The organism is Blautia obeum ATCC 29174 (assembly GCF_025147765.1).
Lineage (GTDB): Bacteria > Bacillota > Clostridia > Lachnospirales > Lachnospiraceae > Blautia_A > Blautia_A obeum.
Genome location: NZ_CP102265.1, coordinates 1,365,001 through 1,422,671, shown reverse-complemented (window position 1 = coordinate 1,422,671; position 57,671 = coordinate 1,365,001). Strand labels below are relative to the sequence as shown.

General features: G+C 42.6%; 42 protein-coding genes, 3 tRNA genes, 1 rRNA gene, 1 pseudogene and 1 other annotated feature (1 of these 48 running past the window's edge). Of the genes and pseudogenes, 5 read left to right on the top strand and 42 right to left on the bottom strand.

Features of this window, described 5'->3' with window-relative positions:
* Positions 1-31: 31 nt before the first annotated feature.
* The 5 genes and pseudogenes from NQ503_RS06745 to NQ503_RS06725 all read right to left on the bottom strand — a co-directional run.
* The gene (locus tag NQ503_RS06745) at positions 32-634 is read right to left on the bottom strand and encodes a C39 family peptidase (RefSeq protein WP_022388157.1); all 603 of its coding nucleotides are present in this window, start codon (positions 632-634) and stop codon (positions 32-34) included.
* A complete protein-coding gene (locus tag NQ503_RS06740) occupies positions 627-2,159 on the bottom strand; it encodes a Na+/H+ antiporter NhaC family protein (protein ID WP_044924862.1) in 1,533 nt (510 codons plus the stop codon). The genes NQ503_RS06745 and NQ503_RS06740 overlap by 8 nt, the downstream gene beginning before the upstream one ends.
* Positions 2,160-2,320: 161 nt before the next feature.
* Complete coding sequence (metA, locus tag NQ503_RS06735; RefSeq protein ID WP_005422362.1) at positions 2,321-3,262, bottom strand: homoserine O-acetyltransferase MetA; 942 nt, start codon at positions 3,260-3,262, stop codon at positions 2,321-2,323.
* A gap of 112 nt (positions 3,263-3,374) precedes the next feature.
* Positions 3,375-5,333, bottom strand: a complete 1,959-nt coding sequence (gene ligA, locus NQ503_RS06730; protein ID WP_118392999.1) for an NAD-dependent DNA ligase LigA — start codon at positions 5,331-5,333, stop codon at positions 3,375-3,377.
* Positions 5,334-5,424: 91 nt separating this feature from the next.
* A pseudogene (locus NQ503_RS06725) lies at positions 5,425-6,099 on the bottom strand (pseudouridine synthase); the annotation flags it as partial.
* Positions 6,100-6,215: 116 nt separating this feature from the next.
* Between NQ503_RS06725 and NQ503_RS06720 the strand changes: the two are divergent.
* Positions 6,216-6,749 carry an N-acetylmuramoyl-L-alanine amidase family protein gene (locus NQ503_RS06720; protein WP_005425970.1) on the top strand — a complete coding sequence of 178 codons (534 nt, stop codon included), beginning with the start codon at positions 6,216-6,218 and terminating at the stop codon, positions 6,747-6,749.
* Positions 6,750-6,802: 53 nt separating this feature from the next.
* On the opposite strand, the gene NQ503_RS06715 is transcribed toward NQ503_RS06720, so the two are convergent.
* From NQ503_RS06715 to purF, 30 genes are all read right to left on the bottom strand, one after another.
* A complete protein-coding gene (locus NQ503_RS06715) occupies positions 6,803-7,723 on the bottom strand; it encodes an SH3 domain-containing protein (RefSeq protein ID WP_227190622.1) in 921 nt (306 codons plus the stop codon).
* An 83-nt stretch (positions 7,724-7,806) separates the two neighbouring features.
* Positions 7,807-7,878: transfer RNA gene (locus NQ503_RS06710), tRNA-Arg, on the bottom strand.
* Between the two features lie 120 nt (positions 7,879-7,998).
* A complete protein-coding gene (locus NQ503_RS06705) occupies positions 7,999-8,817 on the bottom strand; it encodes a hypothetical protein (protein ID WP_044925846.1) in 819 nt (272 codons plus the stop codon).
* 15 nt (positions 8,818-8,832) lie between these two features.
* Positions 8,833-9,876 (bottom strand): DUF6077 domain-containing protein, encoded by a 1,044-nt coding sequence (locus tag NQ503_RS06700; protein WP_173908424.1) that lies wholly within the window; start codon positions 9,874-9,876, stop codon positions 8,833-8,835.
* Complete coding sequence (locus tag NQ503_RS06695) at positions 9,873-12,182, bottom strand: xanthine dehydrogenase family protein molybdopterin-binding subunit (RefSeq protein ID WP_005425601.1); 2,310 nt, start codon at positions 12,180-12,182, stop codon at positions 9,873-9,875. Before NQ503_RS06695 ends, NQ503_RS06700 begins: the two co-directional genes overlap by 4 nt.
* A 2-nt stretch (positions 12,183-12,184) precedes the next feature.
* Positions 12,185-12,652 carry a (2Fe-2S)-binding protein gene (locus tag NQ503_RS06690; protein ID WP_005425595.1) on the bottom strand — a complete coding sequence of 156 codons (468 nt, stop codon included), beginning with the start codon at positions 12,650-12,652 and terminating at the stop codon, positions 12,185-12,187.
* Positions 12,642-13,460, bottom strand: coding sequence for an FAD binding domain-containing protein (locus tag NQ503_RS06685; protein ID WP_005425593.1), 819 nt, complete (start codon positions 13,458-13,460; stop codon positions 12,642-12,644). Before NQ503_RS06685 ends, NQ503_RS06690 begins: the two co-directional genes overlap by 11 nt.
* A gap of 196 nt (positions 13,461-13,656) precedes the next feature.
* Positions 13,657-15,312: a 2-isopropylmalate synthase gene (locus NQ503_RS06680; RefSeq protein ID WP_044925781.1), complete on the bottom strand. Its 1,656-nt coding sequence runs from the start codon at positions 15,310-15,312 to the stop codon at positions 13,657-13,659.
* Positions 15,313-15,401: 89 nt separating this feature from the next.
* Positions 15,402-15,663, bottom strand: a binding site (T-box leader).
* Positions 15,664-15,745: 82 nt separating this feature from the next.
* A tRNA-Pro gene (locus NQ503_RS06675) sits at positions 15,746-15,819 on the bottom strand.
* Positions 15,820-15,894: 75 nt separating this feature from the next.
* Entirely contained in the window at positions 15,895-18,036 is a 2,142-nt protein-coding gene (locus NQ503_RS06670) for a hypothetical protein (RefSeq protein ID WP_005425587.1), read from the bottom strand.
* Entirely contained in the window at positions 18,033-19,247 is a 1,215-nt protein-coding gene (locus tag NQ503_RS06665) for a hypothetical protein (RefSeq protein ID WP_005425586.1), read from the bottom strand. The genes NQ503_RS06670 and NQ503_RS06665 overlap by 4 nt, the downstream gene beginning before the upstream one ends.
* Before the next feature lie 15 nt (positions 19,248-19,262).
* Entirely contained in the window at positions 19,263-19,820 is a 558-nt protein-coding gene (locus NQ503_RS06660) for a hypothetical protein (RefSeq protein ID WP_259893471.1), read from the bottom strand.
* Between the two features lie 25 nt (positions 19,821-19,845).
* Positions 19,846-20,475, bottom strand: a complete 630-nt coding sequence (locus tag NQ503_RS06655) for a TasA family protein (protein WP_227234173.1) — start codon at positions 20,473-20,475, stop codon at positions 19,846-19,848.
* 1 nt (position 20,476) lies between these two features.
* Positions 20,477-20,968 (bottom strand): signal peptidase I, encoded by a 492-nt coding sequence (locus tag NQ503_RS06650; RefSeq protein ID WP_005425582.1) that lies wholly within the window; start codon positions 20,966-20,968, stop codon positions 20,477-20,479.
* Between the two features lie 452 nt (positions 20,969-21,420).
* Positions 21,421-22,440, bottom strand: a complete 1,020-nt coding sequence (gene ilvC / locus NQ503_RS06645; protein ID WP_005426401.1) for a ketol-acid reductoisomerase — start codon at positions 22,438-22,440, stop codon at positions 21,421-21,423.
* An 89-nt stretch (positions 22,441-22,529) separates the two neighbouring features.
* Positions 22,530-23,027, bottom strand: coding sequence for an acetolactate synthase small subunit (gene ilvN, locus NQ503_RS06640; protein ID WP_005426400.1), 498 nt, complete (start codon positions 23,025-23,027; stop codon positions 22,530-22,532).
* Positions 23,028-23,168: 141 nt separating this feature from the next.
* Positions 23,169-24,221: a tyrosine-protein phosphatase gene (locus tag NQ503_RS06635; protein ID WP_005426399.1), complete on the bottom strand. Its 1,053-nt coding sequence runs from the start codon at positions 24,219-24,221 to the stop codon at positions 23,169-23,171.
* Positions 24,222-24,267: 46 nt separating this feature from the next.
* Positions 24,268-25,116, bottom strand: a complete 849-nt coding sequence (locus tag NQ503_RS06630; protein WP_005426396.1) for a Cof-type HAD-IIB family hydrolase — start codon at positions 25,114-25,116, stop codon at positions 24,268-24,270.
* 19 nt (positions 25,117-25,135) lie between these two features.
* On the bottom strand, positions 25,136-26,404 hold the full coding sequence (locus tag NQ503_RS06625; RefSeq protein WP_005426394.1) for a M18 family aminopeptidase: 1,269 nt from the start codon (positions 26,402-26,404) through the stop codon (positions 25,136-25,138).
* A gap of 177 nt (positions 26,405-26,581) precedes the next feature.
* A complete protein-coding gene (locus tag NQ503_RS06620) occupies positions 26,582-27,796 on the bottom strand; it encodes an LL-diaminopimelate aminotransferase (protein WP_005426392.1) in 1,215 nt (404 codons plus the stop codon).
* A gap of 20 nt (positions 27,797-27,816) precedes the next feature.
* Positions 27,817-29,262: an Asp-tRNA(Asn)/Glu-tRNA(Gln) amidotransferase subunit GatB gene (gene gatB / locus NQ503_RS06615; RefSeq protein WP_005426390.1), complete on the bottom strand. Its 1,446-nt coding sequence runs from the start codon at positions 29,260-29,262 to the stop codon at positions 27,817-27,819.
* Positions 29,259-30,734 (bottom strand): Asp-tRNA(Asn)/Glu-tRNA(Gln) amidotransferase subunit GatA, encoded by a 1,476-nt coding sequence (gatA, locus tag NQ503_RS06610; protein WP_005426388.1) that lies wholly within the window; start codon positions 30,732-30,734, stop codon positions 29,259-29,261. Before gatA ends, gatB begins: the two co-directional genes overlap by 4 nt.
* 44 nt (positions 30,735-30,778) lie before the next feature.
* Positions 30,779-31,072 carry an Asp-tRNA(Asn)/Glu-tRNA(Gln) amidotransferase subunit GatC gene (gene gatC / locus NQ503_RS06605; RefSeq protein ID WP_005426386.1) on the bottom strand — a complete coding sequence of 98 codons (294 nt, stop codon included), beginning with the start codon at positions 31,070-31,072 and terminating at the stop codon, positions 30,779-30,781.
* Between the two features lie 23 nt (positions 31,073-31,095).
* Positions 31,096-32,427 (bottom strand): aspartate--tRNA(Asn) ligase, encoded by a 1,332-nt coding sequence (gene aspS, locus NQ503_RS06600; protein ID WP_044925894.1) that lies wholly within the window; start codon positions 32,425-32,427, stop codon positions 31,096-31,098.
* A 33-nt stretch (positions 32,428-32,460) separates the two neighbouring features.
* Positions 32,461-33,009: an ANTAR domain-containing response regulator gene (locus tag NQ503_RS06595; RefSeq protein WP_005426382.1), complete on the bottom strand. Its 549-nt coding sequence runs from the start codon at positions 33,007-33,009 to the stop codon at positions 32,461-32,463.
* A gap of 54 nt (positions 33,010-33,063) precedes the next feature.
* A complete protein-coding gene (gene glnA / locus NQ503_RS06590) occupies positions 33,064-34,371 on the bottom strand; it encodes a type I glutamate--ammonia ligase (protein WP_005426380.1) in 1,308 nt (435 codons plus the stop codon).
* Positions 34,372-34,499: 128 nt separating this feature from the next.
* Entirely contained in the window at positions 34,500-35,984 is a 1,485-nt protein-coding gene (locus NQ503_RS06585; protein WP_005426378.1) for a glutamate synthase subunit beta, read from the bottom strand.
* A gap of 15 nt (positions 35,985-35,999) precedes the next feature.
* Positions 36,000-40,559 (bottom strand): glutamate synthase large subunit, encoded by a 4,560-nt coding sequence (gltB, locus tag NQ503_RS06580; protein WP_005426376.1) that lies wholly within the window; start codon positions 40,557-40,559, stop codon positions 36,000-36,002.
* A gap of 68 nt (positions 40,560-40,627) precedes the next feature.
* Positions 40,628-42,265: a CTP synthase gene (locus NQ503_RS06575; RefSeq protein ID WP_005426374.1), complete on the bottom strand. Its 1,638-nt coding sequence runs from the start codon at positions 42,263-42,265 to the stop codon at positions 40,628-40,630.
* Between the two features lie 166 nt (positions 42,266-42,431).
* Complete coding sequence (purF, locus tag NQ503_RS06570; protein WP_005426372.1) at positions 42,432-43,841, bottom strand: amidophosphoribosyltransferase; 1,410 nt, start codon at positions 43,839-43,841, stop codon at positions 42,432-42,434.
* A 294-nt stretch (positions 43,842-44,135) separates the two neighbouring features.
* Here purF and NQ503_RS06565 point away from each other — a divergent pair, with 294 nt between their 5' ends.
* Positions 44,136-46,247 carry a glutamine synthetase III family protein gene (locus NQ503_RS06565; RefSeq protein WP_005426368.1) on the top strand — a complete coding sequence of 704 codons (2,112 nt, stop codon included), beginning with the start codon at positions 44,136-44,138 and terminating at the stop codon, positions 46,245-46,247.
* A 250-nt stretch (positions 46,248-46,497) separates the two neighbouring features.
* Positions 46,498-48,240 carry an ammonium transporter gene (locus NQ503_RS06560; RefSeq protein WP_005426364.1) on the top strand — a complete coding sequence of 581 codons (1,743 nt, stop codon included), beginning with the start codon at positions 46,498-46,500 and terminating at the stop codon, positions 48,238-48,240.
* A 101-nt stretch (positions 48,241-48,341) separates the two neighbouring features.
* Here the strand turns inward: NQ503_RS06560 and NQ503_RS06555 are convergent, their stop codons facing one another.
* Complete coding sequence (locus tag NQ503_RS06555; RefSeq protein WP_005426362.1) at positions 48,342-48,995, bottom strand: trimeric intracellular cation channel family protein; 654 nt, start codon at positions 48,993-48,995, stop codon at positions 48,342-48,344.
* A 195-nt stretch (positions 48,996-49,190) separates the two neighbouring features.
* Here NQ503_RS06555 and NQ503_RS06550 point away from each other — a divergent pair, with 195 nt between their 5' ends.
* A complete protein-coding gene (locus NQ503_RS06550; RefSeq protein WP_005426360.1) occupies positions 49,191-50,159 on the top strand; it encodes a P1 family peptidase in 969 nt (322 codons plus the stop codon).
* A gap of 175 nt (positions 50,160-50,334) precedes the next feature.
* Here NQ503_RS06550 and ttdB read toward each other — a convergent pair whose 3' ends face one another.
* The 3 genes from ttdB to NQ503_RS06535 all read right to left on the bottom strand — a co-directional run bounded on the left by ttdB (position 50,335) and on the right by NQ503_RS06535 (position 53,207).
* A complete protein-coding gene (ttdB, locus tag NQ503_RS06545) occupies positions 50,335-50,961 on the bottom strand; it encodes a L(+)-tartrate dehydratase subunit beta (RefSeq protein ID WP_005426353.1) in 627 nt (208 codons plus the stop codon).
* A complete protein-coding gene (gene ttdA, locus NQ503_RS06540; protein WP_005426351.1) occupies positions 50,961-51,860 on the bottom strand; it encodes a L(+)-tartrate dehydratase subunit alpha in 900 nt (299 codons plus the stop codon). The genes ttdB and ttdA overlap by 1 nt, the downstream gene beginning before the upstream one ends.
* 81 nt (positions 51,861-51,941) lie before the next feature.
* Complete coding sequence (locus NQ503_RS06535) at positions 51,942-53,207, bottom strand: SLC13 family permease (RefSeq protein WP_005426349.1); 1,266 nt, start codon at positions 53,205-53,207, stop codon at positions 51,942-51,944.
* Between the two features lie 258 nt (positions 53,208-53,465).
* On the opposite strand from NQ503_RS06535, the gene NQ503_RS06530 reads away from it, so the two are divergent.
* Positions 53,466-54,332, top strand: coding sequence for a LysR family transcriptional regulator (locus NQ503_RS06530; protein WP_005426347.1), 867 nt, complete (start codon positions 53,466-53,468; stop codon positions 54,330-54,332).
* A gap of 3 nt (positions 54,333-54,335) precedes the next feature.
* Here NQ503_RS06530 and NQ503_RS06525 read toward each other — a convergent pair whose 3' ends face one another.
* The 3 genes from NQ503_RS06525 to NQ503_RS06515 all read right to left on the bottom strand — a co-directional run.
* Positions 54,336-54,524, bottom strand: a complete 189-nt coding sequence (locus tag NQ503_RS06525) for an indolepyruvate ferredoxin oxidoreductase subunit alpha (protein ID WP_005426345.1) — start codon at positions 54,522-54,524, stop codon at positions 54,336-54,338.
* Positions 54,525-54,637: 113 nt separating this feature from the next.
* Positions 54,638-54,708 (bottom strand) — tRNA-Trp (locus NQ503_RS06520).
* A gap of 105 nt (positions 54,709-54,813) precedes the next feature.
* A 23S ribosomal RNA gene (locus NQ503_RS06515) occupies positions 54,814-57,671 on the bottom strand; it runs 28 nt beyond the window's last position.

Sequence of the window (57,671 nt, the reverse complement as noted above, 5' to 3'; positions counted from 1 at the left end):
TTATAAAATCCTGACACTTTTTGGTACAAAATCATCTTTTCAAGACACCAAGCGCCATACTGTGCTGCGCAGCATGTCTTTTTTCAACCAGTGTTCTTGGATATCCAACTACTCCGTTGTTATCATATGGATCATTAAAATAATACTTTTCTTCATCATATCCCACCAGCAGCATACAATGTTCGTTCGAGGTCCAGCAAAATCGTTCTCCTGTATCCAGAAGTTTCCACTCCGGTCCCGGAATTTCCTTACGCATGTTGATACATGCCCAGAATACCACCGGCATATCCTGATCGATATACTTTTTCAGAAGTGTCTCTGTCGATGTTCCCGTCTCATCCAGAAATTCATAATGATCCCCTGCGGCTTTTGCAAGCGCTTTCTGAAGTCCTCTCGCATAAATCCCATAAGATTCTTCATCATAAGGATTTCCACAGAAAAATTTATTCGGATCCGGACCATACAGAACACCATCCCGTATTTCCATCTCCCGGCACTCAAGACAGTTCTGAATAAACTCATCTACCGTAATCTCATAGCCAAGATACTTCAATAACATAACTGCCGAAACGCTCTCGCATCCAGTTGGATATTTTATGCTCTGGTCAATATATGGTACCTGAATCTTACGCACTTGCTTTTGTCTCCTCTTCTTTGGAAGATGTGATTTTTTTGATCACTGTAAGCGTAAGCAGAAGCAGGATCAGGCTGATTCCAAGAACCACCCACCAGATATGTACAAATCCGGCAATGATATACCCGATAAAGGAGATCACTGCAACTACTGCTGCATACTGCATCTGCGTAGTTACGTGATTGATATGATTTGACTGTGCCCCTGCTGAAGACATAACTGTAGTATCAGAAATCGGAGAAACATGGTCACCACAGACTGCTCCTGCCAGAACTGCTGATACAGAAATGATCATCATCTGAAGATTTTCAGAACCCGGGAACATTGCGATCGCGATCGGAACCAGGATTGCAAAAGTTCCCCAGCTTGTTCCTGTTGAAAAAGAAAGGAACACAGCAACTACAAACAAGATTGCCGGAAGGATCACACTTGCAGATGCATTACTTCCAACGATATTTTTGACAAAAGTACTGATTTCCAGTGCATCGCCCATGCCTTTCAGTGACCATGCAAAGATCAGAATTGCAATTGCAGGAATCATCATCTTGAATCCCTCTACAAAGCTGTCCATAAATCCCTTAAAGGTAACCACTTTGCGTGGAAGATAAAGAATCAGCATAAAAAATACCGTGATCATCGTAGCAAAGATCAAGCTGGTCTCTGCATCGCAACCAGAAAAAGCAGTCACGATATCTGTTGCTCCACCAAGGAATCCTGTATAGATCATTGCCCCGATTGCAGATACGATAAGTACCAGTACCGGCAGCACAAGATCGATGACTTTTCCATTTGCTGAGATTTCTTCGTCTTTAACCTGATCAAATTCCTCTCCACCTGAAGTAAAAAGATCTCCTCTGGCCGCATTGCGTTCATGTACCTTCATCAGACCAAAATCCAGTCCGGTCATGATGATGAAAACTACCATCACAAGTGTCAGGATCGCATACAGATTATACGGAATCGTTGACAGGAACAGCTGAAATCCTGTAATACCAGCATCATCCGGCACATAAGAATTGACAGCTGCCGCCCAGCTGGAAATCGGTGCGATAATACATACCGGTGCAGCTGTTGCATCAATAATATATGCCAGTTTGGCTCTGGATACCTTGTAACGGTCTGTGACAGGTCTCATAACAGAACCAACTGTCAGGCAGTTAAAATAATCATCCACAAAGATCAGTACGCCAAGACCTGTCGTTGCCAGCATTGCACTTTTCTTACTCTTGATCTTACTTCCCGCCCATTTGCCATAAGCTGCCGATCCGCCTGATTTTGACATCAGGACGATGATCATTCCAAGCAGTACATCAAAGATCAAAATATTCAGATTCATACTGTTCTTCATGATATCAAAGAATGCCACAAATGCATTCCACGGATGAAAGCCGGTATACAGCAGTGCCCCTGCTGCCACCCCGATAAAAAGCGAACTGTACACTTCCTTGGTTACTAATGCCAGCACGATTGCCAGCAATGGCGGTACCAGTGACCACCATGTTCCGATAAACATCGAACCATCCATTTCATTTTCCCCCTGCATATTATATTTTCAATGCTTTAAATCTATTATACACTACCATATTTGTCCTGTACACCAAAAAAGTGAGAAGCCCGGTGGAAATATTCTCCAGGTTTCGCACTTTCTTTATAATATTCTTTAATCCATCAAACTACTCGGCCTTTTTACTCAAACGAAATACTGCCAAAATCCGGTGTTCCCATCAGGTCGAACGGAGTACTCTGGTATACGTAATAATTCAGCCAGTTTGTATACAGATTATTGGCATGAGCTCTCCAGAGAAGCAGCGGTCTGTTTTCCGGATCATTATCTTTGTAATAATTCTTCGGAAGATCGATTTGAAGTCCCTTTCCTACATCTCTCTTATATTCTCCATCCAGTGTCACACGGTCATATTCCGGATGTCCCATGACAAAAATCTTACGTCCCCCCTGCGCCATTGCAAGAAAAAGCCCCGCCTCCTCAGATTCTGCAAGAATCGTGATATCTTTACATGCACGGATATCTTCGATTGGAACCTCTGTATGTCTGGAATGTGGTGCAAGAAAAGCATCATCAAATCCTCTGACCAGCGGGATCTTACGATTCAGAACTTTGTGCCAGAAGAGACCAAACATTTTGTGATCGAGCTGACGTTTCTGAAGTCCGTAAAAATGATACAGACTTGCCTGTGCAGCCCAGCACAGAAAAATCGTAGATGTCACATGACTTTCTGTCCAGTCCATGATCTCTGTCAGCTCGTTCCAGTAATCCACTTCTTCAAACTCCATCTGTTCTACCGGTGCTCCTGTCACGATCATTCCATCAAACTTCATATCTTTGAGTTCCGAAAAAGTCTGATAAAATTTATTCAGATGATTGGCAGACGTATTTTTTGCCTGATGGCTCTCAACTGCCATAAAAGTCACGTCCACCTGTAATGGTGTGTTTGACAGAGACCGCAGAAGCTGCAGTTCTGTTTCTTCTTTCAGAGGCATCAGATTCAGGATCAGAATCTGAAGTGGGCGAATGTCCTGGTGTACCGCTCTTCCCTCATCCATGACAAATATATTTTCTCTTTCAAGAATTTCTTTTACCGGTAAATCTCCCTGTATCTTAATCGGCATTTTCTGTTCCTCCTTTTGTCCAATTACAAATTTTTCAAGAATCCCGCCACTGATATAATTTTGTTGCTCACCACCTGCAGAGGTGGAGTCATCTCATATCTGATATAATCTTTTATCTTTCTGCCAGTTTCAGGAAATCTTCCTCTGACAGAATCGGAATTCCAAGTTCCCGGGCTTTTTTATTTTTTGATGAATTCGAAGTCACATCATTATTGATCAGATAATTTGTCTTACCCGTCACCGAACCGGTTACTTTGCCGCCCAGTGATTCGATCAGATTTTTGGCTTCTCCTCTGTTACTGAAATGTTCCAGACTTCCGGTAATGACAAAGTTCATTCCTGCAAAGATCTGCTCACCGGAAATTTCTTCCTTATTAATATGAAGATATTTCAGCAGATGATCTACTTTTTGATTATTCTCCGGATTACTGAAATACTTTGTCAGACTCTTTGCTATGACCGGTCCGATTCCATCGATCGCACTGATTTCTTCTTCATCTGCTGAACGGATCTTGTCCAGATCATCATCAAAATGCCGACAGATTACTTTTGCATTGGAAAGTCCGATATTTGCGATTCCAAGACTGTAGATTACTTTTGCAAGTGTTGTTTCTTCTGCCTTCTCAATGCTATTCATCAGATTTTCATAGGACTTTTCTCCAAAGCCTTCCATCGTTACGATCTCATCACGAAACTTTTCTATCTCAAAGATATCTCCGAAGTTGTGTATAAAACCTTTTGCAATAAATTTTTCCAGCGTTGCCTCTGACAGTCCGTCAATATTCATGGCATCTCTGCTTACAAACAAAGTAAATGCCTTGATCTTTTTTGCCGCACAGTCCGGATTCATACAGTAAAGTGCCTCTACATCATTTTCCCTGATCACTCTGGCTTCCTGACCACACGCCGGACAGATTTCCGGTATTTCCAGATTACTACTTCGTGTCAGATTCTCAGCAATCTGTGGAATGATCATATTTGCTTTATATACCTGGATCGTATCCCCAATTCCCAGCTGCAGATCTTTCACAATACTCACATTATGCACGCTGGCACGGCTGACTGTCGTTCCCTCCAGTTCGACCGGATCAAATACGGCAACCGGATTAATGAGACCTGTCCTTGAAGGACTCCATTCAATTTCACGAAGTGTCGTCTCCCTCACTTCATCGGCCCATTTAAAAGCAAACGCATTCCGGGGAAATTTCGCAGTACTTCCGAGTGATTCTCCATAGGCAATATCATCATATAATGCAACGAGCCCATCTGATGGAAAATCATTTTTCTCGATCGCATGTGCAAAGTAATCCATTGCTTCGTCCAGATTCTCTCCTGTGACCATACGATATTCTACTACTTCAAATCCCTGTCTTCTAAGCCATTCCATCTGATATTTTCTGGAATTATGCATATCTACATCCTGTGCAGAAACCAGAGCAAATGCATAAAAGCGTACATTTCTTTCTGCCGTGATCTGATTATTCAGCTGTCGAACCGAACCACTGCAGAGATTTCGAGGATTTTTGTACTTTGCATCTACATCTTCGATCGTATCATTGATCTTTTCAAAATCAGAATAAGTAATGATGGCTTCCCCTCTCAGGACCAGTCTGCCCCGGTACGCAATTTTCAGCGGAATGTTCTTAAATACTTTTGCATTATTTGTAATTACCTCTCCCACGGTACCATTTCCTCTGGTAACGGCTTTAAGCAATTCTCCATTTTCATATGTGAGAACGATCGTAAGCCCATCCATCTTCCAGGAAAGCAAGGTTGGATGTGTCCCGATAAACGCTCTTAAAACGTCTCTGTCCTTAGTCTTATCCAACGAAAGCATTGGAGACTCATGCGTTTCCTTTGGCAGTACATCGACTGCCTCATACCCCACATTAACAGTTGGGCTGTCTGCCAGAACGATTCCTGTTTCTTTTTCCATTTTTTCCAGTTGATCGTACAGTGCGTCGTACTCTCTGTTGCTCATGATCTCCCGGTCTTCCTGATAGTATGCCTTTGCCGCTTCGTTCAGCTTCTGCACCAGTTCTTTTATTTGTTCTGCCGCTGATCTTTCCATGCTGTCCTCCTGTTCTGATTACTGTCTCACTGGAAGAATCCCGTATCAGTTCATTCAGTTTCTTCCATTCATCTCCACATATTTCCCGATATTCTCCACATTTCAGGCCGTCCAGTGTAAGATTCATGATACGGATACGTTTCAATGTACATACATGATATCCCAGATATTCACACATTCTTCTGATCTGGCGATTCAATCCCTGTGTTAATATGATAGAAAAGCTTTTATCACCGGTCTTATATACCGTACATGGTCGTGTCACAGTCCCCAGAATCGGGACACCACTGCTCATCTTTCTGATAAAAGTTTCTGTAATCTTTTTGTCCACGGTTACTTCATATTCTTTCTCATGGTAGTTACCTGCACGCATGATACGATTAACCAAGTCACCCTGATTCGTCAGTAAAAGCAGTCCCTCTGAATCTTTGTCCAGACGTCCTACCGGATATACTCTCACCGGATAATCCAGGAACTCTGTTACTGTCGTTTCCTGTCGCTGCTTTTTTGTACTGCACACAATACCCCTTGGCTTATAAAAAAGCAGAAGTACCTGCCTGGTCTCTGCCTTCACCGGTCTGCCATCCAAAAAAACCTCGGCATCTGCTGGAATCCTTTCTCCAGTACCGATTTCTTTTCCTGCAACCGTAACCCGTCCGGCATCTGTCAGCTGGTCTGCTTCTCTTCTTGAACATACTCCTGCCGCACTCAGGTATTTATTTATTCTTATTGTAGTCTGATCTGTTGTTATCCTTTTTTCGTCCATTATTCTATTATATAGTTTTTTCTTTTTGTCCGCAACCGAGACCTTGTTTTTTTTTACCACATATTGTATGATAAAATTATTGTTTTATCATTTCAGATACACAAAGGAGGGAAATTATGTCTGATAAGAAACGACACCTGAATCCCCTGCTGCTTCTGATTGCGATTTTATTGTGTCTGTCTGCAGGATTTTTATTCCGTCGAACTTCTTTTGATGCGAATTACAAAATTCCTGCCAGACATTCCTCTGTAATAAAAAAATCCAAGGTCACACCAACGCCTGTTCTTACCCAGAAACCAAAGGCAAACGTCAGCATTTCTGCTACACCGACCATTACGGTCGAGCCTTCTGTCTCTCCTTCTGAATCCATATCACAAGATGAGACATCCCCGGAGGCAAGCCTTGGAGTCTGGACTTCAAGCGGTAGCAACTGGATGTTTATGGTTGACGGTGTTCCTTACACAGGCTGGCTGATCGATACTGACGGCAAACATTATTTCTTTGATAAAGATGGTATCATGCAGACCGGATGGGTGGATGATAATGGCAAACGTTATTACATGGATCTGGATGGCATCATGCAGACCGGAACGATCACAGTAGATGATCAAAATTATGAACTACAGGCAGACGGTTCTCTAAAAAAATAAACATTGAAAAAGACACAGGATCCATCCCGTGTCTTTTATTCTGTCTAAATATTTTACTGAAGCAATCCACTGTATACATATCCGGTCTGACCATCATATTCAATCTGGATCCAGTCACCTTCCTGTCCCATTTTCTGAACCTGATCCCCTTCGTCAAGACCACCAATAATTTCACTGTCACTATTTGCTTCAGCTCTGACATTACACCCTTCTGTAACTGTCAGCATTGTGCCGTCTGCACTCGTCTCAGAAGAAGAAGTATCTGCTTCTTCACCCAGTCCGTCAAGGAACTGTGCAAGAGCTGTATCATCCTTCTGTGCCTGCTCATATTCTGCCTGCACCTCAGCTGTAAGCTTCTTTACATCTTCATCAGATTTCAGCGAATCCATATAAGTGGAAACTGTTGTGTTCTGTTCAAGGTCACCCAAAATTCTATAGGTACCATCGCTGTCTTTTACAACATAAGAACTCCAAAGAGACGGTGCCGGTGTATCAATCCCCTTACAGATGAAACTTCCTTTCGTATATACAACATACGAATTGTCGTCCATCCCTTTCTTCATATACACTTTGCTGACTTGATATCCTTCAATATAATCCTTTGCATTTGTGATTCTGGATTCATCAGAAGGTGTCAGATTATTTACCAGTGTTCTTAATGTCGTAATATCTTTTTCCCCTAAAGCCTTGTAGTAGCTGTTCATAAGTGCAGTAACTTCTTCACTGCCATCCTCCAAGGGATTCGTGTCTTCTTCTTTCTTCCCGTCGTTTGTCTCCCCATCATCTTCCGGAGAAGAAGGATCATTTCCCTGGCTGTTGTCCTGTGCTGTAGTTTGTTCTCCATCCGAAGTCCCCTTTCCACTTCCGGTGCAAGCACGTATGCTAAAGAACAATACAGCTACGATTATCAAAATCACTCCGCCAAGCATAAAATAGCGAAGGTTATCTGATAACCATTCCCTGAAATTATCCAAGTTCTTGTCCTCCTTAATTATTACTGTTCACTTTGTTCACAGTAACTTACAACGCACCGAGGCAGACCCATTACCTCGTGCAACACACCTGAAGGGAATCGAACCCCCGCACATGGTACCGGAAACCACTGCTCTATCCACTGAGCTACAGGTGCAAGCTTTTACTAAAGCTTTTTATAATATAGCACATATTTGAGTATTTGTAAAGTTTTTGAATTATTCCTACTTTTTCAACTATTAATTCAGATATATGCATCTTGTTTTAATACTACTATTTATACTACTTTCCAGACACGGTAGTTTTCGGTCTGTCCAAGTACATACATAGTCGTCCCCGACAGATATTCATCCAGCTCCCGCGTTGTGGATATAATATAGTCCACTTTACTTCCTCTGACCAGGCTCTGAAACTCTTCCGCCGGAAGAGAATAATCATGATAATAATAGACTGCTACAATCTTTTTCATCCAATCTTTAATCTTTTTCTTCTTCATAAATTTTTCTTCGGAAGTTTTTTCAATCTTCTGAAGTATACGACGACTCACATAAGATCTCACATCTGGATCATACTGTCTGTAAACAAGAAGCAGTCCATCGCTCAGTATTCTTGGCTGCTCAATTCCTTCACTGTGTATAATACTGGAAAGATCCAGAATCTCCTGTCCAACAAAATACGCATTGGTTGCCTTTTTATATGGAAAATCCTCTGTTCCCCTGAAAACAGGAATTCCCAGTGTTACGATCAGCGCAAGACAGATTCCACCTGTCAGGATCCGTACCCCTGTTTTTGCAGATGCAAAAATAAGTAAAGTCAGAGCATAACCTATTGTAATAAAGAAGACAATGATCCACAGAAATCTGACAAAACGTGTTCCAAATCCAAATACATCCAGAAGGACTTTCACGACAAACGGATTAAAGATCGTAAGGCATTCTGTTACAAAAACACCGATAAATAATTTTCGATCTTCTTTTTTTCCAAGAAACCAGATTAGGATCAGCGCCACCGGATAAAGGATCCAAATCGGATTGTTTCCCGTATAGGTCTGGAGGGACTGTATCAGAAATTGTATTGTTTCATTTAAATTTTCCAATCATTCTTCCTCCTTTTATACCAAATGGCTGAGCAGCATCCAAAATATTGACGGCAACAACACAATTATATATCTTTTCAGCAGATGCCACTGTCTTTTCAGTATTCCATCACATAAAACATACGGAAATAATGTAGCTCCGATCATGCATGGCACAATAAACAGCGCAGAATTACTGAACGCAATTCCACCTGTTCCACACAGAAACAGTCCGCACCATGGCCACAGACTCGTCTCCTTTCTGTATATTGCCAGACAGAATCCAAAAATCACAGTCATATACAGATATGCAATGATTGCTTTTCCTTCATAGGTTCGATATGCAAAATACTGAGAAACCCCACCAAGACTGTACGAAAACAAAAGCACCAGATCTGCCAGTATCACAAACACTGTTTTTTCTGCTTCCTTTTTCTTAAAAAATCCATTCGCACACTGATACAGTCCCATCTCAAAAAGAATCACCATCGCAATCGTAAAGCTCCATTTACGTTCCATAAGTGGATGAATATTCAGTACCTGATAAACAATTGCACTCTGCAGCGTATCTGTATTCATAATATAGAACTGCTCCGGTGCCTTCAACAGGACTCCCGAATAAGGTGCCACTCTGTCCAGTGTATTAGAATACACAGATGCCACCGGCAGTCCAATATAATTGTTTGAATCATAAGTTGACAGTGTATTGATATTAAATCCAAGCAACACTGCGAGTCCTACTGCTACCAGCAACAGAATAAGCACGGATATATTCTTTTGCATACTGCCCGGTATTGTCCTGACACTGTCTGCCAGAACTCTCCGTCTTTTCCATATTACAAAGAGAACGAGAAGGATCAGCAGGCATCCCCAGATTACCGTCAGCTGCTTCAGCGAACAGCACAGATATTTCATTGGAAATGCCACAATCTCAAACAGCGTATAATAAAGCAAAAATCCGTTAATACACATAACCGGAAATTTCCCTGACTGGAACTTTTCTGGGACCAGTGCTCCAAACAGCCAGAACATAACAAGATATCCCACCGCCAGCAGGGTTCCCATTATCATATTTGTCATGAATTTTCGTCTGTTCCTTTCTTTTTCAAAATTCCCATCGCTATTTTTTCAGGTGTGATCGGAAGTTCTCGAACCCGTACTCCGGTTGCATTATAAATAGCTTCTGCAAGCGCCGGACATGGTGTATCGATCACAAGTTCTCCGATAGATTTTGCTCCAAACGGCCCACTCTCTTCATAACTGCTTTCAAAATCCACCCGAATCTTTCCGATGTCCATTCTGGTTGGAATCTTATACTGCATAAAGGAGTTATTTCGGATTTTTCCTTTATCGGTATACTGTACGTCTTCAAAAAGGGCCATACCGATTCCCTGCGCAATGCCACCTTCTGTCTGTACACGTGCCAGATTTGGATTGATTGGGGTACCACAGTCAACAACTGCCACGTAATCCAGCACATCTACCTCACCTGTCTCCGTATCCACCTCAACTTCTGCCATGCCAACCATAAACGGCGGCGGTGACAACGGTGAAGAATGCTGTTTGACCACCTGCAGTTCAATATTATTAAAGAAAGTGCCTTTCAACGCCACCTGTTCCAGAGAAACTTTTTTCTCTTCTTCCTCATCCTCATCCACAAATACATACGAACCGTCAAACGCAACCTTATCTACATCTGTTCCCAACATCTGTGCACCAACTTCACATATTTTACCTCGAAGCTCTTTGCAGGCTTTCATGACTGCCATACCTGTCGTATAAGTAGTGGCGGATGCATAAGATCCTGAATCATATGGTGAAATATCAGTATCTACACTGAATACAACAATGTTTTCCATCGGAGTTTCCAGACAGTCAGCCGCGATCTGCGCCATGATCGTATCACAGCCAGTTCCCATATCCGTACATCCAAGTGCAAGAGTATATGAACCATCCTCGTTCAATTTGATATCTGCACCACCAACATCAACACCGGCAATAGAAGATCCCTGCATGGCCATTGCCACTCCGACTCCACGGACTTTACCATTTCCCATATCACGGAATGGATACTTAGAATCCCAGTCCATCATTTCTTTTGCTCTGGCCATACATTTATCCATCGTACAACTCTGTGCATAAGGTACATCCGGATAACCCGGAAGCGGTCCACCTTCAACTGGCATGTTTAATTCCTTGATTCTTACCGGATCCATTCCCATTTTGTGAGCCAGCTCATTTACTGCAGATTCAACAGCAAAAATTCCCTGCGTTGCACCATATCCACGATAAGCCCCTGCTGCCTGCACATTCGTATAAACAACATCAAATGCAAAACGATAAGCTTCTGTGTGTCTGTAAAGGCCAATTGATTTGTGTCCGCTCAGTCCCACTGTAGTAGAACTGTGTTCACCATAAGCCCCCGTATTAGACAACGTATAGACATCAATTGCTCTAATGATACCATTTTCATCTGCACCTGCACGCACGGTAATTTCCATTTCATGGCGTGGTGAAGAGCAGATCATAGATTCATACCTGGAAAAGATCATCTTGGACGGACGACCGGTCTTCCATGTAACAATTGCCGGATAAATTTCACTGACGGAAGTCTGTTTTGCTCCAAATCCTCCACCAATTCGTGGTTTGATAACACGCACTTTGGAGGCCGGAATATCCAGTGCTCTTCCAACAATTCGTCTTACGTGGAAAGGAATCTGCGTAGAAGAAAGTACGATCAGTCTTCCAAAATGATCCATATAACAGGCTGTACGGAAGGTTTCCATCATAGTCTGCTGGTTCGCTCTGGTATGATAAGTATGTTCTACTGTGTATTTGCATTCGCTGAGCACCTTGTCCACATCTCCATGCTCTTCCAGTGCAGTTGCACACAGATTTCTCTTATGGTCTCCACCAAGCGGAATCTTTAGTTTCCAGTCTTCTTCCGGATGTACAAGAATCGGATTATCTTTTGCTTTATGCATATCCAATACTGGTGCTTCCACTCGATATTGTACCTTAATTCTTTTTAATGCTTTGTCTACTGCATCTTCTGTCTCTCCTGCTACAATTGCAACCGCATCTCCGATAAATCGAACATGACGATCCAGAATCAGGCGATCATCCGGGCTCATTTCCGGTGCAGTTTGTCCTGCCAGAGTAAAACGCTTCTGTGGAACATCTTTATAAGTAAGAACACATGCGATACCTGCAACTTTTTCTGCATTTCCGGTCTTGATCTCTTCTACCCATGCATTTGCATGCGGACTTCTTAATATCTTAACGATCAGGCAGTCCTTTGGTGCCAGATCATCCGTATAAACTGGTTTTCCTGTCACCAGCGACATTGCGTCTGTTTTACGTACAGGCTGATTTACATATTTCATTTTTATGCGTCCTCCTGTGCTTTTTTATATTTTAAAAACTTGAGGATACTTGTTGTCTGAGAAACAAACCCGGAACATCTGCACAGATTTCCGGCAAGATATTCCTTAATCTGTTCTTCCGTCGGCTCTTTGATCTCATGAAGCATGGCAAATACATTCATAATAAATCCAGGATTACAGAAGCCACACTGTTCTGCGCCCTCATTTGCAAGAAAGCTCCCGAATTCCTGTGCTTCTCTCTGCATTCCTTCCATCGTCACTACTTTTTTTCCATCAATACGAGCAGCCAATGTGGAACATGAAAGAATCGGTCTGTCTTCAACCAGCACTGTACAAAGTCCACAGTTTGCAGTTTCGCAGCCTCTTTTGACGCTGTAACATCCTTTTTCTCTCAAAAAATCAATCAGCAACATTCCAGGCTCAATTTCTTCCTGTCGGTAAACTCCGTTCAGCCAGAAACTAATATTCATTCTTCATTCCTCCTACTGCTTCCCAGGTTCTTCTTATCAATACCTTTACCAGAAGAGTCCTGTATTCTGCGGAAGCCCGCATATTACCTGCTGTAGTCACATGTTCTGCCGCATATTCAGCAAACTTTTCAATCGCTTCTCTGCGCTGTTTGTTGGTCATATGCTTGAAATTTTTAAGGATACTTTCCTTATCTTCCACAACAACCGCACGTGCTGGTCTTGCGCCAATAACAGTTCTCGCTTCCTCACCGATCAGCGACGCCGTACAAGTCAGTACCGGAAAATCCGTCTTTGAATTTCGCTGACTCATATAACAGACAAGCAACGGCTGTTTACGTACAATGATATTCACAAGAATATCATTATCTTTTTTGCGGTTTACAAATTCTGTCAGTGGAATTCTTCCTGCATCATACAATTCCACCCATGTATCCATTGCCAGAAACATTGTCAGTACATCTGAGAATCCATACCGTCCCCAGATACTTCCTCCAATTGTTGCACAGTTTCGAAACTGTACGCCAACTATATGACGCAGACTTTCTCTGACTGCTCCATGTGTATACTCATTCAGTCTCTTATTTATTTCAAGTTCTCTCAACGGTGTCATGCAGCCGATCACAAACTCATCATCTGTTTCCTGCACTGTATCCAACCCCAGGCCGGAAAGATCGATTGCTGTAGAAATATTACGATTTCCCATCTTCAGCCAGACCATACCGCCAAGAACCAGTGCTGTTTTTTTCTGATTCAGTTCATACGCTTCTGCAATGCTTTTTACTTTCACATAGCTCTTAATCTTTAGCATCTGTGTACCGATTCCTTTCTTCTCATCCAAACTTCAATATGTATAGGCATACGTTATCTAATTTTAGCAGAAATTTTTTCATTTTTCCATAGAAACAATTTATTCTGTGAAACATGCATAAAAAAGCCCTGTCCCTGCCAACAGTTTTTACAACTAACTGTTGAAAAGGAAAGGGCTGTTCTGATTATGATTATGATTATCGGTTGTTGATTGCAGTTACCAACGCATCAATGGATGCACGAATGATATCCGGATCAACGCCAGCACCCCAGGAAAGTGTTCCGTCCGGTTTCTGGATACCTACATATGCGATTGCCTTGGAACTACTGCTCTTTTCGAGTGCATGCTCCTGATAGGTTACCAGTGTAAATTTCATTTCGTATGCTTTCTTCAGTGCATTGCTGACTGCATCCAGGCGTCCGTTTCCGGTTGCCTCTGTAGTAATAGTCTTTCCGTTAAAGGTAGATGTTACCTGTGTCGTAATGCCTCCATCTTTCTGTTGGAAATGCACTTCATCGATACTATATGGTTCTACAACATTCTCAAATGTAGATTTAAACAGATTAAAGATTTCATCTGGATGGAGTTCTTTATGACAGTGATCGGAAACAGCTTTTGCTGCATACCCCATAGCTTCACGCATCTTAGGCGGCAGGTTCAGGCCGTATTTTGTTTCCAGGATATAGCCAACTCCACCTTTACCCGACTGACTGTTGATACGAATAACATCTGCATCGTAGTTTCTTCCAACATCAGTCGGATCGATCGGCAGATATGGTACCGTCCAGCGATTCGGATCTTTTTCATCTCTCCAGTGCATTCCTTTTGCAATTGCATCCTGATGAGATCCTGAGAATGCCGCAAATACCAATGCTCCACTGTATGGACTTCTTTCATCCACTTTCATTCCGGTACATGCTTCGTATACTTCACAGATATGTGGCATATCAGAGAAATCCAGTTCCGGATCAACTCCCTGTGCAAACATATTCATGGCAAGTGTCACTACATCCACATTTCCTGTACGCTCTCCGTTTCCAAACAGCGTACCTTCTACTCTGTCTGCACCAGCAAGCAGACCAAGTTCAGAATCTGCAACGCCACATCCACGGTCATTATGTGGATGCTGAGAAAGAATTACATTTTCACGGTATTTCATATTCTCACTCATGTATTCAATCTGACTCGCATACACATGTGGCATAGACAGTTCTACAGTTACAGGCAGATTAATGATTGCCTTATTCTCCGGTGTTGGCTGCCATACATCAAGAACTGCATTACATACTTCCAGTGCATATTCAGGTTCTGTTCCGGTAAAACTTTCCGGGCTGTATTCAAACTGGAAATTTCCCTCTGTTTCATCAGCCAGTTCTTTCAGAAGCTTGGCACCATCGACAGCAATTTTCAGGATCTCTTCTTTTGATTTTTTGAATACCTGCTCACGCTGTGCTACAGATGTTGAATTATAGACATGCACGATTGCCTTCGGCGCACCTTTGACCGCCTCAAAAGTCTTACGGATAATGTGTTCTCTTGCCTGTGTCAGAACCTGAATCGTTACATCATCCGGAATAAGATTCTGCTCGATCAGTGTACGTACAAATGTATACTCTGTTTCAGAAGCTGCCGGAAAACCTACCTCAATTTCTTTAAATCCGATTTTTACAAGAAGTTTGAAAAACTCGATTTTCTGTTCCAGACTCATCGGAATGACCAGTGCCTGGTTTCCGTCACGAAGGTCTACGCTGCACCAGATCGGAGCTTTGTCCACATATTCCTTCTCTGCCCATTTCATACATTTCATTGGCGGCATATAATACTGTCTCTGGTATTTTGTTACGTTTTTCATGTTTTTTCCTCCTGTTTCTCTAACATATAAATTCTCTATATGTTTTCTGTTTCTGAACAAAAAAAAATCTCTCATCTCTACAGACTACTGTAAGAGACGAAAGACATCTGTCTTCGCGGTACCACTCTTATTTATGAACGGTTCATACACTCATGGGATACGGAATATTTTGTATAATTCTTATATCCTCTCCATATAACGGTGGATACCGTCTGCGCCTACTTTCCAGATATTCGGGAGTTCGGACAGATGCTCCAAGGCGAGTTCCATGACTTCTTTCTACTGTCTCACACCACCCGACAGCTCTCTGTGCTCCGGTCCTCATGTACTATTCCTCATCAAAGCATTTTGCATATTTTGTCGATGACTAAAGACTAACATGTCCACTGCTCCTTGTCAAGAGTGAATTTTTGTCTCAGTCTTTCTGGTTCAATCGGGGCAACAGGATTTGAACCTGCGACCTCACGGCCCCCAGCCGTGCGCGCTACCAAGCTACGCCATACCCCGATGGATGTTATTATAACAATCCGTTTTTTATTTTGCAACTATTTTTTAGATTGAGAGAGGGCAGATGCCCCTCTCTCATGATACCGGAACTATATTTGTAACTACATCTGTATGACTGTAACGATCATACCTTGTTTTCTTATTTTTAAAAGTTAACGCAGCTTTTCTCTGCGCCATGCTTATCGAAACAATTCCTGTTTTATCAGAAGCTGTCACATTGGCTGTATCCGGTAAAATATACTCAAACTGATAGCGCAATGTCGGCAACTCACTGACCGTATATGTGCCTGGCTGAATTCCGGTAAAAGAACATTTCATCACTGCATCTTCTCCTGCCATTGCATATTTTCCAGGTTTAAATTCCACATATTTTTCATAAACATGTGTTGCTCCCAACTGATCTTTTCCCGTTATTCTGAATCGAAATACCGGGTTTCCGTGTGCCCACGTGATATCTGCTTCTCTGATTCTTTTTGTCACAGTGATCTCGCCATCAGTAAGCACTGTATTTCCTTTTACCCACGACTGATTTGTATTCTGCGTGTCCTGCATCCTGTCTGAAACAATTGTTCTCGATGCCGTATTTTCAATCGCATAAAACTCATTCGATCTCTGATAATGATTATGCGAATCAATTTCCTGGTTGCTTCCTGCCTGCACTTTTATCCTGAAATAATACGTCACATTGTTATATGCTTCGTCTGTTTTAAGGAAATTAGAATCAGCACGAAAAACAATCGTATTGGAACGATTTTCAATATAAAAAAAACGAGTCACATCATTTCCCAGTGCAGTCATAACGCTGGCACTTCGATATTTCAGACAGGAATCCAGAACATCTTTTAATTCAAAAGAACTGTAATTTCCCGGAAGAAGCTGCTGTCTGATCACATAATCAAAGTTTTTTCCCTCTGTGATCTCATATGCCGGATCATTATCTGTGAATGTATGCCTTGCCATGGAATCAAAGGAAGCATTTTCATCTCCAACCCTTTTTTCGGGTCCCGGATTCGGTTCATAGCTTCCAATCGTCTGCCCCGTTGAAAGGTAAAATGCATTCTGCGCGCCTGTACTGTTTTTCCATGAATCCTGTGCCAGCCAGTTGATAATAAAAGAACCATTAAAGTCCAGCTGACACCAGCCCTCCACATCATCTGTAGTTATATTTCCTCCATCTGCTTTTCCACGTATCTCACGAAATGCATTTCCATTTGCTGTCGTTCCCTCTGTTGTTCTCAGATAATCATAACCACTCCTGAGGTATATATGATCAACGCCCCAACTGTCATATGTCCGGATTCCCTGCCCACTGTCCAGATCTACTGCCGTTATATGTCCTTTGGGATAAATCTGCACACTTGTATTATGCTTCAGGAATTCAAACTGAAATCTTACTGTTCCAACTGAAATGGTATTAAATGCAATTCTGTCTTTGTAAAACAGCACACATGGTGTAATCTTTGTTTTATCTTTTCCAACATGGTCATTATTCACGGTTCCCCAGGCCGGTACGGTCACTTTCAGATCTACGATCTGTCCCTGATACTCGCCTACATTGCTATAGATTGCTGTAATGGCATCCGTATTACTTGTATTACCAATTGCGCAGGCATAAAAACTCTGACAATATTCTGTCGTATATCCCTTATTGTCTCCAAACCAGTTGTGTATTTTATTGTTCAGGCTGTCGTTTTTTCTGCTTATATAAGAAAGCTGTGTAACTCCTTTTCGAAAAGCATAGGTAAAAGCATATTCCGGTCGCATTTTGTAATTTGGTCCTACCCATTCTACGGGAATACCACTTCCTGCATATGTAGCAATTGATTTTTCATTATCCATGAAAAGATCTTCTTCTCCCATTTCAGCATTCAGTTCCAGCTCCTGTTCTGGATTCTCTTCTACTTCAGCATCTATGTTCTCCTGTTCTTCTTCAAAAGAAATTTCTGTCTCTTCTTTTGCTTCTGATGGATCTTCCTCAGCTTCTGTATCACTTTCGGACAAATCAATTCCTTCATTTTCTGTATTTTCTTCGTTGTCTTCGGATGTCGAATCATCACCATCTTTCATTTCTGTCTGGTTTTGCGAAATATCATCTTCCACACCATCTGCCTCCATACTGTTTTCCCACAGCCTGTCTTCTGCAGATGCCTGAACTCCTGCCATCGCAGAAAATGTCAGCACCGAAGCCAATATGATTCCCGCTATTTTTTTCTTCATGATTCGTTTCCTCCTTTAAAGCATCTGATACACAAAGTGATCGCTCCGGAACCCAGAAGAAGAATGAGAAGTACCAACGGTTCAGAATCATCTCCTGTCCTGACGGGATTTTTTCTCCGTGTTTTTATATCTTTTTCTTGTGCAGCTCCACCAGCACTCTCACTGCCCACACTCTCATAAGAAGAGAATTCTTTTTTTTCATTTTCTTTTACCGCAAATATCCATGTGATATCTGTTTTTTTCAATGCATACGCATTATCCCATTCCCGTGGAATTTCAAGCTGAAACTCCAGCCTTCCTTTCTGCCCGCTTTTAAATTTTCCAAGAGATCTCGCCTTTGCAAGTTCAGCAGCATCAAGAGTTCCTTTATAAAGAATTTTTTTGTTTTGACTTATTTCAAAACGAACTTTTTTCAACATATTCATCTGTTCTTCTGATCTTCCATCCGTATTCGTCTGAAAAAAGAGTTCGGCTTCCTGATCTGTTGTGTTTGCAATCTGAACAGCATCCTTCAGTATATCTCCTGGCATGGCAGATTCCAGGTTTGTAAAAAAATCATCCGGTACAGCAATCAATTTGTGTGCTTTTCCATTAAATTCTACAGATAATTTTGTATTGCCTTTTTTACAGGTCAGTGTACCATCCTGCTCATGCACACATTTCTGTATCACCTGATTTCCCCATGGTGACATTGCACTGAAATCCGGTTTGAAATTAGCAGCCTGAATCGCATCAGCCTGAATATCCACTGCAATTTTCTGTTTTGCATGTTCTTCCGTCCAGGTATCTGGGATTGAAATATTCTGAAACAGATCTGTGCTCTCCTGTTTTTTCAATACTTTCGTGTAATAATAATATTCTCCACGTTTTACCCATTCACCTGAGATTCCTCCAATGTTTTCATCTTTCAGGCGTTCCAGTTTTCCGTTTTCCCCGGCATATGTGATTCTGGCCCTGATCCAGCAGGGAAGTGCATTGTTTTTAATTCTCGGTATTTTGGATATCGTCTGACCGGGAACCACCTCCGATGGCTGCGTATACTTTACCTCGCCCTTTCCCTTCCTGGCATATTCCGAAATAGATATACTGACATCTCCCACGGAAATATGATTCACTACATCAAGCCTGTCCGAAAAAGATGCGAATACCGCCGCTGCCGAAAGGATAGCCGTCAAAAGAAAACCTGTTATGATTTTTACTGATTTTCTCATATTTTCACCTGCCTTTTATAATTCACCAGTATAATACTCCCAGGCTTTCTGATAATTATCAAACGGTCTTGCTTCTACCGATTCCTGATATACATGTATTTGGAATTCATTCAACAGTTTCCAGTATTTTTTTTCAACTCTGGCATGATCAATAAGAAATCCTGTGCAAAGCTGTGTTGTTGACTCACCTTCCCTGAGGATCTTTTTGTAATAATAAAATCCATCATCTCCGTAAATCCAATTTTCGCTATCTGTATTTTTCATAGTAACAGCTTTTCCAATATCGCTGTTTGAATATCCGACAGCCACACGTACATAACAGTCTGTACCGGTCTGGTTCTGTCCGGAAGGATTGTTTGACACCCATATTTTCTTGGCTATGTCAATATCCTTATCCGGAACGATCGTGGGTGGATTCGGAAAGTCCTCTCCAATTTCTGATGAAATATTTCCTGGTGTCACAATATTTACAGCCTTATCATATGCAGACTGATAAGCAGCGGTTCCCTGCACTCCGACAAGGACTCCCAGCAAAATCCCCATACCGGCAAATATTCTTTTTTTGCCTGTCATATGTTATCACCTGCTTTCCACATTATTATTCTGTAACTTGTCCCGGCTGGTTTTTGTTCTGATCTACATATTTCTGATATGCACTTCTTGCCTGTTCAACCACATTCTCAGCATCACCTCCGGTGTAGGATGCCTGGATTGCATAAGCTCTTACCGGAATTTCCAACTGCTGACCATCCAGCTGTCCTTCAATGATATTCAGGAATTTCACCGTGTCAAATAGCGATTCTGTTGTTTCCTGCGGTTTCAGAATTTTATTATACGCAAAAACATATACCTGATTATTTCCAACCTTCTGTGAATTCAGTTTTGTCCAGCTGGCTTTTGACTGAAATGAAAAAAGTTCCTGTACCCTTTTTTCCAGCCGGCTTCCATTATCTGCCGCCGCAATCACATTTGCTGTCGGTATTGAAACTTCCAGATATGCATAAGCATCATTAATTCCGGTATTTTTAATCCTTGGATCTTTACTGATTACCTTTCCCGGCTCTATCTTTTTATGGTCATCAGGTTTCCAGTTATCTTCTGTCAGTTCCACATCTACCTTTCCTACTGTAAACTGATTGGAAACCTTATCATAGTCTGTCAGATATGCGGATACTCCACCAACTGAAGCCAGACATAAAACACCTGTCAGAAGTAAAATTTTTTTCATGTTATTTTTCATAGATTCTTTCTGCGCTTTTTCTGCTGCGCTCTCCTTTCCATTGTATAAGCAGGAAAAACATTTCCTGTAAGATCATGACTGTCAGTATTCCAAATATCGTTCTCTGTCTGACAAATACTGCTGCATAACCAAGACAGGGAAGCGAAAATATCACTTTACCTATAATCTGATCTGCAGTCACAACCGTCGGATCTTCCCTATTGTTTGCATCACCTTTTGTTACATATCCTTTGTGTTCTTTTCGGATCACTCTGTGTGTCACTCTGGTTTCACCGACCTGATAAGTAACAATATCACCAATTTCCGGTCTTCGTTCCTTCGTATCCGTAAAAACGATTCCTCCTGTTCTCAGTACCGGCTCCATTGACCCTGACATGATCGAATCAACAGAAATACCAATCTGTGGAAGAAGCAGCAACATCACACCCAATATCCCGATCAGTGTAAAAAAAATTCTTCCGGCTTTTTCTGCCGTTCTCATATTTCTCCTTTCCTGTGTTATTTTGTAAATCTAAAATGGATTGTTTGCAGATCTGCATGAATTGATAAAAAGATTGTCTTAAGATGCCTTTATCTTATGCTCTGTGGCATTAAATGTCAATAAAATTCGTTCGTCATATTCTGACAGAAGATTCAAGAATGCCCTCGGCATTCTTGCTGCGAGATGCACGTCATGCAATGCATGACATATTCTTCTGTGCATCTCTGCAATCCTGCCGGAGGCTATATCAGATGGGAGATTGAATCCCACCACTGATATAATTTTGTTGCTCACCACCTGCAGAGGTGGGAGTCATCTCACATCTGATATAACAAAAAACGACATGTCCAACAAAAATTGAACATGCCGTTTCTATAATCGTATTTAATACGTGAACCTCAAACTCCGTTACACTTCGTTTGAGTAGCGTAAATTTCCTTACGAAAATTTACTTAGTTGTTGATCAGTTTGTCTTCGCCATTCCAGCTGTACAGTTTACGGATTTCTTCACCAACTTTTTCTGACGGATGTTCAGAAGCAAGTTTTCTCATTGCTTTGAAGTGAACCTGTCTTCCAGCGTCAGACATATCAAGCAGGAAGTCTTTTGCAAATGTACCATCCTGGATATCTGTCAGGATCTGTTTCATTGCCTTCTTTGTTTCTGCTGTAACGATCTTCGGTCCTGTGATGTAGTCACCGTATTCAGCTGTGTTGGAGATAGAGTATCTCATTCCCTTGAATCCAGACTGATAGATCAGGTCTACGATCAGTTTCATTTCATGGATACATTCGAAATATGCATTTCTCGGGTCATATCCAGCTTCGCAAAGAGTTTCGAAACCAGCCTGCATAAGTGCAACAACACCACCACAGAGAACTGCCTGCTCACCGAAGAGGTCTGTTTCTGTTTCTGTACGGAATGTTGTTTCAAGAAGACCAGCTCTTGCTCCACCAATAGCAAGACCATATGCAAGTGCTCTGTCAAGCGCTTTTCCTGTATAGTCCTGTTCTACTGCAACCAGACAAGGAGTTCCTTTTCCAGCCTGATATTCGCTTCTTACTGTATGTCCTGGTGCCTTTGGTGCGATCATAGTAACATCTACATTCTTTGGTGGAACGATACATCCAAAATGAATGTTGAAACCATGAGCGAACATCAGCATGTTACCCTCTTCAAGGTTTGGCTCGATGTCTTTTTTGTACATATCTGCCTGTTTTTCATCATTGATCAGAATCATGATGATATCTGCCTGTTTTGCAGCCTCTGCTGCTGTATATACTTTAAAGCCCTGCTCTTCGGCTCTCTTCCAGGACTTACTTCCTTCATACAGACCAATAATGACATTGCAGCCTGATTCTTTTAAGTTAAGTGCATGTGCGTGTCCCTGGCTGCCATAGCCGATAATTGCAATGGTCTTACCATCCAATAATCCTAAATTACAGTCTTCCTGGTAAAAAATCCTGTTTGCCATCTTTGTTTCCTCCTAAGCTATTTGTAAAATAATATTTATCGTTAAAGGGCAGTACCCCTTAGCAAACTAAAAACAGTATGTAAAATATCCTACAGGAATTTTACATCACTGGCACCTCTGGAAAGTCCTGTGATACCAGTTCTTGCAAGTTCAAGTATCTCATATTCACCAAGGAGATCAATAAAAGCACCTAACTTACTCTTACTTCCTGTCATCTCAATGACCAGAGAAGTCTTCCCAACATCAATGACATTGGCACGAAAAATATTTGCAATAGAAATGATTCCCTCCCGCTGCTCCGGTCTGGCTGCAACTTTGACAAGAACCAGTTCTCTGCTCACACTGTTATCAGGCTCAAGAACCTTGATGTCTCTTACATCAACCAGCTTCGCAAGCTGTTTGGTAATCTGTTCCAAAATCATGGAATCACCACTGCATACAACAGTCATTCTGGAATAACGTTCATCCGCAGTCACGCCGACTGTCAGGCTGTCAATATTATAACCTCTGCGGCTAAACAGTCCGGAAATACGGCTCAGTACACCTGCAGTGTTATCTACTAACAGGGACAAAATTCTCTTCTGCATAACGCACCTGCTTTCAACACTTTAAACTTGTAAACAATTCCATTGTAAAATTGTTTGCATGTTTTTTATTATAGCAACATTAAATCGTTTGTCAACGAAAAATTTTGTATACATTGCATTTTTTTGACATTTTATGCATTTTTATACAAGATATTTTTTTCGTAAGACTTCGATGTTTTTGGGATTCATATAAAGAGCCTTTTTCATAAACATATCCATGGAACCAAAATCTTTTTTTATTGTTTCAAATACGATATCCAGATACTCTTCCTTGACTCTGTAAAACAGACGTATCTTATCCATGACCTGATTGTCCACGATCATTTTGGTTTCAAGAAAACGAATCATATATTCCATTTCTTTATCCAGATACATGTTTGTTTTCATAAAATCCTCGTAAATCGTTTTTTTCGGTACTCCCAATGCGCAGAGAAGAAGAGCGGTTCCTACACCGACACGATCTTTACCTGCACTGCAGTGCCAGAGCACAGCTCCCTCATTCTGATGCAGAAGTACATCCAGAAAACGTGCATACTGTTTGATGCTGTATTCATCATGAACCAATGATTCATATTGCTTCAGCATGAATTCTTCAGGAATTTCTTTAAAATTCCTCAGAAGTTCTGTCGGGCTTCCTAATCTGGTAATTCCCAGTGTTTCCTCGTCAACGATCGGAATCTCATGATATTGTACACCCTCAATAATAGTATCCGGCTTTTCCAGACATTCCATCCGGGTTCTGAAATCCACAACCGTAGAAAGATGATATTCATGTGTCAGCATATCTTGATCCGTAATAGATATATGATACAGACTTCCGCTACGAAGAAGGCGTTTCGGCAGAATATGTCTGCCATCCTCTGTTTCTAATGCACCAAGATCTCTGGTATTCGGAAGACTTTGCATCGGAATCCGGCTTCCCTGAGGAAACCCTGTTACCATCTGAGGATTCAGGGCCCGCATAAGCTGTATACAGTTCTGTATCTCCCTGTCCGTCATCTCAAACTGATATCTTTTCTTTCTTCGTGTAATGATCACCAGTGAACTGGTACTGTATTGCTTCTGTGCCCCACCTTCTACGCCTTCTTTTCGTTTGTATGCCCAGATGATATCTTTGCACGGCAGATAATTCATCATCATATGTTTGGAAAAAATAAAGTTGCCATCCTCTATTCTTATTTTCCCGTATTTCATAATCTCTCCCTCTATATAACTCTACTGTACACTGTATTTACACTGCTCAGATAAGTCCAAGTTTTGTAAGCCCGTTTTGAATTCCATAGTGGAACATATCTGTTGTAACATAATCTGCCAGTTCCCTGATTTTAGGCGAACCATTACCCATAGCAACTTTTGTGGACGCATATTCAAACATAGAAAGGTCATTGTTGCTGTCTCCAAATACTACGGTATCTTCCCATTCTATTCCAAAGCTCCTGCACACCGCTGCAATTCCAACTGCCTTATTGCATCCCTTTGGAACCAGTTCGACCGTAGTTCCGACAAATGCATTATTTTCATGACGGATCACATCATAGTATGGAGACAGTTCTCTGCAAGCCTGATCCGCATCACATCCGTCCTGCATCTTGGCACTGATCTTATTGATATGCATACAGTGTTCATTGCCTCTGATCGGACGCCATTTTGGTCCAAGAGCTTCTGTGATCAGATCCGCATACCAGTTTACCTCTGTGGTATATTCATCTTTGTCATAATACATATAATCTGCACCTTCCATTACTGGAATCAGTCCATATTTTCGAAGAATCTCCACAGACTTTTCAGCTACTTCCGGCGTCATTTCATTGTTATAAAGTCTTTTTCCATCTTTTTCAATCGTAGCACCACATGCGCTGATCATCCCTGTAAATGGAATCCGTTCAAGATACCACGGCACAAATGCACGGCTTCTGCCCGTACACAGCCATGCTTGATGCCCGTTTGCAATCAGTTTCTTAATTGATTCTATCGCACTGTCTGGTACTCCTTTTTCTATATCACAGATTGTCCCATCTGCATCAAAAAAAACTGCTTTTTTATCGCTCATCATTCTGTCCTTCTTTTCGTTCTGCCATTTCTTCTGCATAATATTTCATCCAAAACTTTTACGCAAAAAGTTCTTCTGCTGCTCTGACCAGGTATTCGGTATCCTTCACGCCGGCGGTCTCATATGGTGAATGCATGGCCAGCTGAGGCAGACCGATATCCACCGTATTCATCGGGACCTGCGTATTGGAAATATTTCCCAGAGTTGAGCCCCCTGCAATGTCAGAACGGTTTACAAAAGTCTGATATGGTACACCGGCTTTTGTACACAACTCCTTAAATAGCGCTGCTGATACTGCATCGGTACAGTATTTTTGATTTGCATTAAATTTAATGACAATTCCCTTGTTCAGTACCGGATGATTGGTCGGATCTGTCTTATCCGTATAGTTCGGATGAAGTGCATGTGCATTATCCGCAGAAACCATAAAACTTCCAGCCAATGTCATCAGATATTCTTCGTAAGTCCTTCCAAGTCCCATATTGATACGAAGAAGCGTATCTTTCAGGAATGTTGACGCAGCTCCCTGCTTTGTTCCGCTTCCGACTTCCTCATTATCCATCACACAATGCACTGCAATTGATCCATAATTCTGCGCACGAAGCAATCCTTCCATGGAAGCAAATGCACACTGCAGATCATCCAGACGTGCAGATGAAACAAATTCCCTGTCCGCACCCCAGACAGTTCCCGGCATGCGATTATATAAAAACAGATCATGACTGATAATGTCTTCCTTTTTGATGCCAACCTGTTCAGCAATGATTTCAAGCAATGTCCGATCTGTATTTCCCGCTGCAAATAATGGCTGAAGATCTTTCTGTGGATTATAAGCCACACCATTATTCGCTTCACGATTCATATGGATTGCGAGATTCGGAATCATTACCAGATCACGCTTTATATCTACCAGTTTTTCTTCCAGTCCGTCATTTCTGCGGATGATCACTCTTCCAGCAACCGAAAGTGGTCTGTCAAACCATGGTGCCATCAACATTCCGCCATATTTTTCCACATTTAGTTTTACATAACTGTTATCCACTTTTATTTCCGGATTTTCCTTGATCTTAAAAGATGGTGAATCGCTGTGACTCGCCATGATATGAAATACTCTGGATTCCTTTTCCGGGATACAGAAAGCAATCAGAGCAGAATGATTTCTGGTCACCAGATATTTTCCTCCCGGAACCAGCTTCCAGTATTCTTTTTCCGAAAGCACTTCAAATCCATTTTCTGTTAATCTCTTCTGCATTTCGTCCACTGCCTGAAATGCTGTTGGACTTTTCTCTATAAAATCAAGCAGTTTTTCTGTTGTTTCTATGTACATCTATTACAACTCCTTTGACCGGTATCCGGTTGTATTTCATAAAATCCGGCTACGTTCTTGATAAAAAATATATGCATTAAGATTATACGGTATATTTTTTTCTATGGCAACGAAAAAGAGGCAGTTTGTCAAAAACCACCTCTTTTGAAGCTTTTTCGCTCTATTCTTTATACAAATTTATAAGGCCTTGATTCTTCTAAGTGCCTCCTGTGTATTCTCATAGCTTCCGAACGCAGTCAGTCGGAAGAAGCCTTCGCCATGCGCTCCAAAGCCTGAACCAGGAGTTCCTACTACATGTGCATTTTCAAGAAGATAATCAAAGAAATCCCAGGAACTCATATTGTTTGGTGTCTTCAGCCAGATATATGGAGCATTTACGCCACCGGATACAGAATATCCAGCCTTTTTAAGTCCGTTATAGATCGTATGGGCATTTCTCATATAATATGCAACCTGTTCTTTCAGCTGTGCTTTTCCTTCTGGTGAATAAACAGCTTCACCTGCGCGCTGTACGATGTATGGTGCACCATTAAATTTTGTTCCATGACGTCTTGCCCACAGATCATGCAGTGCAACGCCTTCTCTTACCAGATCTTTCGGAACAACCGTAAATCCAAGGCGAACACCTGTAAATCCGGCATTTTTGGAAAAGCTGCGCAGTTCGATCGCACAGGTGCGTGCACCTTCACACTCATAAATACTGTGCGGAACATTTTCTTCTGTAATATATGCTTCATAAGCGGCATCGTAAATGATCACAGAACCATTTTCATTTGCATAATCTACCCATTCCTGCAGTTTATCTTTTGTGATTGCTGCACCACTTGGATTATTCGGAAAACAGAGATAGATCAGATCCGGTGTCTCTACAGGCAGTTCCGGAAGAAATCCATTTGATTCCAGGCAAGGCATATAGATCACACCATCAAAGTTTTCGTTTTTCTTATTATAATCACCGGTGCGTCCTGCCATGACATTCGTATCTACATATACAGGATATACCGGATCGCAGACTGCAACTTTGTTCTCTGTTCCAAAAATTTCCTGAATATTTCCGGAATCACTCTTTGCACCGTCAGATACAAAGATTTCATCCGCACTGATCTGGCAGCCGCGTGCCTCATAATCATTTTTTACGATTGCACTTCTTAAAAATTCATATCCAAGATCCGGTGCATAGCCATGAAATGTCTCTGCATGAGCCATCTCATCTACAGATTTGTGGAGTGCATCTATGATCGCCGGAGCCAGAGGCTGTGTGACATCACCAATACCAAGACGGACGATCTGAACATCCGGGTTTGCTTCCTGATAGGCAGCTACTTTTTTTGCAATTGTAGAAAAAAGATAACTGCCTGGTAATTTCAGATAATTTTTATTAACCGTTACCATAATATTTATTCTCCTGTAATTTACTGATTTTTTCTTTTTTCAACTTCTTTGACAAGTGCCTCGCGTACTGCATCCGGACTTGCCTTACCTTTCAGTTCGCGCATCATCTTTCCAACAAAGAAACCAAAGACTTTTTCTTTACCGCCAAGCAGCTCCTCAAGTGGTCCCGGGTTCTCATCCAGGATCTTCTGAAGAGTATCATTGAGCAGACCGGTATCTTCAACGATCTTCAGACCATGTTCCTCAATGTAACTTACCGGATCAATATCTTCTTCGAAAACTTTTTCAAAAACTTTCTTTGCATTCTGTGCGCTGACTTCTTTCTTTTCCACTATCTGGATCAGATCAGCCAGATGCTCCGGTGTAAAGGAAACTTTTTCCACATCCAGAGCTTTATCCTTGGTCAGACGGAGAACTTCTCCCATAAACCAGTTTGCTGCTTTTTTCGGGCTGCCGCAAAGTTTTGCCACTTCCTCAAACAACATGGACAGATGTCTGGATTCCGTAAGGATTCCTGCATCATATGCCGGAAGATCATATTCAGACTGATAGCGAAGCTGTTTTTCTTCACGAAGTTCCGGCTGTGATTCACGCAGCTCTTCAATCCATGCATCGGAGATATGGATTGGCGGAAGATCCGGATCTGGGAAATAACGATAATCTTTTGCATCTTCTTTGGAACGCATTGCATGAGAAGATTCTTTGTTGTCATCCCAGCGACGTGTTTCCTGTACAACAGCTCTGCCCTCTTCGATCAGTTCGATCTGACGTTCTCTTTCTCCTTCAATCGCTCTTGCAATTGCTTTGAAAGAGTTCAGGTTTTTCATCTCAGTTCTGGTTCCGAACGCTTCACTTCCTACCTCACGCACAGAAAGGTTGACATCTGCACGCATAGATCCTTCCTGGAGTTTACAGTCAGATACACCAAGATACTGCATCATACAGCGAAGTTTTTCCAGATAGGCAATAACTTCCTCTGAACTTCTCATATCTGGTTCAGATACGATTTCGATCAGCGGAACACCACTTCGGTTATAATCCACAAGGGAACAGTCTTCCCATTCATCATGGATCAGTTTGCCGGCATCCTCTTCCATATGCATCTCATGGATACGTACCTTTTTCTTTCCGGCAGATGTCTCAATCTCTACCCAGCCATCATGACAGATTGGCAGATACAGCTGAGAAATCTGATAGTTCTGCGGGTTATCTGGATAGAAATAATTCTTTCTGTCAAATTTGCAATACTGATTGATCTGGCAGTTTGCTGCGATTCCTGCTTTGAGTGCAAATTCTACTACTTTCTTATTCAGTACCGGCAGAGACCCCGGCATACCGGTGCAGACCGGACAGGTATGTGTATTCGGTGCTCCCCCGAATTCCGTGGAGCATCCGCAGAAAATTTTTGTTTTTGTCGCAAGTTCTACATGGACCTCAAGGCCAATGACTGTTTCATACTGTTTCATGCCTTTTTGCCTCCTTTCTCCGGAGCAGGGAAAGCGCCCCTCACTGCTTCATAAGCAGCTGCTGCACGGAGAATCTTATGTTCTCCAAAACAGTCACCGATCATCTGAATACCAATCGGCATTCCAGCCTTATCCTGACCACACGGAACTGTGATTCCCGGAAGGCCGCATAAATTTACGGCAACCGTATAAATATCACCAAGATACATTGCAAGCGGATCTTTGAGGCTCTCTCCGATCTTCGGTGCTGTGTATGGAGCAGCCGGAGCCAGGATCACATCATATTTTTCAAATGCCTGATCAAACTCCTGCTTGATCAGAGCTTTTGTACGAAGTGCTTTCAGATAGTATGCATCATAATAACCGGAGCTTAGAACAAACGATCCAAGCATGATACGACGTTTTACTTCTTCACCGAAACCTTCTGTTCTTGTCTTTTTGTACATATCATGCAACCCTTCATATTCAGCTGCACGATATCCATATTTTACACCATCAAAACGTTCCAGATTAGAGCTTGCCTCTGCACTGGCAATAATGTAATATGCAGGAATCATATATTCCATCGTCTCTACAGAGAAAAATTCAACGATTGCTCCCTGTTCTGTCAATGTTTTCAGTGTATTCATGAAAGATTCTTTAACTTCCGGATCAAGGCCCCTGGCAAGAAATTCTTTCGGTACACCAAACTTCATTCCCAGAAGTTTCTTTTCTTCCACGCTCCTGGAAAATGTCAGATCTGTTCTATCCAGAGATGTACTGTCTTTTGGATCATGTCCGGAAATCACTTCCAGAAGTGCCGCACAATCTGCTACATTTTTTCCCACCGGCCCGATCTGATCCAGTGAAGAAGCATAGGCAACCAGACCATAACGGGATACGGTTCCATACGTCGGTTTGATTCCAGTCACACCGCAGAAAGAACTTGGCTGACGGATGGAACCACCAGTATCAGACCCAAGTGCCATAAACGTTTCTCCAGCCGCTACAGCAGCACAGGAACCGCCGGATGAACCTCCCGGCACATGTTCCAGATTCCATGGATTTCTTGTAACTCCATAGGCAGAAGTCTCTGTAGTACTTCCCATTGCGAATTCATCCATGTTTGTCTTTCCGATAATGATCATCCCTGCTTTTTCCAGACGATCAATTACTTCTGCATTATACTGCGGCACAAAATTCTCAAGTATCTTTGATGCACAGGTCGTTTTTTTACCTTTTATACAGATATTATCCTTCACCGCAATCGGAACACCGGCCAGCGGTCCTGTATATGTTCCATCCTGAATTCCTTTTTCTACTTCTTTTGCACGTGCATATGCTTCTTTTTTATACGTATCAAGATATGCATGCACTTTATCTTCTTTGCTCTCAATCTGGTCAAAGACTTCCTTCACACCATCCAGGACGCTGACTTCCCGCTGTCTGATCTTTGCCGCCAGCTCCAGAGCTGTCATCGATTCCAGTTCCATAATCTTTCTCCTCTATATGAATTCTCTGTCTGAATTCCTTTTCATTATCCGATCGTCTTCGGTACCTGATACTGTCCTTCTTTTGCTTTCGGTGCATTCATAAGCATTGCTTCCTTGTTGTCTCCATTTGTCACAACATCGTCACGGAATACATTCTTATCACCAAAAATATGAGACAGCGGTTCCACACCATCTGTATCCAACTCATCCAGTTTTTCTACATAATCCAGCATTTTCTGCATGTCTTCTTTTGCTTTTTCCTTAGCCTCATTGCTGAGAGAGAGCTTCGCCAGAATACATACATTTTCAATTGTTTCATCATCTATGATCTTTGCCATTATTTTTTCCTCCCTGCAAACAGTTACGGTTCCAGTCTGTTCAGATCTCTCGGGAACAGACATGCCTCACGGACATTTTCCTCACCAAGAAGCTGCATAGTCAGACGTTCCAGACCGATACCAAGTCCTCCGTGAGGTGGCATACCGTGTTTGAAGGTATCCAGATACTGTTCCATACCTTCTTCTTCCATACCTCGTGCAGCGATCTTTGCTTTCAGCTGATTATAGTCGTGGATTCGCTGACCGCCTGTTGTAACTTCCAGTCCATGGAACAGAAGGTCAAAACTCAGTGTGAATTTATCATCCTGCGGATCATCCATTGCATAGAATGGACGTTTCTTCGACGGATAATGTGTAACAAATACAAAATCTGCATCGTATTCTTCTTTGAAATATCTTCCGATCAGAGCTTCTTCTTCCGGTTCCAGATCATATGGATTGCGGATCTTACGATTATATTTTTCGGAAACCAGTTCCTTTGCTTTATCAAAACGAACTGTTGGAATCTGATCTACTTTTGGAAGCTGAATATTCAGAATCTGAAGTTCTTTTGCATAATCCTTCTTCAGAAGTTCCATTGCATATTGAAGGAATCCCGTCTCCATACCCATAATGTCTTCAAATCCATCGATATAACCCATTTCAAAATCGAGACTGGTATATTCGTTCAAATGACGTTTCGTGTTATGTTTTTCTGCACGGAATACCGGACCTGTTTCAAATACCCTGTCAAACACACCCACCATCATCTGTTTATAAAACTGTGGGCTCTGTGCCAATACAGCCGGTTTGTGGAAATAGCTGAATTTAAACAGGTTTGCTCCACCCTCGGCACCTCTTGCTCCGATCTTAGGTGTATGAATTTCTGTAAAGCCCTGCTCATAGAGGAAATCACGGAACGCACGTACCAGAGCTTCCTGAATCTTGAATTTAGAACGCTCCTGAATATTACGGAGTGCGATCGGACGTAAATTCAGTTTTGCCTCCAGAGATGTATTTAATTTCCATTTATCAATTGCCAGCGGCATTGGTTCCGCCGGTGATGAAAGAATCTCGATCTCCTGAACACGGACTTCTCTTCCATGAGGTGCTCGTTCTTCCTCATGGAGAATTCCTTTCACACGGAGAGTCATAGCCTCTTTCAGATCATGAATGGAAAGATTTGCTTTTTCATTTTCTACAACAGTCTGAAAAAGTCCCTCGCTTCTTCTCAGGATCACAAAAGCCACATCGCCCATATTACGGATGCTGTGAACGGCTCCTTCCAGAACTACTTCCTGATTTAAGAGAGAAGTACCAGTCAGTTCATCCCACTCGGTTACTTCTTTTTTGCAAATACCGTTCAAAAACTCCATTTCCTCATCCTCCATATATCTAGTCTTTTTTATTTAACTTTCGTATAACAGCATCAGAAGCATCTGTGCTGTTTCTACCATATTGGTTCCGGAATCCATACTTGATTTCTGGATATACCGGTATGCATCGTCCTCACTCAGGTGATTTCGCTGCATCAGCATCATTTTTGCATTGGATATATAATTCTGTTCTTTCTCGGAACGAAGCTTTGGTTTCTTTTTCTCTTTGCGTCGCTTACGTTCCTGCTGCATAAGAATCATATTTACCGTATTGATCAGGTCACTGGCTTTCATTGGCATTTCTACTGACAGAATCGATGGTGGTACTTCACATATCACCCTCGCAGACGCCAGAAGCAGCATTTCAAAATCTTTTGGCATACACTCTGCCAGATCCAGATAATTCATATCAGGAAGACGATGCCCACATATCAAAACACCATTTCCTAATTCAGATGCGCTGGAAAGAGCATTCGATGCAGTACTGCATACAGAGGCTACCGCTAATCCGTGGCATTCCAGAACACCGCGGATTTTTCTGGCATCTTCTATTTTTGGTAATGCAATAACAATGCTGCTCATACCAGTGTCTCTCCTCCTTCAGACCTCATACGTTTCTCCTACAAGACCACATACTTACAGGCGATACAGATATTCTGCAATTTCCCAGTCAGTTACCTGCTGTATATATCGCAGCCATTCATTTTTCTTGGCTGCAACATACTGTTTGCAGAACTCTTCTCCCAGCACATCCTTTACCCATGTACTTTCCTCAAAATAGTCAATTGCCTCTTTCAGCGTTGACGGAAGATGCTCCGCCTGTTGTCCCTGCATTGCAAGGTTTGATGATTTCGTCGGCGTGATCTTGTTTTTGATTCCATCCAGACCTGCTGCCAGGCAGATTGCCAGAACAACATACGGATTCGCGGAAGTATCAGGACTTCGAAGTTCTACTCTGATTCCTTCGCCTCTGGTAACTGGAATGCGAACAAGTGAATTCTGATTATTCTCTGTCCAGGTAAGTTCTGTCGGAGCATCATATCCCGGAACAAGTCGTTTGTATGAATTAACGATCGGATTCGTGATCAGTGCCATTTCCTTACTGTGTGCAAGCAGGCCTCCAATAAAATAGTAAGCCTCCTGGCTGAGTTCTCCATGATTTGACTGACTCTCAAACACATTCTTTCCGTCTTTAATCAGCGAAAACTGAATATGCATTCCTGATCCATTTACTTCTGCCTTTGGTTTCGGCATAAATGTCGCATGAAGGCCATGTCTCTTTGCCACAATACGAACAGCCATCTTAAAAGTAGTAATGCAGTCCGCAATCTTGCGGATCTCGCCATACCGAAAATCAATTTCATGCTGAGCCGGTGCTGCCTCGTGATGAGAGGATTCAACTTCCATTCCCATATCTTCCAATGTAAGCACCATATCTCTTCTTGCATTTTCTCCAAGATCCAGCGGACTGATATCCAGATATCCGGCCTGCTCGTGTGTCACCGTTGTTGGATTTCCATTATCTTCTGTATGGAACAGGAAAAATTCACATTCCGGATCAATGTAGCAGGTATAGCCCTCAGCCTGCGCTTTTCCGGCAACATTTTCCAGAATATATCTTGGACTGTTTTTGTATGGCGTTCCATCAGGAAAATACAGATCACAGATCATTCGTGCCACTTTTCCCTGCTGTGGACGCCACGGCAGGATTGCAAATGTATCAAGTACAGGTCTGAGATACAGATCTGCATCTTTTAATCCGGAGGTTCCTGCAATCTGTTCTCCATCTATCACACACTGATTATTCAACGCCCGAGGAAGTTCCCGAGCGGTTACAGCGATATTTTTGATTGCCCCAAACATATCAGTAAACTGAAGACGGATAAATTCTACGTCTTCATCCTCAACCATCTGTAATATTTCCTCTCTGGTATAATTCCCCATAACATTCTCTCCTTATAATTTAAAAATAAATAAAAAAGGGGCGCACTTTCGGAGGGTTACCCTCCAAAAGAACGCCCTTGTTCATGCAGGTATTATAGCAACCTGCATGGTCTTTGTCAACTCTCTTTTTACAGATTTGTATATCCCATCAGAGACTCATCAACAGCTCTTGCTGCCTCACGGCCCTCACGGATTGCCCATACAACCAGCGACTGTCCCCGGTGCATATCGCCTGCCGTGAAGACTCTTGGTACAGAAGTTTCATAAGCTTCTGGTTTTGTTTCAACGTTTGTCCGTCCGGTAAGTGCTACTTTAAATGCATCTGTTACATACTTTTGGCTTCCCAGGAATCCAGCTGCGATCAGAACCACATCTGCCGGAATGACTTCTTCCGTTCCTTCTACCGGAACCATCATCATTCTTCCTGTCTTTTCATCTTTCTGACTTTTTAGTTTAACGATCTTCGCCTTGCAGACATTTCCTTTCTTATCTGCAATAAACTCCGTAACCGTTGTCTGATATACACGCGGATCATGGCCAAACACTGCAATTGCCTCTTCCTGGCCATAGTCCGTTTTGAGGATTCTCGGCCACTCAGGCCACGGATTGTTTGCCGCACGCTCTGCCGGAGGTTTTGGCATCATTTCCAGCTGTATCACAGATTTTGCGCCCAGACGGATGCTTGTTCCAACACAGTCATTTCCGGTATCACCGCCACCGATCACAAGAACGTGTTTGTCTTTTGCAAGTTCATATGGCGTTTTTTCAAAATTGGAATCCAAAAGTGTCTTGGTGACTTTTCCAAGAAAATCTACAGCAAAGTAAATACCTTTTGCTTCTCGTCCCGGAACTTTGATGTCTCTCGGATTAGATGCTCCACATGCAAGGATCACGCGGTCATATTTCTTAAGAAGTTCTTCTGCAGTGATATCTTTTCCGACATTGGTATTCAGAACAAACTTCACACCTTCTTCTTCCATCAGATGAATTCTTCTGTCTACGACAGATTTTTCCAGTTTCATATTCGGAATACCGTAACGGAGAAGTCCGCCAGGTCTGTCACTTCTTTCATAAACTGTAACACTGTGTCCTCTTCGGTTCAGTTGCTGTGCCGCTGCCAGACCGGATGGACCACTTCCGACTACTGCGATCGTCTTTCCTGTACGAACGCGTGGAATCTGTGGTTTTACCCATCCTTCCTGCCACGCAGTTTCAATAATTGCTCTTTCATTCTCTTTTGTAGATACCGGCTCACTGTCCAGATTACAGGTACATGCCGCCTCACAAAGAGCCGGACACACTCTGGAAGTAAACTCCGGAAAACTATGTGTCTTGGAAAGTCTTAAATATGCCTGTTTCCAGTTTCCTGTATATACCAGATCATTTGTTTCCGGTACGAGGTTATGCAGTGGACAGCCGGAAGCCATTCCATTAAGCATCATACCTGACTGGCAGAAAGGTACGCCGCAGGCCATGCAGCGCGCCCCCTGTGTTTTCTGTTTTTCTTTGCTGAGAGGAGTCCGGAACTCATTGAAGTTGGCAATCCGGACCTTTGGCGGCAGCACTCTGGCTGTCTCTCTTTTATACTCTAAAAATCCTGTTGGCTTTCCCATGTTTCCTCATCCTCCTTAATGCTTTGCTCCAATGCTTTCGTAAAATGCTTCCATCTGCGCCTGCTCACTTGTCAATCCTTTTTCTTCCAGTTTGGCGCTGAGTGTGATCATCTTCTTATATTCATTTGGAATAAGTTTCTTAAAGTGCGGCAGATAATAGTCAAAGTCATCAAGTACTTTTGTTCCCAGTTTAGAACCGGTAGCCGCAACATGGGCTTCGATCAGATCACGAAGTTCTTTTTTATCATATTTATTCTCTACTTTTTCAATAGAGATCATTGCTTTATTAATATTCTTATACAGTTTGTTATCCACATCCAGCACGTATGCAATACCACCGCTCATACCTGCTGCAAAGTTCTTTCCGGTTCGTCCAAGGACTACAACACGGCCACCTGTCATATATTCACAGCCATGTTCACCAACACCTTCGACAACTGCATATGCACCAGAGTTACGAACTGCAAAACGTTCTCCTGCAACACCGTTGATAAAAGCATAACCGCTGGTAGCACCGTAAAGGGCAACGTTTCCGATGATGATATTCTCTTCTGGTTTATAAGCTGCCTTTTCAGGTACCTTCACAATCAGCTTACCACCTGACAAACCTTTGCCAAAGTAGTCATTGCTGTCACCGGTAAGATTCAGAGTGAGACCCTTAGGAATAAATGCACCAAAGCTCTGTCCACCTGCTCCATGACAGTTGACCACAATTGTATCATCCGGAAGTCCTGTTCCTGTCTGTCTGGTGATCTCAGCACCAAGGATCGTGCCAAATGTACGGTCTGTATTAGTGACATCCACATTCAGTTCTACATGTTCCGCTTTTGAAATAGCTCTTGCACATTTTTTAAGAAGCACTTTTTCATCCAGAGTTTTCTCAAGTTCAAAATTATAAACTGCTTTTGGATCAAACGTAACCTTCTGACCATTTCCTGCATATGGATTATTCAGGATTGCGCTGAGGTCCAGTTTGCCTTTATGTGGTTCCGCTGCAACTGCCTCGGCAGACTGTTTAAGAAGCTCTGTATGTCCGACCATTTCATCAACCGTACGAACACCAAGACGTGCCATGTATTCTCGCATTTCCTGAGCGATAAATCTCATAAAGTTTTCTACATATTCCGGTTTTCCCCTGAAACGCTTACGAAGCTCCGGATTCTGTGTAGCCACACCAACCGGACAGGTATCCAGGTTACATACTCTCATCATGACGCATCCCATAGTTACAAGCGGTGCTGTGGCAAATCCAAATTCCTCTGCTCCAAGAAGAGCTGCGATCACCACATCACGTCCACTCATGAGCTTTCCATCTGTCTCTATGCGTACACGGTTACGCAGTCCGTTCATGATCAATGTCTGATGAGTTTCTGCCAGTCCAAGTTCCCATGGAAGTCCTGCATTGTGGATGGAGCTTCGCGGAGCTGCTCCTGTTCCTCCGTCATAACCAGAGATCAGAACGGTCTGTGCACCAGCTTTTGCAACGCCGGCCGCGACTGTACCAACACCTGCCTCAGAGACAAGTTTTACTGAAATGTCTGCATAGACGTTAGAGTTTTTCAAATCATAGATCAGCTGAGCCAGATCCTCGATGGAATAAATATCATGATGCGGCGGCGGGGAGATAAGGGACACACCAGGTGTTGAATGACGTGTCTTTGCAATCCACGGATACACCTTCTTTGCCGGAAGATGTCCACCCTCACCAGGTTTTGCACCCTGAGCCATCTTGATCTGGATTTCTCTTGCTGATACCAGATAACGGCTTGTTACTCCAAATCGTCCGCTCGCTACCTGCTTGATTGCAGAACAACGGTCGTCTTTACTGCCTGCAGATGCGATACGTTCAGCACTTTCTCCACCTTCACCTGTATTGGATTTTCCATGCAGATGGTTCATTGCAATTGCAAGAGTCTCATGAGCTTCCTGTGAGATAGAACCATAGGACATTGCACCTGTCTTAAAGCGCTTAACGATATCGTCTACGCTTTCAACTTCTTCGATCGGAATAGCATTTTCCGGATAGTTAAATTCCAGAAGTCCACGAAGAGCTCCATGACTTTCTTTGTCTACCAGTGCAGTATACTGTTTAAACAGATCATAGCTGCCTGTCCAGGTAGATTCCTGAAGCAGATGAATTGTCTGTGGATTGTACTTATGCTCTTCACCCTGGCTTCTCATTTTATGTGCACCGACACTGTCCAGAGTAAGATCCGTATCCAAGCCTAATGGATCAAATGCTTCTGAGTGCAGTTTTTCAACATTATCTTCAATATCTTCCAGAGTGATTCCACCTACACGGCTTACAGTACCTGTAAAGTACTTATCGATCACATCCTGTGAAACACCGATTGCCTCAAATATCTGTGAACCCTGATAAGACTGGATCGTTGAGATACCCATTTTAGATGCAATCTTTACAATACCACTTAAGACTGCATGATTATAATCTTCTACAGCTGCATAATAATCTTTATCAAGCATGCGATTATCGATCAGTTCACGGATTGTCTCAAGTGCAAGATATGGATTGATCGCACTAGCGCCATAGCCAAGAAGTGTCGCAAAATGATGAACCTCTCTTGGTTCTCCTGATTCCAGAATGATTGCAAGAGAAGTGCTTTTTTTCGTTTTTACAAGATGCTGATGTACTGCGGAAACAGCCAGTAGTGACGGAATCGGCATATGATTTTCGTCTACTCCACGGTCTGAAAGTACAAGGATGTTTGCACCATCACGATATGCTTTATCAACTTCAACAAAAAGGCGATCAATTGCTCTCTCAAGCTTTGTACTCTTATAATAAAGGGTAGAAACAACCGCAACTTTAAAACCTTCGTGATTCATGGTTTTGATCTTGAGCATATCTGTATTTGTAAGGATCGGATGCATGATCTTCAGTACATGACAGTTCTCTGGCTGCTGTACAAGAAGGTTTCCGTCTTTACCAACATACACACTGGTAGAGGTTACGATTTCCTCACGGATAGCATCGATCGGCGGGTTGGTTACCTGTGCAAAAAGCTGTTTAAAATAATCAAATAAAGGACGATGCTGATTGGAGAGTACTGCCAGTGGAGTATCAACACCCATAGCACCGATACTTTCTGCTCCATTCAGTGCCATATTTCTGATTGAAGTACGGTACTGTTCGTAAGTATATCCAAATGCTTTCTGCAGGCGTGCACGCTGCTCCGGTGTATATTCTTCCATACGTACATTCGGAATTTTGATATCTTTCAACTGAACCAGATTGCTGTTCAGCCATTCTCCATATGGCTGCATAGCTGCATATTTTTCTTTCAGCTCATCGTCATCGACTACCTTACCTGCGACGGTATCTACCAGAAGCATTTTTCCAGGATGGAGTCTTTCTTTCAGAACAATTTTCTCTTCCGGAATCGGCATAACACCAACTTCTGAAGACAGGATCATGTAGCCGTCAGAGGTGATATAATATCTTGACGGACGCAGACCATTACGGTCAAGTACAGCTCCCATGACATCACCATCAGAGAAAAGAATAGACGCCGGTCCATCCCATGGCTCCATCATAGTTGCATAATACTGATAAAAATCTCTCTTATCCTGTGAGATTGTATCATTGTTAGCCCACGGTTCTGGAATAGTGATCATCACTGCAAGTGGGAGTTCCATTCCACTCATTACAAGGAATTCCAAAGTATTGTCAAGCATAGCTGAGTCAGATCCCTTACGGTCAATGACCGGAAGAACCTTATGGAGCTGTCCCTTCAGATATGGAGATTCCATATTTTCTTCTCTGGCAAGCATCTTATCTGCATTTCCACGGATTGTATTGATCTCACCATTGTGAACCATAAAACGGTTCGGATGAGCTCTCTCCCAGCTCGGATTTGTATTCGTACTGAATCTCGAATGAACCATCGCAATTGCAGACTCATAATCAGGGTTCTGAAGATCAGCAAAGAATGTTCTCAGCTGTCCTACCAGGAACATACCTTTGTATACGATCGTACGGCTGCTCATAGATACTACATAAGTATTGTCGTTACTCTGTTCAAACTCACGACGTGCAATATAGAGCATACGGTCAAACGGAAGTCCTTTTTCTACCTCATCTGGTTTTTTGATAAATGCCTGCATAATGTAAGGCATACATTCTCTGGCTTTATGTCCAAGCACCTCCGGGATTACCGGAACAGTTCTCCAGCCAAGAAGTTCCAGGCCTTCTTTTTCCACAATGATCTCGAACATTTTCTTTGCCTGTGCACGTTTGATCTCATGCTGTGGGAAAAAGAACTGTGCAATACCATATTCTCTTTCTCCACCAATATCAAAGCCCTCTTTCTTACAGGCTTTTTTGAAAAATTTATGTGAAATCTGCAGAAGAATTCCGACACCGTCACCAGTCTTACCTTCTGCATCTTTACCTGCACGGTGCTCCAGATGTTCTACGATTCTGAGCGCATTGGCAACCGTATCATGGGTCTTTTTACCTTTTATATTTACAACCGCACCAATACCGCAGTTATCATGCTCGAATTCGCGACGGTACAGTCCCTGATCTTCTCTCCTTACTTCCTGCATGGTCATTTATCCTTTCTATCTGCGACAGGAATAAAACAAGACTTTTTCTCGTCCTGTCTCACTCCTTTTATTTTTTATTCCTGATTTTGTGCCTGTCGGCTCAGTTTCAGTTTTGCATATTCATCTGCTGCTTTTACAAATCCGCGGAACAGTGGGTGTGCATGGTTCGGTCTTGATTTAAATTCCGGATGTCCCTGTGTTCCTTCATAAAATGGATGATCTTTGATCTCTATCATCTCTACGATATGTCCGTCCGGTGAAGTTCCTGCAATCGTCATTCCTTTCGCTGCAAGTTCTTCTCGATATGCATTGTTTACCTCATAACGATGTCTGTGACGTTCCTGAATTTCTTTCTTTCCAAAAAGTTCAAGTGCTCTGGAACTGTCTGCCAATACACACGGATAACTTCCAAGTCTCAACGTACCTCCCAGATCTTCTACGCTCTCCTGATCCGGCATCAGTGCAATTACCGGATGTTTGGTTGCAGGATCCAGTTCTATACTGTTCGCATCTTCATATCCCAGAACATGTCTTGCAAATTCAACAATTGCCATCTGCATGCCAAGGCAGATTCCAAGATACGGAATTTTGTGTACACGGGCATACTGCGCTGCCAGAATCATACCTTCGGTACCTCTGTTTCCAAATCCACCCGGAACCAGAATACCGTCTACTTTATGAAGCATCTGATCCAGATTCTTTTCATTCAATTCTTCAGAATCAATCCATATGATCTCTACTTTTGCTTTGCATGAAATCCCACCATGTTTCAGTGCTTCCACAACACTCAGATATGCATCGTGAAGCTGTGTATATTTTCCTACCATGGCAATATTTACAGTGCTTTCCGGATTGCGCAGGTCATTGACCATCTGTGTCCATTCGGTAAGATCCGGTTTGCGATTCTCCAGTCTTAAAGATTCCAGTACCACATCTGCCAGTTTTTCACGCTCCATGGCAAGAGGTGCTTCATAAAGATATTCTACATCAAGATTCTGCAGCACATGGCTGACCGGTACATTACAGAACAGTGCAATCTTTCCTTTGATTTCATCAGTCAGTGGATGCTCACTTCTGCATACCAGAACATCCGGCTGAATTCCCATTCCCTGAAGTTCTTTTACACTGGCCTGTGTCGGTTTTGTCTTCATCTCTTCAGATGCTTTCAAATAAGGAATCAGTGTTACATGAATCAGAATCGCGTTGTCATGTCCCACATCATGTTGGAACTGACGAATAGACTCAAGAAACGGCTGACTTTCAATATCACCAACAGTTCCACCAACCTCTATAATCGCAATCTTTTCTTCATCCTGTTCCTTCGCTCTGTAGAAGCGGCTCTTAATCTCATTGGTGATGTGAGGGATGACCTGCACAGTACCTCCGCCAAAGTCTCCATGACGTTCTTTCTGTAATACAGACCAATAGACCTTTCCGGTCGTTACATTCGAGTTTTTATCAAGGCTCTCATCAATAAATCTCTCATAATGTCCAAGATCCAGATCTGTCTCTGTACCATCATCTGTAACAAAAACCTCTCCATGCTGGATTGGGTTCATGGTACCCGGATCAATATTGATATAAGGATCAAACTTCTGCATTGTTACCTGATATCCACGTGCTTTCAGAAGTCTTCCAAGGGAAGCTGCTGTGATTCCTTTACCAAGGCCGGATACAACACCACCTGTAACAAAAACGTATTTTACTGCCATTATCGATTTCCTCCTCCATTTTATATCTTAAACAAAAGGCGTCAGAAGCAGACAAAGGGACAATTCCCTCTATCGCTTCTGACGCCTTTGTCAGATAAGCTCTTAAAATATGAGATTTACTATACCTTATTTTTTTTCGTTTGTAAATATGTAATTTCTATAATTTTCAACATCCGCAGTCAATTTTTTTGTTCAGTTCTGCTTCCACATCCATCGGATATTTACCATCAAAGCAGGCTTTACATAATGGAAGGTGACCTGCCATTCCCTCCAGGTAATCACTCTGCATATATCCAAGAGAATCTGCTCCGATCATCTCACAGATTTCCTGTGCACTGTGATTGCTGGCAATCAGCTGATCATTAGATGGTACATCTGTTCCAAAATAGCATGGATGCAGGAACGGCGGAGAACTAATTCGTACATGTACCTCCAGTGCGCCTGCTTTTTTAAGCATACGGATAAGGTTTGCAATCGTTGTTCCACGGACAATGGAATCATCCACCAGAACGATTCGTTTGCCTTTGACCGCAGAATCCAGAACACTGAGTTTCAAATGTACACTGGACTCTCGTTCTTTCTGCGTTGGTTTGATAAATGTTCTTCCAATATAGCTGTTCTTATAAAAAGCAAAGCCAAACGGTATGCCCGATTCTTCCGAATATCCCTTTGCTGCCGGGATACCAGATTCCGGCACACCGGTAACAAGATCAGCCTCTACCGGATAGGATTTTGCAAGTGATTTACCGCCTCGGATACGAGCATCATAAATCTTCACTCCATCCATCATACTGTCCAGTCTTGCGAAATAAATATATTCGAATACACAATGGGCATGTTTACCGGTACTCAATTCTTTATTAGACTCAATACCATTTCTGGAAATCGTAATCATCTCTCCTGGCTCAATATCTCTTATAAACTCAGCGCCCACAGAGGTAAGTGCACAGCTCTCAGATGCAAGTACATAAGTATTATCGCGTTTTCCAAGACACAATGGTTTCAGTCCAAGCGGATCCCTGACACCAATCAATTTTCTCGGACTCATGATAACGAGAGCATATCCACCTTTCAGCTTACGGGCAGTTTTGAGGACAGCCTCTTCTACTGTTTTGGAGTGCACTCGCTCACGTGCTACATGAAACGCAATAACTTCCGAATCAGTCGTTGTATGAAAAATCGCTCCGTTCTGAATCAGCTCCCATTTCAGTTCCGGGGTATTGATCAGGTTTCCGTTATGTGCCAGTGCAAGTGTCCCTTTAATATAGGACAATACCAGAGGCTGTGCATTTTCTGCTACAGATGCACCTGTCGTAGAATAACGTACATGTCCGATTCCGAGATCACCTTCCATATTCCGTATGGTATCTTCCCTGAGAACTTCACTTACCAGTCCCAGATCCTTATGGAACTGGACATTACCACGCTCTCCGTCTGTTCTGGAAACTGCAAGTCCGCAAGACTCCTGTCCACGATGCTGAAGTGATGTAAGGCCATAATAAATGGATGGAACAACATTTCCTCCATCCAGATCATAAATACCAAATACACCACAGGCTTCCTTAATTCCTGCCATCAGAATTTCCTCCCATTATCAATGTTTATCAATGTGAATTTCACCTGTGAATCTATCTGAAATTATAATAGAAGATCGACTTTTGTCAACCCTTGTCCTTTCAAAAATCCATACAAATAAATTCATTTACCCAAACAAAAAATTTGAAATTTTTTTCACAAAAATTATTGACATCCTGATTTTTTTGTGTATACTACATCACATAAGCAACGGCGCTTTGGATTAGATTCCAAGGCGCCTTTTTTGTTTATCTGAGGATAATAAGATTAATGGAATCGAAAGGAGATTTTAATTATGGCACAGAGCATTCCTGAACTTTACGGCAGTCTTGTTTTTAACGACAAGATCATGCGTGAGAAATTACCGAAAGATATGTACAAAGCGCTGAAAAAAACAATTGAGAACGGCACTCATCTTGAACTTGATGTTGCCAACTCCGTAGCAGTTGCCATGAAAGAATGGGCACTGGAACATGGCGCTACTCATTATACTCACTGGTTCCAGCCAATGACTAACTTTACAGCAGAAAAACATGATAGTTTCATTTCTCCTACTGTTGATGGTCAGGTTATTATGGATTTTTCCGGTAAAGAACTTGTAAAAGGTGAACCAGATGCATCCAGCTTCCCATCAGGCGGTCTTCGTGCCACATTCGAAGCAAGAGGATATACTGCATGGGATCCTACTTCACCGGCATTTATTAAAGACCGTACACTTTATATCCCGACAGCATTCTGTTCTTACAGTGGCGAGGCACTGGATAAGAAAACACCTCTTCTTCGTTCCATGGATACCTTAAATAAAGAAGCTGTAAAAATTCTTCGTCTTCTCGGAAATACCGAAGTCAAACATATCAACACAACCGTAGGTCCTGAACAGGAATACTTTTTGGTAGACAAAGATCTTTATAATAAGAGAAAAGACCTGATCTTCTGTGGACGTACACTGATCGGTGCTCCGGCTCCAAAAGGCCAGGAAATGGAAGATCATTATTTCGGAACTCTGAAGCCTCGTGTATCTGCTTATATGCATGATCTTGATGAAGAGCTCTGGAAACTTGGAATTCCGGCCAAAACAAAACATAATGAAGTTGCTCCTGCTCAGCATGAGCTGGCTCCAGTATTTGATACAACAAACGTTGCAGTCGATCATAACCAGCTGACAATGGAAATCATGAAAAAAGTCGCTGCCAAGCATAATATGGTATGCCTGCTTCATGAAAAACCATTTGAAGGTATCAACGGAAGTGGTAAACACAACAACTGGTCCATGAGTACAGATACCGGTGTCAACCTTCTTGATCCTGGTAAAACACCTGCTGAGAACACACAGTTCCTGGTATTTCTTGTAGCTGTTATTAAAGCAGTTGATGATTATGCAGATCTGCTCCGTATTTCTGTTGCAAGTGCAGGAAACGATCATCGTCTTGGTGCTAACGAGGCTCCGCCGGCAGTTGTTTCTATCTTTCTGGGAGATGAACTGACAGAAGTCCTCAAAGCCATTGAAAACGATGAATTCTTCGTTGGACACAGTGCTGTTCAGATGGATATCGGTGCAAAAGTACTTCCTCACTTTGTAAAAGACAATACAGACAGAAACCGTACTTCACCATTTGCATTTACCGGAAACAAATTCGAATTCCGTATGCTCGGTTCTTCTTCTTCTGTTGCAAACCCGAACATCATTCTCAACACAGCCGTTGCAGAATCTCTGCGTCAGTTCTATGAGAAACTGAAAGATGTTCCTGCAGATGAAATGGAATCTGCCGTACATGAATTACTGAAACAGACAATCATCGACCACAAACGTGTTATCTTTAATGGAAACGGTTATACCGATGAATGGCTGGAAGAAGCCAAAAAACGTGGTCTTTATAATCTGGTATCCACACCGGATGCACTGCCGCACTTCATCGATGAAAAGAATGAAAAACTTCTTACAAGCCATCATATTTTCACAGACGCAGAGCTGCATTCCCGTTATGAGATCAAAATGGAAAACTATGTAAAAACCCTTCACATTGAAGCAAATACACTGGTTGAGATCATTCAGAAAGATCTTCTTCCAAGTATTACTACATATATGGAAAAACTTGCTCAGACAGCATCTCTCAAGAAATCTGTTGTTCCGGGTATCTCTGTATCCGCAGAAGCATCTCTTCTGTCCAGACTGACTGAGCTTGCCGAAACAATGACCAAAGATCTGGAAGCACTGAAGGCAGATACTGCAATGGCAGAATATGAGGTTGACAAAGATCTTCTCAAGAGTGCAAAACTCTACCAGAGCGTTGTTCTTACCGATATGGAAAAAGTTCGTGTTTCTGCGGATGCAGCTGAAGCACTCATTCCTGATTCTATTCTTCCATATCCAACCTATGGCAAACTGTTATTCTCCATCTCTGACTGAGAATAAGAGAATACATTGATAATTTCACAATGGTAAAACCGGGGGATGTCATTATGAACATGAACTACTTCATAATTCATTATCGATTTCCTCATCCATTAATCACACGATACGAGACATCCCCTGTTTTACATATACATTTGATTCGTAAAGGCGCGAGAATGATTTTTCATCATTCCCGTGCCTTTTCAATTTTATTTTAAGAAACTGTTAAACTGCTAAACTTTTTAAGGGAAAGAGAGGTAACTTTATGGACTATTCATCAGTAAATACAATCTGGGTACTTTTAGGTGCCGCACTTGTCTTCTTTATGCAGGCAGGCTTCGCTATGGTAGAGACTGGCTTTACCAGGGCAAAAAATGCAGGTAACATCATTATGAAAAACCTTATGGACTTCTGTATTGGTACTCCTACCTTCTGGATCGTCGGATTTGGTATCATGTTTGGAGCCGGTAATGGATTCTTTGGAAAGATTGGCGGTATTGCCACAGAAGCTAATTATGGTTCTGCAATGCTTCCTGACGGTGTTCCGTTCTGGGCATTTCTGATCTTCCAGACTGTATTCTGTGCAACATCCGCTACTATCGTATCTGGTGCCATGGCAGAACGTACAAAATTTTCTTCCTATTGTATCTACAGCTTCCTGATCAGCCTGATCGTTTACCCGGTATCTGGTCACTGGATCTGGGGCGGTGGTTTCATCAGCCAGATGGGATTTCATGATTTTGCTGGTTCCTGTGCCGTACATATGGTTGGTGGTGTTGCAGCCTTTATCGGTGCCATCATCCTTGGACCTCGTATTGGAAAATATTCCAAGAGCGGTAAATCAAAAGCTATTCCTGGTCACAACCTTACCATCGGTGCTTTAGGTGTATTCATCCTCTGGTTCTGCTGGTTCGGATTTAACGGTGCATCTACTGTAAGCATGGAAGGTGATGCAATCGTAACAGCAGGTAAGATTTTTGTAACTACCAACCTTGCAGCAGCTGTTGCTACAGTTACTGTTCTTATCATCACATGGGTAAGATACAAAAAACCAGATGTTTCTATGTCACTGAATGGATCTCTTGCAGGTCTTGTAGCTATCACAGCAGGTTGTGATACTGTTTCACCTACATCTGCTGCTATCATTGGTATCATCTCTGGTTTTGTAGTTGTATTCGGTATTGAATTTATTGACAAAGTACTTAAAGTCGATGACCCGGTTGGTGCTGTTGGTGTACATGGTTTAAATGGTGCATTCGGAACTCTCGCTGTTGGTCTTTTCTCAGATGGTACAGGCACAGAATGGAAAGGTCTTCTTGTTGGCGGTGGATTCCATGGCTTCGGTGTTCAGTTTATCGGTATGATCATTACAATCGCATGGGTTGCTGTAACTATGACCATCATCTTCCAGGCAATCAAACATACTGTTGGTCTCCGTGTAACTGCTGAAGAAGAAATCGAAGGTCTTGATTCCAAAGAACATGGTCTTACAAGCGCTTATGATGGATTTGTTGTACATGATACAATGACAGTTCCGACACCTATGGGTGTTGCCAAAAAATCTGTTTCTTCAAATACTTCCGCAAATGTTGCACCTGCTGAAGTTGTTGACACCATTCCTGACCTTCCAAGAGAAGGCGTACATAAACTGACAAAAGTTGTTATCATCACACGTCAGAGCAAACTTGAAGAATTCATGCATGCAATGAACGAAATCGGTGTTACCGGTATCACTATTACAAATGTTATGGGATGTGGTGTACAGAAAGGTGCCCGCTCCTACTACCGTGGTGTTGAAATGGATATGAACCTGCTGCCAAAGATTAAGATTGAGATTGTTGTCAGTCTGGTACCAGTCAAAACAGTTATTGACACTGCTAAAAAAGTTCTTCATACCGGCCAGTATGGTGACGGCAAGGTATTCGTATATGATATCGAAAATGTTGTTAAGATCCGTACCGGTGAAGAAGGATTCGAAGCACTTCAGGACACACAGCCTCTTGAATGATTTCTCGGTAAAAAATATATTGATCCCCCTTTTTAGCACTAAAAAACAGCTCTTCAACTGAAGGGCTGTTTTTCTATGTTTATGATTATATTTCTTCTTTACTATTCTTCTCGGGTAAGCTTTGGAAGATTCCATCTGTAATGTGCCGCAAGGTATCTGACCAATATAACTACTGCTGACGCTCCTACCATTGACACCACTGCACCAAAATTCCGATACAGCACCACACAGACGATTGCTCCCACGATTGAAGCACAGGCATAGATATGTCTCACCAGAATATACGGAGGTACTCCGGCCATAATATCTCGCAGTAATCCACCGCCAACTCCGGTAATCGTTCCCAGAAACACCAGCAGAAACATGTAATCCACATATCCATGTGAAATTCCTGTATTCACTCCTACTACAGTAAAAATTCCAAGACCGATTGAGTCCATAACCAGCATGATCTTATCATATGTTTCACGGTTATGTCCCTGCAGAAACTCTTTTTTTAAATAAAGTATCAGAAACACGATACAGGAGGTAAATGTGGCTACAATGGTATAAATTGGTCTCTGAAACATTGCCGGTGGAACAATTCCTAATATCACATCTCGAACTGCACCTCCGCCTACTGCCGTTGTCACCCCCAGTACGATCACTCCAAAAATATCCATTGCACGATCTACCGCTACCATTGCTCCTGATGCTGCAAATGCAATCGTTCCGATCATTTCCATTATAAAGGTAATAAGCTGTTGATAATCCATATTTTCCCTCTCCAATTTCCCCCATTAATCTTCTTTTTAAGAAGTTCTGAGATTCATTATAACTGCATAAGGAGCAGGATGCAATTGTATATTACAAAGAATTTGTATCGTAATAAATTTTTTTAAATTCTAAAATTTGACATCAAAATCTCGATTTGATATCATAATCATAATTTAAGAATCAGGAGAATTTCAATGAAAACTATTTCTATCAAAGATATTGAGGGCATTCGAATCGGTAATGCCCAAAATTTTACAGGTGGAACAGGATGTACTGTTATTTTGAGTGAAACTGGAATGTGCGCCGGACTGGATGTCCGTGGGGGTGGACCAGCTTCCCGTGAAAGTGAACTCTTAAAGCCATTAGCTGCCGCTCAATCCATTCATGCAGTTCTTCTCGGAGGTGGAAGTGCTTTTGGACTGGATGCTGCTGGAGGCGTTATGCAGTTTCTTGAAGAAAAGGGAATCGGATTTGACGTTGGTGTTACCAAAGTCCCACTGGTATGTCAGTCAGATATTTTTGATCTGACAGTAGCAGATGCTCATGTACGCCCGAACAAAGAAATGGGCTATGAAGCTTGCAAAGGTGCTTACGCAGACAATTATCAGGATGGAAACTTTGGAGTCGGAACCGGTGCTACCGTTGGTAAGTTCAGAGGAATGGACTATTGCATGAAATCCGGTATCGGAAGCTACGCTGTTCAAATTGGTGAACTCAAAGTAGGTGCCCTTGTTGCTGTGAATGCACTTGGCGACATTTATGATTATCACACCGGCAGAATCGTTGCTGGTATGCTTAATGAAGAACGTAGTGGATTTGCAGATACTGCAAAATTACTTTACAGTTCTTATGAAGTACATGATAACAAGTTTGTCGGCAATACTACGATTGGCGCGATCATCACCAATGCAAGATTTGATAAAAGTCAGCTCAGCAAGATTGCCGGTATGGCTCACAATGGTTATGCACGTTCTATCCGTCCGGTTCATACTTCTGCGGATGGTGACAGTATTTATGCATTATCTGTCGGAAACATTGCCGCTGACTGCGACATGGTTGGTACCCTTGCTGCTGATGTTATGTCAGAGGCAATCCTCTCTGCTGTAAAAAATGCTGAGTCTGCTTATGGCTATCCGGTCTGCAAAGATCTTACTTTTATATAAATTAAAAAGGACATAAACAAAAGCCACATCACAGGAGCATGGCAGTAAATCCTGTTGTGTGGCTTTTGCTATGGCATTATTTTGGGCAAAAATTTTGGTTTAATTTAACTAAATATGTGCATAAAAACTGCTTTTGAGGAATTTATCTCTGTCCGAGATAATATTAATTATATTATTATTTGATAAAACTTACGTGCTTGCAGATTTCTTCTACAGCCTTATCTTTTCTCTGATTGAAGATAACTTTGTTCTCTTCAAAAAGGTTACGTCCTTCTGTATCGATAGATACGATCAAAGGTCCAAATTCTTTGACACGGCAGTGCCACAGTGTCTCAGGCATTCCGAGATCTCTCCACTGAGCATCTACGATCTCTTCTACTTCTGTAGCTGCCACAACGGCATTTCCAGCCGGGAATACACAGTGGATTGCTCCGAATTCTTTACATGCACGCTCTGTGTTTTCTTTCATACCACCTTTACCGATGATAACACGAACGCCTGTCTCTCTTACGAATTCATATTCAAATTTTTCCATACGCATACTGGTTGTCGGTCCTACAGATACCATTTCAAACTTGTCATTCTCCAGTGGACGAATGATCGGACCAGCATGGAAAATAGCTGCATCTTTTACATTAACTGGAAGTTCGCGGCCTTCTTCAACAAGACGTCTGTGTGCAACGTCACGACAGGTGGTCATGCTTCCATTTAAATATACGATATCTCCTGCATGGATATCCTTCAGATCTTCTGCTGAGATCGGTGTTGTTAAAATTTTCTTTCCATCTTTCATTTCCAGCATTATAAAGTCACCCCCGAATGTGTTGTGATTGTGTAGTTAAGGTCTTTATCAAAGATAATATGTCCACGTCTGTGGGACCAGCATCCAACGTTTACGGCTACACCAATAGTAGATGGATGTCTTGCTGTGTTTTCGATGTGAACACCCATTACGGAATATTTGCCGCCCATACCCTGTGGTCCAAGGCCGATTGCATTGATTCCGTCTTCAAGCAGTTTTTCCATAGATGCAGCTCTTTCGTTTTCATTGTGACTTCCAAGCGGTCTCATAAGAGCTTTTTTAGAAAGCAGTGCAGCTGTTTCTACAGATGTTGCGACGCCAACACCTACGAGAAGTGGCGGACAAGCATTTAATCCATAAGATGTCATAACGTCCATAACAAATTTTGTCACACCTTCGTAGCCTTCACCCGGCATCAGAACCATAGCTTTTCCCGGAAGAGTACATCCGCCACCAGCCATGTATGTGTAAATTTCACATTTGTCACTGTCCGGAACAATGTCCCAGAATACAGTAGGTGTTCCTTTACCAACGTTTTTACCAGTGTTGTACTCGTCAAATGTTTCTACACTGTTATGACGAAGTGGTGCTTCAAATGTAGCTTTGACTACAGCTTCTTTAAGAAGGCCTTCCAGTTCACCGATGAGTGGGAAGTTTGTTCCACATTTTACCCAGAACTGTAATACACCTGTATCCTGGCAGCTTGGTCTGTTGAGTTCTTTTGCCAGAACCTGGTTTCTCTGCATAGTCTGGTAGATTACTTTTGAAAGCGGACTGTCCTCTTTCTCTGCAAGCTCGTTGATTTTAGCCTTGATGTCGTCCGGCAGCACTTTACCAATATAGGAAACAAAGTTTGCCATATAAGTGGTAAGCTGCTCTACCTGTTCTTTCTTACCCATTTGTTTTTCCTCCTGGTTGATATTATTTGTTAATCATTGATTTTAAATTTTATTATCAAATTCCATTCACATCTCTCATTCTCACGGGAAGAATGGGAAAGCAATTGGAAGAATGATCATACTTACAACAGTTGCAATGATGATAAGTGGAAATCCTGATTTTACATAATCCATGAATTTGTATCCACCAGCACCAACAACCATTGTGTTTGCCGGCATTCCGATTGGTGTTGCATATGCACAGGAGCCACCGATCACACATGCCATCAGTACGGCTCTCGGGTCAGCTCCCATTCCCTGTGCTATAGACAGACAGATTGGAACCATAAGGGCTGTTGTTGCTGTGTTTGACATAAAGTTTGTCAAGATACAGCAGAGAATAAATACAACAAATGTCAGTATGTATGGTGATGGATTTTCACCAAGTGTTCCGATCACTTTGTTGGCAATCAGTTCACCGGCTCCTGTTTCCTGCAAAGCTGCTGCAAGAGAAAGTGTACCCCCAAAAAGAAAGATTGTTTTAAGATCGATGGATTTGAGTGCATCTTTCTCAGAAATAACTCCTGTGAGGATCAGAAGCAGTGCTCCAATTCCACCAGAAATACATAATTTAATACCAATCTTATCTTCAAAAATCATTGCCAACAGAGTCAGCACCAGAATGATCAGTGATAACCACTGTTTCCATGCCGGAACATCACTGAAATCTTTTTCTGTATCAAATGCTCCTTCATCTTTAACATCATGATTTGGAAGAAGTCTGTAGCCAATCGTTGCATAGAATAAAATTCCTACGATTAAAATTGGTAAACCAACGATAGCATATTCGAAAAATCCGAACTTCATATCGATTTCCTGAAGTGCACTCTGTGCGATCAGATTTCCAGGTGCTCCGATCAGAGAAAGATTGCCTCCCATAGCAGCCGCAAATACCAGTGGCATCAGAAGACGGGATCTCTTGTATCCAGATTTTGCTGCGATACCGATTACTACCGGAATCAGAACTGCTGCTGTACCTGTGTTGGATAAAACACCACTCATCAGGCCTACGATTACCATGATCGCAATAATCAGCATTCTTTCAGTTTTTGCAAATTTTGTTACAATACCTCCAATTTTGTTTGCCATGCCTGTCTCAAATAATGCCCCGCCTACGATGAACATGGATACAAACAAGATAACATTACTGTCGATGAATCCTGCAAAAGCTGTTTTTACATCCAACACTCCGGTTACTACAAGACCGATACAGACGATCATTGATGTTACTCCAAGCGGAATCTTCTCAAGTACAAACATGATTACCGCAAAGAGGAGAAACAGCAGCGTAATTGTTGATGGACTCATTACTACACCCTCCTATTTCGTTTTGTATTTTTCAGTAATCATACGGCCGTTCGTTACTGTTTATGTTGTTATTATATCCAGACAGTTCGATATTGTACATTTATAAAAACATATGGTTCCATAGAAAAAAGTTATTGTACTTTGATTCTCAGTAAGATTCCATTGCGAACTTGATTTTGCCATGCTATTATAAAAAATAATTTATGTAACTGAAAACAATATACCTTATTAGGGCATGATATAAAGGGGAATTTCTATATGAAATTAACGCAATTAGAATACTTTTGTGTTGCTGCCAGATATCACAACATCACAAAAGCAGCGAAAGAACTTTTTGTGACACAGCCTTCGATTTCCAACGCAATCAAAGCTCTTGAAGAAGAATTTGGGGTAAATCTATTTTTTCGAAATAATAATAAACTGACGCTTACTCCTGAGGGAGAACTCTTTTATAAGAGTTCTGAAGAATTGCTTGCACACGCAGATTCTGTAGAATCGGAATTTCATGAGATCCGTAAAAAAATCACTCCTATCCGAATTGGGATTCCGCCAATGTTGGGAACTATTTATCTGCCTGAATTATATTTGTCTTTAAAAGAGAACTTTCCTGAAGTAGATTTTCGCCTATTTGAATATGGTTCTATTAAAGCATGTGATCTTGTTCTGGAAGAAAAGCTTGATATTGCAATTGTCAATGCCGAGCAGCCTTCCATTGATAAATGTAATTCTCGCATTATTGATACTGAAGATCTGCTTTTCTGTGTTTCTTCAGATCATCCTCTGGCAAAACAGAAAACGCTTCTTCTCACCATGCTTGCTGACGAGCCACTAATTCTTTTTAATACAGATTCCGTACAGGTAATGACTCTTACCAGACAATTTAAGGCTGTGGGAATAAATCCTCGTATTATCCTGAATACCAGTCAGATCACTACTCTCATCAATATGGTCAAATCTGGTCACATGGGAACATTTTTATATCGTTCTATTGTAGAGGCGCATCCTGATATCGTAGGAATTCCTGTCATGCCTTCAATTGAGCAGCGAATTGGTGTCATCTGGAAGAAAGGAAAATATCAGAATGCTACAACTGAAAAAGTAATTAAATATATTGAAAATTTCTGATTTTTATTCATCCCAGTCTCTGATTGCTCCTGGAGGACAGACCTCAGCACATGCACCGCAATGCCGGCATTTATTCTGATCGATAAATGCCGGTTTTTTATATACGTCGATACAATGTTCCGGACAGACTTTAACGCATAATCCACAATTAATACAGTCTGTATTTATATAATATGTAATTTTCTCTGTCATTTTCTCTTAATCTCCTTTTGTTTCTCTATATGCATTAGTATACATCTTTTTTCCGAAATATAAAAGAAAAGCCGGAAACGCTGATTTTTAAGCATTTCCGGCTTTTCTTAGAGCAGGGGATGAGAGAATCGAACTCCCACCAAAGGTTTTGGAGACCCCTATCATACCATTTGACCAATCCCCTATATAAGAAAATGTGACTATCGCTAGTCACCTTCTTTATCAATTTATCGTATCTTCAAAACCACATACATGTTGACAACCAACCGAATCAATTCTGACCATGCTTTTTGGTCAAGCCCTCACCCTATTAGTAGCAGTCAGCTCCATGTGTTACCACACTTCCACCCCTGCCCTATCGACCTCGTCGTCTTCAAGGGGGTTTACTCCTTTCGGATGGGATATCTCATCTTGAGGGGGGCTTCACGCTTAGATGCCTTCAGCGTTTATCCCTTCCGGGCTTGGCTACCCGGCTATAGACTTGGCAGTCTAACCGGTGCACCAGCGGCCCGTCCATCCCGGTCCTCTCGTACTAAGGACAGCTCCTCTCAGATATCCTACGCCCACGCCGGATAGGGACCGAACTGTCTCACGACGTTCTGAACCCAGCTCGCGTACCGCTTTAATGGGCGAACAGCCCAACCCTTGGGACCTACTACAGCCCCAGGATGCGATGAGCCGACATCGAGGTGCCAAACCACTCCGTCGATGTGAACTCTTGGGAGTGATAAGCCTGTTATCCCCAGGGTAGCTTTTATCCGTTGAGCGATGGCATTCCCACTTAATACCACCGGATCACTAAGCCCTACTTTCGTACCTGCTCCACCCGTCGGTGTCGCAGTCAAGCTCCCTTCTGCCTTTGCACTCTTTGGATGGTTTCCGTCCATCCTGAGGGAACCTTTGGGCGCCTCCGATACCCTTTCGGAGGCGACCGCCCCAGTCAAACTCCCCGTCTGGCATTGTCCCACCGCCGGGTCACGGCGGCTGGTTAGAAACCCAATACTGCAAGGGTGGTATCCCAACAGCGGCTCCTCGGCAACTGGCGTTACCGATTCTCAGCCTCCCACCTATCCTGTACATGCAGTACCGGATCCCAGTACCAAACTGGAGTAAAGCTCCATGGGGTCTTTCCGTCCTGGCGCAGGTAACCAGCATCTTCACTGGTACTTCAATTTCACCGGATGCATTGTCGAGACAGCGCTCAAATCATTACGCCTTTCGTGCGGGTCGGAACTTACCCGACAAGGAATTTCGCTACCTTAGGACCGTTATAGTTACGGCCGCCGTTTACTGGGGCTTAAATTCAAAGCTTCGCTTGCGCTAACCTCTCCTCTTAACCTTCCAGCACCGGGCAGGCGTCAGCCCATATACCTCACCTTTCGGTTTCGCATAGACCTGTGTTTTTGCTAAACAGTTGCTTGAGCCTATTCTCTGCGGCCTGCTCTCGCAGGCACCCCTTCTCCCGAAGTTACGGGGTCATTTTGCCGAGTTCCTTGACAATGCTTCTTCCGCCGGCCTTAGGATTCTCTCCTCATCCACCTGTGTCGGTTTACGGTACGGGTATGGTATGAACAATAGCGGCTTTTCTTGACGCACAGCTCACGGACTTCATTACTAAACTTCACTCCGCATCACGTCTTCCCATTGCCGCACGGTTTTTCCAATGCGGCTGGTACCTCGCTTGCACCGGGATCCCATTCCCGGCTTCCGCTCTCTGCACGTGTCCCCACAGTTCTGTCATATCATAGTACAGGAATCTCCACCTGTTGTCCATCGGCTACGACTCTCGTCCTCACCTTAGGCCCCGACTTACCCAGGGCAGATCAGCTTTACCCTGGAAACCTTGGATATTCGGCCTAGAGGATTCTCACCTCTATCTCGCTACTCATTCCGGCATTCTCTCTTCCATGCAGTCCACAGCTCCTTACGGTACTGCTTCGTCCCGCATGCAATGCTCCTCTACCGATCCTTTCGGATCCCTTAGTTTCGGTGGTGCGTTTCAGCCCCGGACATTTTCGGCGCAGGACCTCTCGACCAGTGAGCTATTACGCACTCTTTGAATGAATGGCTGCTTCTGAGCCAACATCCTGGTTGTCTTCGAAATCCCACATCCTTTTCCACTTAACGCACACTTTGGGACCTTAACTGAAGGTCTGGGCTCTTTCCCTTTTGACTGCCCAACTTATCTCGTGCAGTCTGACTCCTGGTAAGCAATTACACGGCATTCGGAGTTTGATATTCTTCGGTAGGCTTTGACGCCCCCTAGGAAATTCAGTGCTCTACCTCCGCAAATCTCTACCAAGGCTAGCCCTAAAGCTATTTCGAGGAGAACCAGCTATCTCCGGGTTCGATTGGAATTTCTCCCCTATCCACACCTCATCCCCACCCTTTTCAACGGATGTGGGTTCGGTCCTCCACTGCCTCTTACGGCAGCTTCAACCTGGACATGGATAGATCACCCGGTTTCGGGTCTGCCCCCACTGACTCTGGCCCTCTTAAGACTTGGTTTCCCTACGGCTCCGCACCTCCGGTGCTTAACCTTGCCAGTGAGCGCAACTCGCCGGACCGTTCTACAAAAAGTACGCGGTCGTGCATATAAAGCACTCCCACAGCTTGTAGACACAGGGTTTCAGGTTCTCTTTCACTCCCCTCCCGGGGTCCTTTTCACCTTTCCTTCACAGTACTATGCGCTATCGGTCACTAAGTGGTATTTAGCCTTAGGGGGTGGTCCCCCTTACTTCCCGCAGGGTTTCTCGTGTCCCGCGGTACTCTGGATCCTGCTCAGTCTGCTCTGTTTTCGTCTACGGGGCTTTCACCCTCTCCGGCCGGCTTTCCCAAAACCGTTCCACTAACATTGCAGAATCTTAAATGCAGTCCGTAACCCCGGTGTGCACGCACACCGGTTTAGGCTCTTCCGCGTTCGCTCGCCGCTACTTACGGAATCGAGTTTTCTTTCTTTTCCTCCGGGTACTTAGATGTTTCAGTTCCCCGGGTTCCCCTCCATACGTTATGGATTGGCGTATGGATACATGAGGTTTGCTCATGTGGGTTTCCCCATTCAGAAATCTCCGGATCAATGGATATTTGCTCCTCCCCGAAGCTTATCGCAGCTTATCACGTCTTTCTTCGGCCCTTAGTGCCAAGGCA

Bases quoted from the DNA above. Each gene is read 5' to 3' on its own strand.
- NQ503_RS06740 (WP_044924862.1), bottom strand. From the start codon at position 2,159: ATGGATGGTTCGATGTTTATCGGAACATGGTGGTCACTGGTACCGCCA.
- metA (WP_005422362.1), bottom strand. From the start codon at position 3,262: ATGCCGATTAAGATACAGGGAGATTTACCGGTAAAAGAAATTCTTGAA.
- ligA (WP_118392999.1), bottom strand. From the start codon at position 5,333: ATGGAAAGATCAGCGGCAGAACAAATAAAAGAACTGGTGCAGAAGCTG.
- NQ503_RS06720 (WP_005425970.1), top strand. From the start codon at position 6,216: ATGTCTGATAAGAAACGACACCTGAATCCCCTGCTGCTTCTGATTGCG.
- NQ503_RS06700 (WP_173908424.1), bottom strand. From the start codon at position 9,876: ATGACAAATATGATAATGGGAACCCTGCTGGCGGTGGGATATCTTGTT.
- NQ503_RS06695 (WP_005425601.1), bottom strand. From the start codon at position 12,182: ATGAAATATGTAAATCAGCCTGTACGTAAAACAGACGCAATGTCGCTG.
- NQ503_RS06690 (WP_005425595.1), bottom strand. From the start codon at position 12,652: ATGAATATTAGTTTCTGGCTGAACGGAGTTTACCGACAGGAAGAAATT.
- NQ503_RS06685 (WP_005425593.1), bottom strand. From the start codon at position 13,460: ATGCTAAAGATTAAGAGCTATGTGAAAGTAAAAAGCATTGCAGAAGCG.
- NQ503_RS06680 (WP_044925781.1), bottom strand. From the start codon at position 15,312: ATGAAAAACGTAACAAAATACCAGAGACAGTATTATATGCCGCCAATG.
- NQ503_RS06670 (WP_005425587.1), bottom strand. From the start codon at position 18,036: ATGAAGAAAAAAATAGCGGGAATCATATTGGCTTCGGTGCTGACATTT.
- NQ503_RS06665 (WP_005425586.1), bottom strand. From the start codon at position 19,247: ATGAGAAAATCAGTAAAAATCATAACAGGTTTTCTTTTGACGGCTATC.
- NQ503_RS06660 (WP_259893471.1), bottom strand. From the start codon at position 19,820: ATGACAGGCAAAAAAAGAATATTTGCCGGTATGGGGATTTTGCTGGGA.
- NQ503_RS06655 (WP_227234173.1), bottom strand. From the start codon at position 20,475: ATGAAAAAAATTTTACTTCTGACAGGTGTTTTATGTCTGGCTTCAGTT.
- NQ503_RS06650 (WP_005425582.1), bottom strand. From the start codon at position 20,968: ATGAGAACGGCAGAAAAAGCCGGAAGAATTTTTTTTACACTGATCGGG.
- ilvC (WP_005426401.1), bottom strand. From the start codon at position 22,440: ATGGCAAACAGGATTTTTTACCAGGAAGACTGTAATTTAGGATTATTG.
- ilvN (WP_005426400.1), bottom strand. From the start codon at position 23,027: ATGCAGAAGAGAATTTTGTCCCTGTTAGTAGATAACACTGCAGGTGTA.
- NQ503_RS06635 (WP_005426399.1), bottom strand. From the start codon at position 24,221: ATGAAATACGGGAAAATAAGAATAGAGGATGGCAACTTTATTTTTTCC.
- NQ503_RS06630 (WP_005426396.1), bottom strand. From the start codon at position 25,116: ATGCAGAAGAAATGGCAGAACGAAAAGAAGGACAGAATGATGAGCGAT.
- NQ503_RS06625 (WP_005426394.1), bottom strand. From the start codon at position 26,404: ATGTACATAGAAACAACAGAAAAACTGCTTGATTTTATAGAGAAAAGT.
- NQ503_RS06620 (WP_005426392.1), bottom strand. From the start codon at position 27,796: ATGGTAACGGTTAATAAAAATTATCTGAAATTACCAGGCAGTTATCTT.
- gatB (WP_005426390.1), bottom strand. From the start codon at position 29,262: ATGAAACAGTATGAAACAGTCATTGGCCTTGAGGTCCATGTAGAACTT.
- gatA (WP_005426388.1), bottom strand. From the start codon at position 30,734: ATGGAACTGGAATCGATGACAGCTCTGGAGCTGGCGGCAAAGATCAGA.
- gatC (WP_005426386.1), bottom strand. From the start codon at position 31,072: ATGGCAAAGATCATAGATGATGAAACAATTGAAAATGTATGTATTCTG.
- aspS (WP_044925894.1), bottom strand. From the start codon at position 32,427: ATGGAGTTTTTGAACGGTATTTGCAAAAAAGAAGTAACCGAGTGGGAT.
- NQ503_RS06595 (WP_005426382.1), bottom strand. From the start codon at position 33,009: ATGAGCAGCATTGTTATTGCATTACCAAAAATAGAAGATGCCAGAAAA.
- glnA (WP_005426380.1), bottom strand. From the start codon at position 34,371: ATGGGGAATTATACCAGAGAGGAAATATTACAGATGGTTGAGGATGAA.
- NQ503_RS06585 (WP_005426378.1), bottom strand. From the start codon at position 35,984: ATGGGAAAGCCAACAGGATTTTTAGAGTATAAAAGAGAGACAGCCAGA.
- gltB (WP_005426376.1), bottom strand. From the start codon at position 40,559: ATGACCATGCAGGAAGTAAGGAGAGAAGATCAGGGACTGTACCGTCGC.
- NQ503_RS06575 (WP_005426374.1), bottom strand. From the start codon at position 42,265: ATGGCAGTAAAATACGTTTTTGTTACAGGTGGTGTTGTATCCGGCCTT.
- purF (WP_005426372.1), bottom strand. From the start codon at position 43,841: ATGGCAGGAATTAAGGAAGCCTGTGGTGTATTTGGTATTTATGATCTG.
- NQ503_RS06565 (WP_005426368.1), top strand. From the start codon at position 44,136: ATGGCACAGAGCATTCCTGAACTTTACGGCAGTCTTGTTTTTAACGAC.
- NQ503_RS06560 (WP_005426364.1), top strand. From the start codon at position 46,498: ATGGACTATTCATCAGTAAATACAATCTGGGTACTTTTAGGTGCCGCA.
- NQ503_RS06555 (WP_005426362.1), bottom strand. From the start codon at position 48,995: ATGGATTATCAACAGCTTATTACCTTTATAATGGAAATGATCGGAACG.
- NQ503_RS06550 (WP_005426360.1), top strand. From the start codon at position 49,191: ATGAAAACTATTTCTATCAAAGATATTGAGGGCATTCGAATCGGTAAT.
- ttdB (WP_005426353.1), bottom strand. From the start codon at position 50,961: ATGCTGGAAATGAAAGATGGAAAGAAAATTTTAACAACACCGATCTCA.
- ttdA (WP_005426351.1), bottom strand. From the start codon at position 51,860: ATGGGTAAGAAAGAACAGGTAGAGCAGCTTACCACTTATATGGCAAAC.
- NQ503_RS06535 (WP_005426349.1), bottom strand. From the start codon at position 53,207: ATGAGTCCATCAACAATTACGCTGCTGTTTCTCCTCTTTGCGGTAATC.
- NQ503_RS06530 (WP_005426347.1), top strand. From the start codon at position 53,466: ATGAAATTAACGCAATTAGAATACTTTTGTGTTGCTGCCAGATATCAC.
- NQ503_RS06525 (WP_005426345.1), bottom strand. From the start codon at position 54,524: ATGACAGAGAAAATTACATATTATATAAATACAGACTGTATTAATTGT.